The 46853-nt window shown below is 71.2% G+C and carries 33 protein-coding genes and 1 pseudogene (1 of these 34 only partly in view); 20 read left to right on the forward strand and 14 right to left on the reverse strand.

The window, feature by feature from the left end:
- Nucleotides 1-378, reverse strand: the 5' portion of a protein-coding gene (locus tag A6A29_RS01585; RefSeq protein ID WP_073718934.1) for a DUF4245 domain-containing protein. Its footprint begins 144 nt before the window's first position; the window shows 378 of its 522 coding nt (coding positions 1-378); the start codon lies at nucleotides 376-378; its stop codon lies beyond the left edge, outside the window.
- 144 nt (nucleotides 379-522) lie between these two features.
- Between A6A29_RS01585 and glpX the strand changes: the two genes are divergently transcribed.
- Nucleotides 523-1554 carry a class II fructose-bisphosphatase gene (glpX, locus tag A6A29_RS01590; RefSeq protein WP_073718089.1) on the forward strand — a complete coding sequence of 344 codons (1032 nt, stop codon included), beginning with the start codon at nucleotides 523-525 and terminating at the stop codon, nucleotides 1552-1554.
- 78 nt (nucleotides 1555-1632) lie between these two features.
- On the opposite strand, the gene A6A29_RS01595 is transcribed toward glpX, so the two are convergent.
- Nucleotides 1633-2004, reverse strand: coding sequence for a WhiB family transcriptional regulator (locus tag A6A29_RS01595; RefSeq protein ID WP_073718090.1), 372 nt, complete (start codon nucleotides 2002-2004; stop codon nucleotides 1633-1635).
- A gap of 159 nt (nucleotides 2005-2163) precedes the next feature.
- Nucleotides 2164-2838 carry a DUF1707 SHOCT-like domain-containing protein gene (locus tag A6A29_RS01600; RefSeq protein ID WP_073718091.1) on the reverse strand — a complete coding sequence of 225 codons (675 nt, stop codon included), beginning with the start codon at nucleotides 2836-2838 and terminating at the stop codon, nucleotides 2164-2166.
- A gap of 305 nt (nucleotides 2839-3143) precedes the next feature.
- On the opposite strand from A6A29_RS01600, the gene A6A29_RS01605 reads away from it, so the two are divergent.
- Nucleotides 3144-4811: a fumarate hydratase gene (locus A6A29_RS01605; RefSeq protein ID WP_073718092.1), complete on the forward strand. Its 1668-nt coding sequence runs from the start codon at nucleotides 3144-3146 to the stop codon at nucleotides 4809-4811.
- Nucleotides 4812-5034: 223 nt separating this feature from the next.
- On the opposite strand, the gene A6A29_RS01610 is transcribed toward A6A29_RS01605, so the two are convergent.
- Nucleotides 5035-6036, reverse strand: a complete 1002-nt coding sequence (locus A6A29_RS01610; RefSeq protein WP_073718093.1) for a LuxR C-terminal-related transcriptional regulator — start codon at nucleotides 6034-6036, stop codon at nucleotides 5035-5037.
- A gap of 256 nt (nucleotides 6037-6292) precedes the next feature.
- Between A6A29_RS01610 and A6A29_RS01615 the strand changes: the two genes are divergently transcribed.
- The 5 genes from A6A29_RS01615 (at nucleotide 6293) to A6A29_RS01640 (ending at nucleotide 19012) form a co-directional block, all read left to right on the forward strand.
- Nucleotides 6293-7624 carry an MFS transporter gene (locus tag A6A29_RS01615; protein ID WP_385732089.1) on the forward strand — a complete coding sequence of 444 codons (1332 nt, stop codon included), beginning with the start codon at nucleotides 6293-6295 and terminating at the stop codon, nucleotides 7622-7624.
- Entirely contained in the window at nucleotides 7569-10856 is a 3288-nt protein-coding gene (locus A6A29_RS01620) for a type I polyketide synthase (RefSeq protein ID WP_073718094.1), read from the forward strand. Before A6A29_RS01615 ends, A6A29_RS01620 begins: the two co-directional genes overlap by 56 nt.
- A complete protein-coding gene (locus tag A6A29_RS01625) occupies nucleotides 10853-16840 on the forward strand; it encodes a MupA/Atu3671 family FMN-dependent luciferase-like monooxygenase (RefSeq protein WP_241838289.1) in 5988 nt (1995 codons plus the stop codon). The genes A6A29_RS01620 and A6A29_RS01625 overlap by 4 nt, the downstream gene beginning before the upstream one ends.
- Nucleotides 16837-18135 carry a M18 family aminopeptidase gene (locus tag A6A29_RS01635; protein ID WP_073718095.1) on the forward strand — a complete coding sequence of 433 codons (1299 nt, stop codon included), beginning with the start codon at nucleotides 16837-16839 and terminating at the stop codon, nucleotides 18133-18135. The genes A6A29_RS01625 and A6A29_RS01635 overlap by 4 nt, the downstream gene beginning before the upstream one ends.
- Nucleotides 18136-18292: 157 nt before the next feature.
- Nucleotides 18293-19012 carry a thioesterase II family protein gene (locus tag A6A29_RS01640; RefSeq protein WP_073718096.1) on the forward strand — a complete coding sequence of 240 codons (720 nt, stop codon included), beginning with the start codon at nucleotides 18293-18295 and terminating at the stop codon, nucleotides 19010-19012.
- A 130-nt stretch (nucleotides 19013-19142) separates the two neighbouring features.
- Here the strand turns inward: A6A29_RS01640 and A6A29_RS01645 are convergent, their stop codons facing one another.
- Nucleotides 19143-20678, reverse strand: coding sequence for a ricin-type beta-trefoil lectin domain protein (locus A6A29_RS01645; RefSeq protein ID WP_073718097.1), 1536 nt, complete (start codon nucleotides 20676-20678; stop codon nucleotides 19143-19145).
- A gap of 106 nt (nucleotides 20679-20784) precedes the next feature.
- Between A6A29_RS01645 and A6A29_RS01650 the strand changes: the two genes are divergently transcribed.
- The 4 genes from A6A29_RS01650 (at nucleotide 20785) to A6A29_RS01665 (ending at nucleotide 27071) form a co-directional block, all read left to right on the forward strand.
- The gene (locus tag A6A29_RS01650; protein WP_073718098.1) at nucleotides 20785-22188 is read left to right on the forward strand and encodes a class II fumarate hydratase; all 1404 of its coding nucleotides are present in this window, start codon (nucleotides 20785-20787) and stop codon (nucleotides 22186-22188) included.
- Nucleotides 22189-22486: 298 nt separating this feature from the next.
- On the forward strand, nucleotides 22487-23173 hold the full coding sequence (gene fomD / locus A6A29_RS01655) for a cytidylyl-2-hydroxypropylphosphonate hydrolase (RefSeq protein ID WP_073718099.1): 687 nt from the start codon (nucleotides 22487-22489) through the stop codon (nucleotides 23171-23173).
- A 371-nt stretch (nucleotides 23174-23544) separates the two neighbouring features.
- Nucleotides 23545-25473, forward strand: coding sequence for an ATP-binding SpoIIE family protein phosphatase (locus A6A29_RS01660; RefSeq protein WP_073718100.1), 1929 nt, complete (start codon nucleotides 23545-23547; stop codon nucleotides 25471-25473).
- 134 nt (nucleotides 25474-25607) lie between these two features.
- A complete protein-coding gene (locus A6A29_RS01665) occupies nucleotides 25608-27071 on the forward strand; it encodes a catalase (RefSeq protein WP_073718101.1) in 1464 nt (487 codons plus the stop codon).
- A gap of 158 nt (nucleotides 27072-27229) precedes the next feature.
- Here A6A29_RS01665 and A6A29_RS01670 read toward each other — a convergent pair whose 3' ends face one another.
- On the reverse strand, nucleotides 27230-29470 hold the full coding sequence (locus tag A6A29_RS01670; RefSeq protein ID WP_073718102.1) for a transglycosylase domain-containing protein: 2241 nt from the start codon (nucleotides 29468-29470) through the stop codon (nucleotides 27230-27232).
- A gap of 223 nt (nucleotides 29471-29693) precedes the next feature.
- Between A6A29_RS01670 and A6A29_RS01675 the strand changes: the two genes are divergently transcribed.
- The 5 genes from A6A29_RS01675 to A6A29_RS01695 all read left to right on the forward strand — a co-directional run bounded on the left by A6A29_RS01675 (nucleotide 29694) and on the right by A6A29_RS01695 (nucleotide 34647).
- On the forward strand, nucleotides 29694-30674 hold the full coding sequence (locus A6A29_RS01675) for an SPFH domain-containing protein (protein WP_073718103.1): 981 nt from the start codon (nucleotides 29694-29696) through the stop codon (nucleotides 30672-30674).
- Entirely contained in the window at nucleotides 30671-30922 is a 252-nt protein-coding gene (locus A6A29_RS01680; RefSeq protein ID WP_073718104.1) for a hypothetical protein, read from the forward strand. Before A6A29_RS01675 ends, A6A29_RS01680 begins: the two co-directional genes overlap by 4 nt.
- 112 nt (nucleotides 30923-31034) lie before the next feature.
- Nucleotides 31035-31559: a PadR family transcriptional regulator gene (locus A6A29_RS01685; protein ID WP_073718105.1), complete on the forward strand. Its 525-nt coding sequence runs from the start codon at nucleotides 31035-31037 to the stop codon at nucleotides 31557-31559.
- On the forward strand, nucleotides 31556-32242 hold the full coding sequence (locus A6A29_RS01690; RefSeq protein WP_073718106.1) for an ABC transporter ATP-binding protein: 687 nt from the start codon (nucleotides 31556-31558) through the stop codon (nucleotides 32240-32242). Before A6A29_RS01685 ends, A6A29_RS01690 begins: the two co-directional genes overlap by 4 nt.
- On the forward strand, nucleotides 32239-34647 hold the full coding sequence (locus A6A29_RS01695; RefSeq protein ID WP_073718107.1) for an ABC transporter permease: 2409 nt from the start codon (nucleotides 32239-32241) through the stop codon (nucleotides 34645-34647). Before A6A29_RS01690 ends, A6A29_RS01695 begins: the two co-directional genes overlap by 4 nt.
- Before the next feature lie 91 nt (nucleotides 34648-34738).
- On the opposite strand, the gene A6A29_RS01700 is transcribed toward A6A29_RS01695, so the two are convergent.
- Complete coding sequence (locus A6A29_RS01700; RefSeq protein WP_073718108.1) at nucleotides 34739-35704, reverse strand: hydrogen peroxide-inducible genes activator; 966 nt, start codon at nucleotides 35702-35704, stop codon at nucleotides 34739-34741.
- Nucleotides 35705-35836: 132 nt separating this feature from the next.
- On the opposite strand from A6A29_RS01700, the gene A6A29_RS01705 reads away from it, so the two are divergent.
- Both A6A29_RS01705 and A6A29_RS01710 read left to right on the forward strand, forming a co-directional pair.
- Nucleotides 35837-36391 carry a peroxiredoxin gene (locus tag A6A29_RS01705; RefSeq protein ID WP_073718109.1) on the forward strand — a complete coding sequence of 185 codons (555 nt, stop codon included), beginning with the start codon at nucleotides 35837-35839 and terminating at the stop codon, nucleotides 36389-36391.
- Nucleotides 36392-36403: 12 nt separating this feature from the next.
- Nucleotides 36404-36937: an alkyl hydroperoxide reductase gene (locus A6A29_RS01710; RefSeq protein ID WP_073718110.1), complete on the forward strand. Its 534-nt coding sequence runs from the start codon at nucleotides 36404-36406 to the stop codon at nucleotides 36935-36937.
- Nucleotides 36938-37001: 64 nt separating this feature from the next.
- Here A6A29_RS01710 and A6A29_RS01715 read toward each other — a convergent pair whose 3' ends face one another.
- From A6A29_RS01715 to A6A29_RS01730, 4 genes are all read right to left on the reverse strand, one after another.
- The gene (locus tag A6A29_RS01715) at nucleotides 37002-38408 is read right to left on the reverse strand and encodes an AI-2E family transporter (RefSeq protein WP_073718111.1); all 1407 of its coding nucleotides are present in this window, start codon (nucleotides 38406-38408) and stop codon (nucleotides 37002-37004) included.
- Between the two features lie 139 nt (nucleotides 38409-38547).
- Complete coding sequence (locus A6A29_RS01720; protein WP_073718112.1) at nucleotides 38548-39252, reverse strand: transglycosylase domain-containing protein; 705 nt, start codon at nucleotides 39250-39252, stop codon at nucleotides 38548-38550.
- Between the two features lie 389 nt (nucleotides 39253-39641).
- Nucleotides 39642-40964, reverse strand: coding sequence for a PhoH family protein (locus tag A6A29_RS01725; protein ID WP_073718113.1), 1323 nt, complete (start codon nucleotides 40962-40964; stop codon nucleotides 39642-39644).
- A 432-nt stretch (nucleotides 40965-41396) separates the two neighbouring features.
- Nucleotides 41397-42158: an isoprenyl transferase gene (locus A6A29_RS01730; protein ID WP_073718114.1), complete on the reverse strand. Its 762-nt coding sequence runs from the start codon at nucleotides 42156-42158 to the stop codon at nucleotides 41397-41399.
- 218 nt (nucleotides 42159-42376) lie between these two features.
- Here A6A29_RS01730 and mgrA point away from each other — a divergent pair, with 218 nt between their 5' ends.
- Together mgrA and A6A29_RS01740 are read left to right on the forward strand one after the other, a co-directional pair.
- Nucleotides 42377-43414 carry an L-glyceraldehyde 3-phosphate reductase gene (gene mgrA / locus A6A29_RS01735; RefSeq protein ID WP_073718115.1) on the forward strand — a complete coding sequence of 346 codons (1038 nt, stop codon included), beginning with the start codon at nucleotides 42377-42379 and terminating at the stop codon, nucleotides 43412-43414.
- A gap of 313 nt (nucleotides 43415-43727) precedes the next feature.
- Complete coding sequence (locus tag A6A29_RS01740; RefSeq protein WP_107468118.1) at nucleotides 43728-44900, forward strand: winged helix DNA-binding domain-containing protein; 1173 nt, start codon at nucleotides 43728-43730, stop codon at nucleotides 44898-44900.
- A 180-nt stretch (nucleotides 44901-45080) separates the two neighbouring features.
- Here the strand turns inward: A6A29_RS01740 and A6A29_RS01745 are convergent, their stop codons facing one another.
- From A6A29_RS01745 to A6A29_RS46145, 3 genes and pseudogenes are all read right to left on the reverse strand, one after another.
- Entirely contained in the window at nucleotides 45081-45524 is a 444-nt protein-coding gene (locus tag A6A29_RS01745; protein WP_073718116.1) for a hypothetical protein, read from the reverse strand.
- A 173-nt stretch (nucleotides 45525-45697) separates the two neighbouring features.
- Nucleotides 45698-46492, reverse strand: a complete 795-nt coding sequence (locus tag A6A29_RS01750) for a class I SAM-dependent methyltransferase (protein WP_073718117.1) — start codon at nucleotides 46490-46492, stop codon at nucleotides 45698-45700.
- Between the two features lie 121 nt (nucleotides 46493-46613).
- A pseudogene (locus tag A6A29_RS46145) lies at nucleotides 46614-46853 on the reverse strand (prepilin peptidase); the annotation flags it as partial.

A 46853-nucleotide genomic window follows, 5' to 3' on the forward strand; every position in this document is an offset into this window, starting at 1 on the left:
GACACCCTCGGTGCGCCCGGTGTTCCTGGCGTCCTGGCTGACCTCGGGGACGTACTTCTTGGCCGGGGTCGTGGACTGCTCGACCGCGACGTACCTGCCGTCCGGGTCGAGGAAGCCGAGGTGCCAGCTGTCCCCCGCCTTGCGCTCGTACGAGACGGAGGTCGACTTCCAGTCCTTCGCCAGGCCGTCCGGCGCGGCCACCGGATACGGCGCCGCCCGCCTCGCCGTGGCGAGTTCCACCCTGAAGTCGACGGCCTTGATCGGATCGGCCTTGTCGTCGTGCGGGATGAACACGTAGATGCCGCCCGCGACGGCGGTGATCACCATCATCGACAGGAACATGTCCCGGACCGTCTGCTTGCCTCGCTTGCTCGCCACGGGGTCAATGGTGGCATGGGGCTCTTCACGACCGGCCACGGGGAGGCTGCTCATACGTGACCCGCCCTGCTCATTTTATCAACCTACCGATAGAGTCGCAGCACCCTCTTTTCCGGTCGTCGCCGTACAGAAAGGTGCGCTCCGATGTCCGAGCATCATCTGCCGTCCCAGCTAGAGGTCTCCCCGGAGGCCCCCGACCGCAACCTGGCCCTGGAGCTGGTCCGGGTCACCGAGGCCGCCGCCATGGCAGCCGGGCGCTGGGTCGGCCGCGGCGACAAGATCGGCGCCGACGGCGCCGCAGTGAAGGCCATGCGGACCCTCGTCTCCACCGTCTCGATGAACGGCGTCGTCGTCATCGGTGAGGGCGAGAAGGACGAAGCGCCCATGCTGTTCAACGGCGAGCGCGTCGGCGACGGCACCGGCCCCGAGGTCGACATCGCCGTCGACCCGATCGACGGCACCACGCTCAACGCCAAGGGCATGCCGAACGCGATCGCCGTCCTGGCCGCCGCCGACCGCGGCGCCATGTTCGACCCGTCCGCCGTCTTCTACATGGACAAGCTGGTCACGGGCCCCGAGGCCGCGGACTTCGTGGACATCAACGCACCCGTGTCGGTGAACATCCGGCGTGTCGCGAGGGCGAAGAACTCGATGCCCGAGGACGTCACCGTCGTCATCCTCGACCGCCCCCGCCACGAGGGCATCGTCAAGGAGATCCGGGAGACGGGCGCCCGGATCAAGTTCATCTCCGACGGCGATGTCGCGGGCTCGATCATGGCGGCCCGCGAGGGCACCGGCGTCGACCTGCTGATGGGCATCGGCGGCACACCCGAGGGCATCATCTCGGCCTGCGCCATAAAGTGCCTCGGCGGTGTCATCCAGGGCAAGCTGTGGCCCAAGGACGAGGCCGAGCGTCAGCGCGCGCTGGACGCCGGACACGACCTGGACCGGGTGCTGTCGACCGACGACCTGGTCAGCGGCGACAACGTGTTCTTCGTCGCGACCGGTATCACCGATGGTGAACTGATGCGCGGTGTGCGGTACCGCGCGGAGACGGCGACCACCGAGTCGATCGTCATGCGTTCGAAGTCGGGCACGATCCGGAAGATCGACTCGACCCACCGGCTGTCGAAGCTGCGCGCCTACAGCGCGATCGACTTCGACCGCGCCAAGTAGGTCCGCCCGCGCGGAGAACAGCGCGACGGGAACATGGGTGAGGGGGCTGCCGGCCGGCAGCCCCCTCACCCATGTTCCTCAGCCCGCCGCGGCTATCTGTTCCGTCGGCGCCGCCGACGTGAGCTCTATCTCGCGCCTACGGCGCCGGGCGAGCACCACGCGGCGTTCCGCGGCGGTCAGGCCGCCCCACACCCCGTACGGCTCGGGTTGCATCAAGGCGTGCTCCTGGCACGCCACCATCACCGGACAGCGGGCGCATACGCGTTTGGCGGCCTCCTCGCGGGACAGTCGGGCAGCAGTCGGCTCCTTCGACGGGGCGAAGAACAACCCGGCTTCGTCCCGGCGGCACACCGCCTCCGAATGCCAGGGTCCCGCCTGGTCTTCCCGAGCGGGAGTGCGCTGGGGAGGAACGGCGACGACCTGCAGAGTCTGATGCGGCGGTTGCGGCACGGTCTACTCCTGACGACGGCTTCGCGAGCGAGAGACGATGCAGCATTCCCTACCCGCTGTGCGCGTGCCTAAGCGCTGCGTGGCACAGGCTTCCGGGGCGCGCAATTGCACCCGCGGCGCACTTTGGCCGGATCCCGAAGCCCGTCCACCACCGCCCGCTCAGCGGCCGAGGTGTTTGCGCAGTTGGTCGTGGAGGTCGGCAATGAACTTGCCCCGCTTGGGCTTTGCTTCCACGTTCCCGAAGACGGAATAGCCGTTCACCACGACGACCGGTGCTTCCGGATCTGCGGATTCCAGTGTCGTCACTTCGAAATTACCGAAAACACCCGTCCCGCTGCCGCGCAGCGAGATGTTCTGCGGCACCTTGATCTCGACACTGCCGAAGATGGACGTCGCGTTGATGACGGTGAGCCGTTGGCCGAAAAGAGCCTCCGTCAGATCGATCTCCACGGTGCCGAACAGCGCGAAGGCGTTCGTACGGCCACCGACCCGCCAACGCCCTTTCCTGGTCGAGCTGGAGAAGATCGCCACGAGGTTGTCCGCCGGCCCGGCCGGGCCCTCGGGGCCGTAGGCGTAGGGCCGCGCACCGGGCTGCGGGGCGGTGGCGCCGGGCGCGGGCAGGTCGCGGACCAGCGGTTCGAGTTCGCCGAGGGTCTTGGCGCGGTACACCAGGTCGATCCGCTCGGCGTGCTCCTCGGCGGTCAGCCGGCCCTCGGCCATGGCGTCCCGCAGGATGTCCGCGATCCGGTCGCGGTCGGCGTCGGAGGCTCGGATACCGGCCGGTGCGGGTTCAGCCGGGGCGACGGGCTGCTGGGGCTGCTTTTCGAGGTCCACCGATCCAGCGTACCCAAACGCGATAGATCGCGACTAGGGGCAGTCCGGGCGATCCGGCCAATCCTGGGCGATCACCGTCCGGTTCGTCCCGCCCGGCGGGGCCTTGAATCCGGGAGTGACTCCTCCCCGGATCCGGGTCCGCTCCGGGTCCGCTCCAGGTTTGCTCCGGGTGCGCTCCAGGCCCGTTCCGGGTCCGCTCCAGGTGAGCCTTACCTCACAGGATCAGCAGCCCCGCGGCGTTCTACGCTGGTGGATGCGCTGCCCAAAGGAGGTCAGCCGCTGTCGCCGAGTGAGGAATGGCCGTAATGCCAGAGTTTGCGTACTCCGATCTGCTCCCCCTGGGAGAGGACACCACGCCCTATCGTCTGGTGACCGCCGAGGGTGTCTCCACCTTCGAGGCCGATGGCCGTACGTTCCTCAAGGTCGAGCCCGAGGCCCTGCGCACGCTCGCCGCCGAGGCCATGCACGACATCTCGCACTTCCTGCGCCCGGCGCACCTCGCGCAGCTGCGCCGGATCGTGGACGACCCCGATGCCTCGTCCAACGACAAGTTCGTCGCGCTCGACCTCCTGAAGAACGCGAACATCGCCGCCGCGGGCGTCCTGCCGATGTGCCAGGACACCGGCACCGCGATCGTCATGGGCAAGCGCGGCCAGAACGTGCTGACGTCGGGCGGTGACGAGGAGGCCCTGTCGCACGGCATCTTCGACGCGTACACCAAGCTCAACCTGCGCTACTCGCAGATGGCCCCGCTGACCATGTGGGACGAGAAGAACACCGGCTCGAACCTCCCGGCGCAGGTCGAGCTGTACGCCACCGACGGCGGCGCGTACAAGTTCCTCTTCATGGCGAAGGGCGGCGGCTCCGCCAACAAGTCGTTCCTCTACCAGGAGACCAAGGCGGTCCTCAACGAGACCTCCATGATGAAGTTCCTGGAGGAGAAGATCCGTTCGCTGGGCACCGCGGCCTGCCCGCCGTACCACCTGGCGATCGTCGTCGGCGGTACGTCGGCCGAGTTCGCGCTGAAGACCGCGAAGTACGCCTCCGCGCACTACCTGGACGAGCTGCCCGCCGAGGGCTCCCCCACCGGGCACGGCTTCCGGGACAAGGACCTGGAGGAGAAGGTCTTCGAGCTGACGCAGAAGATCGGGATCGGCGCGCAGTTCGGCGGCAAGTACTTCTGCCACGACGTACGCGTCGTCCGGCTTCCCCGGCACGGCGCCTCGCTGCCCGTCGCCATCGCCGTGTCCTGCTCGGCGGACCGCCAGGCCACCGCGAAGATCACCGCCGAGGGCGTCTTCCTGGAGCAGTTGGAGAGGGACCCGGCGCGCTTCCTGCCGGACACCACCGACGACCACCTGGACGAGGCCGCGGATGTCGTGCGGATCGATCTGAACCGGCCGATGGACGACATCCTCGCCGAGCTGACCAAGTACCCGGTCAAGACCCGGCTCTCGCTGACCGGCCCGCTGGTCGTGGCGCGCGACATCGCGCACGCCAAGATCAAGGAGCGGCTGGACGCGGGCGAGGAGATGCCGCAGTACCTGAAGGACCACCCGGTGTACTACGCGGGGCCGGCGAAGACGCCCGAGGGGTACGCCTCCGGTTCCTTCGGCCCGACGACGGCCGGCCGCATGGACAGCTATGTCGCGCAGTTCCAGGCTGCGGGCGGCTCCAAGGTGATGCTGGCCAAGGGCAACCGGTCCCGGCAGGTCACCGACGCGTGCGACGCGCACGGCGGCTTCTACCTCGGCTCCATCGGCGGCCCGGCCGCCCGCCTCGCGCAGGACTGCATCAAGAAGGTCGAGGTCATCGAGTACGAGGAACTCGGCATGGAGGCGGTCTGGAAGATCGAGGTCGAGGACTTCCCCGCGTTCATCGTGGTCGACGACAAGGGCAACGACTTCTTCACCGAGCCCGCCCCCGCGCCGACCTTCACCAGCATTCCGGTACGGGGCCCCGGCCTCGGCTGACCGACGTACAGGCCGGCCGGCGCACGGACCGGCCGACGGACCGGCCGACTGACCGACGTACAGGCCGGCCGGCGCACGGACCGGCCGACTGACCGACGTACAGGTGAGCAGTGGGTGGGGCGTTCCGGGCGGAGCGCCCCCACCGTGCGTTTCCGGCCACCGCGCCGGCACGCCCCCCTGCCACTGCCCCACCGCGTTCCCGGCGGCCGTCGCCGTACGCCGGTCAGCCGTCCAGCAGGCCCGATGTCGCGACCAGATAGCCGAGCTGGGCGCGGCTGTTGCTGCCCAGTTGCTCGGAGACCTTGCGCATGTGCTCGGCGACGCTGCGCCTGCTCATGCCGATGCGCCGGGCGATCGCCGCGTCCGTCTCGCCGTTGACGACCGCCTGGAGGATCGCGCGCTGGAGGTCGGAGGTGATGACGGGGGTGCGCAGCGGGGCGCGTTCGGGGCGGACGGGGACCGAGCGGGCCCATGCCTCGTCGAAGTGCCGGACCAGGAAGCGGACCAGGGGCGGGTGCTGGATGCGCAGCGCGTTGTGCGGTTCGTCGGAGAACGGGATGAACGCGAGGTCCCGGTCGAACACGATGATCCGGTCGGCGACCTCGGTGAGCGTCCTGACCTCGGCGCCCGCCTCGGTCACCTGCTCGATGTACGCGAGCGTCGTGCGGTCCGAGCGGACGGTGTGCTGGTAGATCGTGCGCTGCCGGATGCCGCGCCGTAGGTTGTTCAGGTCCCGGGGCAGCGACTCCTGGAGGATGTGCGCGGGACGGCCGCCGCCCGGGTGCGCGGTGCGCACCTCCTCGCGGCAGCCGCCGACTCCCGCTTCGAGGGCCTTGCTGATGACGGCGTGCCCCGAGAGCCGGGTGAGGGCGGGCTGTTGGAGCCGGTGCACATCGGCGTACAGGCCCTCGAAGGCGGCGAGGGCGGCGCGCGCCGAGCGCAGGGTGCGGCGCTGTTCGAGGATCGCCTCCTCGATGGGGGCGAGCGCGGCGAACGACGCGGTCTCCGGCGGCACGGGCATCATGAAGCCCGGTGATTCCCGGTCGGTCACCATCAGATGCAGGGCGCGCAGACAGCCGGCCACCTCGCCCCGCGGAAGGCTTCCCTCCAGGAGCGCGCGCCGGTAGGTCGTGAGTGCCGTCTCGCAGGGCCGCTCCGGCATCGGGCGGTCCGGCGTCGATTCGCGGCAATCACATACCGGTGGGAGGGATTGATCGTCCTGCACAAGTATGCAGATTACCTTTGTGCAAACGGGACTACATCGGTGAGTGCTCCGCCTGCACGAGTATGTGCGGGTGACACCCGGTATCAACGGCAGCGACAGCGAATCGAACAGCCCAACAGCGAACGAAGCGGACAGCGAAACAGGTGGAGAAACGGAGAACGCGGCGGTGAGCTCTGTCAACACGGCGCGTTCCGAGCGGCGTTATCGATTCCTCGTCGCGGGATACGCCGTCTCTTCGTACGGCACGTTCCTGAATATGGTGGCGCTCAATCTGTTCGTCTATGAGACGACGGGCAGAGCACTCGCCATGGGCCTGTTCATGGCCGTGCGGCTGGCTTCCGGATTTGTCGCCGGACTGATGGCGGGCGGGCTGCTCGCCCGCTTCACGGCGAAAAGCATCATGCTGTGGGTGAATGTCGCGCAGGCGGCGGTGATGCTGCTGCTCATTCTGGCGCCGGACGGCCTGCGCACGGCCGCGCTGATGTCCGTCTCGCTGGTCATCGGGGCGTGCGGAACGCTGTTCATGGTGTCGTTGCGCAGTTCGATCCCGGAGATGGTCGGCGAGGACCGCCGGGCCTGGGCGAACTCCCTGTCGATCACGGGACGTTCGCTGGCGATGGTGGCGGGCTTCGCCTCGGCGGGTGTGGTGGTGTCCCTGGTCGGGTACACCGCGGCCTTCGCCGTCGACATGGCGACCTTCGCGGCCTGCGCGGTGACGGTGGCCCTGCTGCCGATCACCGGGGGCGGCAGGGGTGCGGGCGCCGCGCCGGATCCGGAGGGGGATTCCGGCGGGCGCGCGGGGGAAGGGCCGACACCGGAGTCGGCCGAGGGCGCGGCGGCGAAGGGGACCGGGCGGCGCGGGGCTCTCGCCTTCCTCGCAGGGCGGCGACGGAGGCCCGTCGCGTTCCTGGCGCTGGCCGCCGCGCCCGGCATGGGCCTGATGGTGGCGCTGCGCGGGGTGGACGCGTTCGGTTCGTCCTCCCACAACGCGGCGCTGCCGATCTACTCCACCGAGTTGGACGCGTCGAACCCCGCGGTGTTCGTGTCCGCCTTCTGGTGTGTGTGGGCGCTGGGCAACATCGGCGCGCAACAGGTGATCCAGCGGTACGCGAAGCGCACCGGGCGGTCGGTGGGCGCGCTGGGCTTCGGTTACGGGACCGTCGTGATGTCGGCGGCCTTCATCCTGGCCTTCGCCGGTTTCCCGCTGCCCGTGACAGCGGTGATCGCGCTGGTCGCGGGCGCCGCGGACGGCCTCACCGAGGTGTCGTACACCTCGCATCTCCAGACACTCCCGGCCGGCCTGCGCGGCCATGCCTTCGGGCTCTCCGCGACGTTCGAGAACCTCGGCTTCGGGGTCGGCATGATCCTCGTGGCCGCCGCTCTCGACCGGTACACCTCCTTCACCGTGGTCGCGTGGTCCCATGGGGCTGCCATCGTGGTCGCGCTGGCGTTCCTGCTGCGGGTGGCGGGGCTGCGGAGGGGAGAGGCAGTTGAAGGACAACCGCATCGCGGTGAAGGACCGTCGCACAGCGGTGAAGGACCGTCCCATCGCGGTGATCGGGACGGCGCTGAGGTTTCCCGGAGCTGACAGCACCGAGGAGTACTGGCGCGACATCCGCGCCGGTGTCAGTCATGTACGCCGCTTCACCGAGGCCGAGTTCGCGGCGGCCGGGGTGCCGGAGTCGGAGTACCGCGCCCCGGGGTACGTCGGGGCGAGCGCGCTGCTGGATTCCGTGGACGGTTTCGATGCCGCGTTCTTCGGGATGAGCGGGCGGGAGGCGGCGCTCACCGATCCGCAGCAGCGGCTGTTCCTGGAGTGCTGCTTCCACGCGCTGGAGGACGGCGGATACGCACGGCCGGACGGAGCGGTACGGATCGGGGTGTACGGGAGCTCCGGCTACCGCCTGTACTCGCTGCACAGCTATCTCGCGGAGAACCTCGCCGCGGAGTCCCGGTCCGGCGACTGGATGACGGCCAAGCAGGTACAGGTCGGCACCTACCCGGACTTCACGGCCAACCGGGCCGCCTACCGGCTCGGCCTGACCGGTCCCGCGGTGAACGTGGCGACGGCCTGTTCGAGCGCGCTGGTCTCCGTACATCTGGCGTGCCAGGCGCTGCGGGCCGGGGACGCGGAGCTGATGCTGGTGGCCTCCTCCGCCCTGCATCTGCCGCAGATCACCGGGCACCGGCCGGTGAAGGGCTCCACGCTCTCCCCCACCGGCACGGTCCGGGCGTTCGACGCGGACGCGGACGGCACCGTCGGGGGCAACGGGGTCGCCGCCGTCCTGCTGAAGCCGCTGGACCGGGCGGTCGCCGACGGGGACACCGTGCGCGCCGTGATCCTGGGCTCGGCCGTCACCAACGACGGGTCGGACAAGGCGGGGTTCGCCGCACCGGGGGTCGCCGGGCAGCGCGACGCGGTGCTCGGGGCGCTGCGCGCGGCCGGGGTCCCCGCGGAGTCGATCGGCTATCTGGAGGCGCACGGTACGGGCACGCTCAAGGGCGATCCGATCGAGTTCGCCGCCCTGACGGAGGCGTTCCGCCGGCACACCGGCCGGACCGGATTCTGCGCCCTGGGCTCCACGAAGCCCGCCATCGGCCATCTGGACAGCGCGGCCGGGCTGGCCGGGCTGATCAAGGCGATCGAGGTGCTGCGGCACGGGATCGTCCCTCCGCTGGTCAACTTCTCCCGGCCCAACCCGGCGCTCGCGGTCGACGACAGCCCCTTCGTCCTGCCGGCCCAGGAGCGGGACTGGCCGGTGAGCGGCGTACGGCGCGCCGGTGTGCACTCCATCGGCATGGGCGGTACCAATGCGCACGTGATCATGGAACAGGCGCCCCCGCGTGCGGAGCGGACGGCCGGCGCGCCCCCGCGTGCGGAGGACGTGCCCGGCGCGGGCGGTGCGCCGGTCCCGGCGCTGCTTCCGCTGTCCGCCGCGAGCGGGGACGCGCTGGTGGCGTACGCCCGCTCGGTACGTGACCATCTCGTACGCCGACCCGGGACGGCCCGCGCCGATCTGCTGGTCACCACCGCGCTGGGACGGCGCCTGCTCCCCCACCGGCTGGTCGTCACGTCCGCCGACCCGGTCGCCGGGCTCGACGCCTTCCTCCGGGACAGGGCGGCGGGCGGGGCGGCGGACAGGGCCTCGGACGGGGCCTCGGACGCGGCGGCGGGCCGTGCGTCCGGGGAGGAGTACGTGACGGGGGTGGTGGACGGGGAGGGTGCGATCGAGCCGGTCTTCCTGTTCAGCGGGCAGGGCGGCCCGCGCCCCGGCATGGGCGCCGAACTGTCGGCCCGCTTCCCGGTGGTGGCCGCGACACTCGCCCTCTGTGCCCGGCTGTACGAGGAGGAGACCGGCCACCGCGACTTCCTGGCCCGGGTGGTGGACGGGCGGGGGCCGGAACGGTGGGACACGGCGTTCGCCCAGCCCGCACTGTTCGCCCTCCAGATCGCCCAGGCCCGGCTGTGGGAGGAGCTGGGGGTCACGCCAGGGCGGGTCGCCGGACACAGCGTCGGCGAGTACGCGGCGCTGTGCGTGGCCGGGGCGATGGACGTCGAGGACGCGATGCGCCTGGTCTGCCGGCGCGGGCAGCTGATGCAGCACAACGTGGCGCCCGGCGCCATGATCGCCGCCTTCGTGCCGCGCGAGCGGGTACGGGAACTGCTGGCCGCGGTCGACGGGCTGGAGCTCGCCGCGGTCAACGGCACGGCCGTGCATGTCCTCGCCGGCCCCCCGGCGGCGGTCGCCGCGACACGGTCCCTGCTGGCGGTCCGGGGCGAGGCGTACGAGCCGCTGGACCTGGACCGGGCCTTCCACACCGCGCTGCTCGACCCGATTCTCGACGATCTCCGGATCCTCGCCGAGAAGACGGAACTCCGGCCGCTGCGCACGGAGTTCGTCAGCGGGCTGGACGGCGCCGTGCGGCCCGTCGGCTGGCTGCCCGACGCCGACCACCTGGTCCGGCAGGCCCGCCGCAGAGCCGACTTCGCCGCGGTACTGGACACCCTCGGCGATGCCCCCGTCCTGCTGGAGCTCGGACCGTCCGCCGTGCTGAGCGGGATGGCCCGCCGGGCCCTGCCGGACGCCGTCTGCGTACCGACCCGGCAGTGGGAGCGGGCGGTGGCCCGGCTGCACTGCGCGGGGACACGTGTCGACTGGTCCGCGCTGCTCGCCGGGTACGGCGGGCGGCGGGTGCCGCTGCCGACGTACCCGTTCCGGCATCAGTCGTACTGGTCCGGTCCGGCCCCGGTACGGGCTGCCGCGATCCCGCACATATCCACACGCTCGACGGAGGATGGCATGACCGAACAGTCCGTACTGGACCGGGTGCTGGAACTGGCCGCCCGCCATCTGGGCCACCGGCCCGCAGAGGTCGGCGCGGACCGGTCGTTCGTGGGGATGGGCGCGGACTCGCTTCAACTGATCGGCATGGTCCGGCAGTTGGAGGCGGAGTTCGGTACGGAGCTCGCCATGCGGGAGATCCTGGAGGAGGCGGGGACCCCGAGACTGACGGCCCGGCTCATCGCGGGCCGGACGGCACAGGAGCCGGGCCGTGCGCAGGACGGTGCGCAGGACCAGGGGCAGGACCAGGGGCACGAGCGGGCGCCCGAGCAGGTGCCTGCGCAGCGACAGGCGCCGCAACCGGAGCCGGAGCGACCGCGCGGAGCGCCCGACGGACCCGTGTACGCCACTCGCGCCGAGGTCGAGGAACTGTCCCGCCAGATAGGCACGTTGGCGCAGACCCAGGCCGCGATGCTGACCCAGCTCTCCGCCGCGGTGGCCCTGCTGACCGACCGTACCGAGGCGGCGGACCGATGAGCACGGCGTACGGCGAGGACCGGAACGCCACGGCCGAGGCGGTGGCCAGGGCGGCGGCGCTCTCCCGGCAACTGACTCAGCAGCTCGCCGCCGCCGAACGGGACCGCACGCGGCGAACGGCACCTCGGCCGCCGCAGCCCACCGCGCCGCCGGACCCGGCGCCGGGCGCTCCCCCGGCCGCCTCCCACGGCCCCCGCCTCGTCGTGGAGGCGTCGGGCGGCATGGCCGGGGCGCGGGCCGACGCCGCGCAGCGCGCCCACACCGCGTCCCTCGTCGACCGGTTCACCGAGCGGACCCGCACCTCCAAGCGGCTCGCCCAGCAGCACCGCCCGGTGCTCGCCGACAGCCGGGCCGTCGTCGGGTTCCGCGACGCCACCAAGGAGATGCTCTACCCGATCGCCGCCCGTTCGGCGCAGGGCTCCCGGCTCACCGACGTCGACGGCAACGACTACACCGACATCACCATGGGCTTCGGCTCCCTGCTCTTCGGCCACGAACCGGAGTTCGTCACCGAGGCCGTCCGGCGCCACCTCTCCCGGGGCCTCCGCCTCGGCCCCCGCTCCCCCGACACCGGCGAGGCCGCGGCGCTGCTCGCCGAGCTGACGGGGCTGGACCGGGTGGCCTTCGCCGCTTCCGGTACGGAGGCGAACTCGGCGGCCGTACGGCTGGCCCGCGCCGCCACGGGCCGCGACAAGGTGGTCATGTTCCGCGGCTCGTACCACGGGCACATCGACTCCGTGCTCGGCCGCCCGGGTGGTCCGGACCACCACGCCGTCCCCGTCTCGCGCGGCATCCCGGCGAGCGCCGTCGCCGAACTGATCGTGCTGGAGTACGGCGGCCAGGAAGCCCTCGACACCATCGACGCGCTGGGCGACCGCATCGCCGCCGTCCTGGTCGAGCCGGTCCAGTGCCGCAATCCCGCCCTGCGCCCGGTGGAATTCCTGCGCTCCCTGCGCGAACTGACCGCGCGCCGGGGCATCGTGCTGCTCTTCGACGAGATGCTGACCGGGCTGCGCCCGCACCCGCGCGGCGCCCAGGACCACTTCGGGGTCGTACCCGACCTCGCCACGTACGGCAAGGCGCTCGGCAGCGGCTTCCCGGTCGGGGCCGTGGCGGGGCGGGCCGATCTGCTCGACGGGGTCGACGGTGGCTTCTGGAGCTACGGGGACAACAGCCGCCCACCGAGGGAGACCACGTTCATCGGCGGCACGTATATGCAGCACCCGCTCTCCATGGCGGCGGCGAAGGCGGTGCTCACCCATCTCAAGGAACAGGGGCCGGGGCTCCAGGAGCGGCTGAACGCCCGCACCGGAGCACTCGCCGGACAGCTCAACGACTTCTTCCGGGACGAGGAATTCCCCCTGGAGCTGGCTCACTTCGGCTCGATGTTCCGCTTCACCCACCGCGCCGACATGGAGCTGCTCTACCACCACCTCCAGCTGCGCGGCGTGTACGTGTGGGAGTGGCGCAGCTTCTACCTCTCCACCGCGCACACCGACGAGGACGTGGCGGCGGTGGCGGACGCGGTGACGGGGTCACTGCGCGAACTGCGCGACGGCGGTTTCTTCCCCCGTACGGAACCGGCGCCGAGGCGCGCGAAGCGGCCGGTGCGACCGGTGCGCCCCGCCCCCGACTTCGGGGTGTACTTCTTCGGCGACCATCCGGAGCGCGGCACGTCCCCGGAGAGCGGCGCGTCCCCGGAGAGCGGCGACACCGCCGCGTACGCCACGAGCACCGCCGAGGCGTACGACGCGGTCTTCGAGACGGCGCGCTTCGCCGACGAGCACGGTTTCTCCTCCCTCTGGCTGCCCGAGCGGCACTTCCACTCCTTCGGCGGCCTCTTCCCGAACCCCTCCGTCCTGGCCTCCGCGCTGGCCCGCGAGACCGGCCGTATCCGGATCAACGCGGGCTCCGTCGTCCTGCCGCTGCACGATCCGGTGCGGGTCGCGGAGGAATGGTCGGTCGTCGACAACCTCTCCGGCGGCCGGGTCGGCATCGGATGCGCCACCGGCTGGCACGCCCAGGACTTCGCGCTGCACCCCGACCGGTTCGCCGGCCGGCGCGAGATCGCGTTCGCGCACCTGGACGAGGTCCGCAGGCTGTGGCGCGGCGAGGCCGTCCGGCGGCTCACGGGCGAGGGTGCCGAGACCGAGGTGCGCATCCATCCGCGGCCGGTCCAGGAGGAGCCGCCGCTGTTCCTCGCCACATCCGGGCAGCGCGCCTCGTACGGGGAGGCGGCCCGGCGCGGGCTCGGCGTCGTCACCAATCTGATGAGCCAGACCGTGGCCGAGCTGACCGCGAACATCGCGCACTACCGGCAGGTCCGCGCGGACTGCGGGCTGGACCCGGAGACCGGCCGGGTGACCGTCCTGGTGCACACCTACCTCGGTACGGACCACGACACCGCGCGGGCCGAGGCGCTGGAGCCGATGAGCCGCTATCTGCGGTCCTCGCTGCTGCTGCGGTCGGCCGCCACCGCGCTCGGCCGGAGCCCGCAGGACGTCGCGGAGGCGAGCGAGGAGGACCTCGACTATCTGTTCCGGCGGGCCTACGACCGGTACTGCGACCAGCGGGCTCTGATCGGTACGCCGGAGAGCGTCGCGCCGTTCGTCGACGCGCTGCACCGGGCGGGCGTGGACGAGATCGCCGCGCTCGTCGACTTCGGGGTGGGGCGGGAGCAGCTGCGCTCGGGGCTCGCTCAGCTGGACGTGCTGCGCCGGCGCACCCGGGAGCGGGTGCGCGAGACGGTCGCGCCCGCCACCTCCGCGCAGCGTCGGCTGTGGCTGGCTTCCCGGCTGCTCGGCGACTCCGCCGCGTACAACGAGACCCAGGCGGTACGGCTGCGCGGGCCGCTGGACGAGGCCGCGCTCCGTACCGCCGTGGACGGGCTGGTGGAGCGCCATGCCGGACTGCGGACCGTGTTCCGGGCCGGGCGGGGGGACGGGCGGGGCGACGAGACCGTGATGCAGGTCGTCCGGTCCGGGCAGCGCGTTCCGCTGCGGGTCACCGATGCCCACGGACAGCGGCCCGACACGGCGATCGGAGCAGTGCTCTCGGAGGAGAGCACCCGTGTCTACGACCTGGCGGTGGGGCCGCTCTTCGCTCCCCGGCTGGTCCGACTGGCCGAGGACGACCACGCGTTGGTGCTCGGCCTGCATCACCTCATCACGGACGCCCACTCGGCCGGACTGATCGCGGCCGACCTCCAGGAGCTGTACCGGGCGGCGGCCGCCGGTCGCCCGCCCGTGTTCGAACGGCCCGCGGGGACGACCGTCGGGGCCGCCGAGCCACCCCGCACCGAGGCCGACCTCACCTGGTGGCGCGAGTGTCTCGGGGAGAAGCCACCCGTCCTGGAGCTGCCCACGGACCGGCCGCGCGGGCGCCGGGTGGCGGGGCGCGGCGGTGCGGAGGCCCGCACGCTGGACCGGGAGCGGACGGATCTGCTCCGGGAGTGGAGCGGAGAGCGGGGCGTCACCCTGTTCGCCACGCTCTGCACGGCCTGGCAGCTGGTGCTGCGGCGGCGCTCGGGGCAGGACGATTTCCTGCTCGGCACGACCTTCGGGCGGCGTCTGCCGGAGACCCTGGACACGGTCGGGTTCCATGTGGCGCTGCTGCCGTTGCGGCTGAGGGCGACCGATGCGACGCCGGTTCCGGAGGCCGTACGGGCCACGGGGCGCGCCCTGTTCGACGCGGAGGAGCACAGCCGGGTGGACCTCGACGCCCTGCTCGCCGCGGTCCACCCGGCTCCGGGCCGTCCGCGGCCGTTGATCACCGTGTCGATCGACCTGGACGGCGCGCCGCTGGCCGGAATCGAACTACCGGGTCTGCGGGCGGAGGAGGTGGCGGCGGGGACGGAGTCGGCCCCGCTGGAGCTGGCCCTGATGGCCACCCGCACGGCGGCGGGCGGACTGCGGCTGCGGCTGCGCTACGACGCGGATCTGTTCGACGCCGGGACGGCGCTCGGGTACCTCACCGAACTGGACCACACCCTGCGGTCGATGACCGAGGACGGCGAGGAACGGGAGGAAGGGACCGGGGGCGAGGACCGGGGCGGATCGGCCGGTGACAGGACGGCGGCCGTACTGCGGGAGGTGTGGGAGGCCGTCCTCGATGTGCGCGGCTTCCCCGCCGAAGCCAATTTCTTCGACCTCGGCGGCAACTCCATCGCCGCGATCCGGCTGGTGAACCGGGTCCGCGACACGCTCGGCGTCGACTACCCGCTGGCGGACTTCTTCGCCGAGGCCACGTTGCGGGCGATGACGGAGCAGCTCACGGACGGGATCACGGACGAGGTCCCGGAGGGCGTACCGGAAGAGGTCCGGGAGTGCGTACCGGAAGAGGTCCGGGAGTGCGTACCGGAAGAGGTCCGGGAGGGCGTACCGGAAGGGGCACCGGAGAACGTAGCGGAGACCGTCCTCGACCGTGCCCCCGTCAGCGCCCAGCAGGCGCGGATGATCGCCGGTCACCACGCCGTCCCGCAGGCCGAGGTGTGGAACGTGCCGACCCGGATCACGTTCACCGGGCCCCTGGACCCCGAGGCGCTGCGGTCCGCCGTCGCCGAGGTGATCGCCCGCCACGACTCGCTGCGGACCCGCTTCGTACAGGACTCCGGCGGGGAGGGGTCCGTACCGGAGGAGCCCCAACCCGAGGATTCCGTACCGGAGGAGCCCCAACCCGAGGATTCCGTACCGGAGGAGCCCCTGCCCGAGGGGCCCGTACCCGAGCAGTCCGTACCCGAAGGTTCCGTACCGCAGCAGCCGGAAGGTGCGGCGGGCGGCGGTGACTGGTGGCAGGAGGTCGTGGCCCCCGCTCCGCTCGTCCTGCCCGTCGAGGACCTCACCGCACTGCCGCCCGGCGAACGGGCGGCGCGCGCGGAGGAGTTGTGCCGGGAGACGGCCGCGAGCGGCTTCGATCTGGGCCGGCCCGCCCTGCCCAAGCTGCGGCTCCTGCGCGTCGAGGAGGACCGCTGGGCACTGATGTTCGTGCTGCACCACATCACCGTCGACGGCTGGTCCCTGTCGCTGCTTCTCGCGGAAATCGCCGAGCTGTACACCGCGGCGGCAGCGGGCGTGACGCACACGCTCCCGGCCCCGGCCCTGCAGTCCCCGGAGTACGCCCGCCGGCAGCGCGCGCACCACGACCCGGCGACCGAGGCGGCCAGGGCCGCCTACTGCGCCGCGTACCTGGACGGGGTGCCGTCCGCCGTCCCCGTACCCACCGACCGTCCGCGCCCGGAGCGGCTGAGCGGGCGCGGGGACACGATCCGCTCCGTCGCCTCGGGCGAGGTGCGGGCGGCGGTGGAGGAGTTCGCGGGCGCCCGGCACACCACCCCGTTCGCGGTCGCGGCGGCGGCCCTCGGGGTGTTCCTGACCCGGCTCTCCGGGGAGCCGGACATCCTGCTGAGCGTTCCGTACGCCAACCGTGAGGGCACCGAGTCCGAGTCGCTCGTCGCGATGACGTCGACCGCGGTGATGGTGCGCGTACGACAGGATTCAGCCAATCTCGCGGAGAGCTGCGCGGAGTTCGCGGTGCGCACCGGGGTGGGAGCGATGGGCGCCATGGCGCATGTCCTGCCGACCGCGCGGATCATGCAGGCGATGCGGGATGCGGGCGCCGACAGTGTCCCCGACCGGGTGCCGCACGTCCTGGCGTTCCAGAATTCCGTCGACACGGACATCGAGATACCCGGTCTCCGGGTCGAGGTGGCCGATCTGGCACCGCCGCTTTCCCGCAGCGAGCTGTGCTTCGGGCTTGCGCCGCGACGGGACCCTGCGATGGGTTATCGGACGTTCCTGGAGTTCTCCTCGGACCTCTGGAACCGGGAAACCGCCGAGAACCTCCTGTCCTCGTACACCGAACTGCTCGCCGAGTTCTGTGCCCGGCCCGACCGGCCGGTCCGCGAACTCCTGGAAACGACCGAAGTGCCATCAGTGTTCTCACCCTCGCAGTCACAGCCGAACACCGGAAAGGCGGACGCCGTATGACGCCGGCCCCCCACCGCAGCCACACCGACGACCTGCTCTCCTTCATCGCGGCCAGCCCTTCGCCCTACCACGTGGTGGCGAGCGCCGCCCAGCGCCTGGAGAAGGCCGGATTCCGCGAGCTGCGCGGTACGGACGACTGGACCGGGGCGACCGGCGGCTGTTTCGTCACCCGTGCCGGTGCGCTGATCGCCTGGTACGTCCCCGAGGGCGCCCCCACCCACACCCCCTTCCGGATCGTCGGCACCCACACCGACTCGCCGAACCTGCGGATCAAGCCGTCGCCCGACACCGGGACGGCGGGCTGGCGCCAGATCGGCGTGGAGATCTACGGCGGGGTCCCGCTCAACACCTGGCTCGACCGCGACCTGGGCATCTCCGGCCGGCTCGCCCTGCGCGGCCCGGACGGCAGCCCCCGCAACCGGCTCGTCCAGATCGACGAACCCCTGCTGCGGGTCCCCCAGTTGGCCATTCACCTGGACCGCACGGTCAACGAGGGCGTGGCACTCGACCGGCAGCGGCACATCGCCCCGATCTGGGCCCTGGGCGATCCGCAGGAGGGCGCGCTGCTGCGCCGGGTGGCGGCGGCGGCCGAGGAGGACCCGGCCGATGTGCTGGGCTGGGACCTGATGCTGCACGACATCCAGCCGCCCGGATACCTGGGGGTCGACCGGGAGTTCGTGGTTTCGTCCCGGCTGGACAACCAGATCTCGGTGCACGCGGGGGTCACGGCGCTGGTCGAGGCGGCGACCGGGGTCGAGGAGCCCCGGTACATCCCGGTGCTGGCCGCCTTCGACCACGAGGAGGTCGGCAGCGGCTCGGAGACCGGGGCGCAGAGCCCGCTGCTGGAACGGGTCCTGTCGCGTTCCGTCTCCGCTCGGGGCGGCAGCGGCGAGGACTGGTCTCGGGCCCTGTCCGGCGCGTTCTGCGTCTCCGCCGACATGGCGCACGCGGTGCACCCCAACTACGCGGAACGGCACGACCCGGACCACCGGCCGCTGCCCAACGGCGGCCCGACGGTCAAGGTCAACGTCAACCAGCGGTACGCCACCGACAGCACCGGCATCGCGGTGTTCACGGCGGCGTGCGAGCGGGCGGGCGCCCCGTGGCAGCCGTTCGTCTCCAACAACGCGATGCCGTGCGGCACCTCGATCGGTCCGCTCACCGCGGCCCGGCTGGGTGTCACGACGGTCGACGTGGGGGTGCCGGGGCTGTCCATGCATTCGGCGCGCGAACTGTGCGGTGCGGACGACCCGGCGTATCTGGCGGCCATCCTGGGCGCCGTCATGGCCGGCTGAGGACTGACCCAGGAGGGGCCGGCCGAACGCCTCCCGGCGTCGGACGGCCCCTTCGCCCGGCCGCCCCGCACCACCACACCGCCCCGCACCACCACACCGCGCCGCACCACCGCTCGCCCCGCTCATATCTCCGAACCGGAAGAAGGACCGCACGACCGTGGAAGAGACCGTCCTGATCTGCCTGCCCTTCGCCGGGGCCGGTCCCTCGTTCTTCACTCCGTGGCAGGCACTGGCCCCGGCGGGTCTGCGGGTGCTGCCGGTGCAGCTGCCGGGCCGTGAGAAACGGTTCGTCGAGCCCGCGTACACCTCGGCCGCCCCCGCCGTGGAGGACGCGTACGCGCAGGTCACCGCCGCGCTCGGGACGGGCGGGAGCCGGGTGGTGCTGTTCGGGCACAGCATGGGCGCGGTGCTGGCGTACGAACTGGCGCACCGGATCGAGCGGGCTCCCGGCACGGCGGGGCTCCGGCTCGACGCCCTCGTCGTCAGCGGTTCGCCCGGACCGTGGACGGTCAGGACCGACCGGGCGGGCGGGCTGCCGGACGAGGAGTTCGTGGCGCGCGTGCGGACCTTCGCCGGGTATGCCCATCCGGCGCTGGAGGACCCGGAGATGCGGGAGCTTCTGCTGCCGTCGCTCCGGGCCGACGTCCGGCTCCACGAGACGTACGTGCCCTCGTCGGACCGTCCGCTGTCGGTGCCCGTCACCTCGGTCAGGGGCCGGACGGACACCCTGGTCGGGGCTGCCGAAGCGGCGCAGTGGAGCCGGGCGACCACGGGGAAGCTGACCGTGGCCGAGCTGGACGGCGGCCATATGTATCTGGCCGAGCGGCCGGAAGCGCTGCTGGAGCTGGTGGCCGAAGGCGTCGGCCGGGAACGCTGACCGGGGACGCCGACCGGGAGCGGCGTACCAGGAGCGGTGCTCCGGTGAGGGCGAAGGGGGAGGGGGTGGCCGCGTTGCCGACGGCCGCCCCCTCCCCCGTTCCCCCGTGCTTCGGCCCTGCGGGTCTCCCCTACACGAACCGCTGCTTCGCGCTGCCGTCGCACGCCTGGAGCTTCAGCGGGTCCTTGGCCCCCGCCAGCGTCAGGCAGAGCCCGGTCGCGGCGGCGGGGCGGACGGTGCCCGCCTGCTGCACGAACTTCTGGTTGGCCGCGCCCGAGCAGTCCCACAGGACGAGCGTGGCACCGGCGTCGTACTTCGCGCCCGGCACGTCCAGGCACCGGTCGTGGCTGAGTTCCGTGCGGACCGTCTTCGCGGTGGAGTCGTACCACCAGCCCTGGTTCCGGCCGTCGTGGCAGTCCCAGCCGCCGATGGCGGTGCCGTTACGGGTCTCCGACGCGGGGACGTCCACGCAGCTGCCGGTGGCCTCGCTCTTCAGGGGCTTGAAGACGTCGTCCCAGGCGGCTGCCTGGAGCACCGGACTGCCCGTGCTGCCCGGGTCGGCGCAGCCCGCCTCGCGCAGCGAGGAGTTGTAGATCTGGGTGAGGCAGGAGGCGAAGGCGCGGTGGCCCGCCGCGTTGGGGTGGAACGACTGCCGCACCGAGTTGGCGTCCGGCAGGCCCGGCTTGGAGAGGTCGATGTAGAGTCCGCGCGCCCAGGTCTGCTGGGTGCAGACCTCATGGCCGTGGAAGAGCCGGGAGTTGTCGAGGAAGACGGCTCCCGTCGAGGCGGCGGCCTTGCGCATACCGACCTCGAAGGCGGGGACGGCGGTGTTGCGGCCCCAGACGGTGTCGGAGTCGTAGCCGAGTCCGCCGCAGACGAGCTTCCCGGGGAAGTCCGGGTTGTCGCGGAAGTCCGGGCCGATCGGGCTCGGGTAGCCCATGACGACCAGCTTGTAGTCGCTGTTGGTGTAGCCCGCGCCCGTCATGACGGTGCGCAGGTCACGGACCGTCTGCTCGACCTTGGGGACGAGCGCGTCGACCCGGGCCTGCCAGCCACCGGCGTACTTGGGCTCGCAGGGGCCCTGGAGGCTGATGTAGCGCACGACGCAGTCGGTCATGACCGGACCGAACTGGAGGTCGTCGTTGGCTCCGGCCACCAGCACGATCATCTTGATACGGGTGTTGCGCGCCTTCACGGCGAGGCTGTCGCTCTGGACCAGCTCGTCGGCGTACTGCTTGGATCCGCCGATCTTGATGTTGCCGGTGTAGGCACCGGAGCACGAGACGTTGTACGTGACGTCCGCCGCGATGCCCGTACGGTGGATGGCGGCATCGGGCGAGCGGTGGCACCAGTTGTCCGGGCCGTTGGTGCCGGACTCGTACGTGCCGACGCCCTCCCCGGAGATCTCGCTGTCGCCCAGCGAGATCAGCCCGGTCTTGCGGTCGCCGAGCGGCCGCTCGGCGGGGCTGCCGTACAACTGGGTGGCCTCGGCTGCCCGGACGGCTTCCAGTTCGGGCGGGAGCGGGGTGGATGCGGTAGTGGTGGTACGGGACTCGGTCGCGCCTGCCGGTCCGGCGGCAGCCATGCCGCCGACGGCCGCCGCGAGGGCCGCGACGGCCGCGACCGTACAGCGAAGCCCGCGAAGTCTGAGCCTGGTGCGCCTCATTGCGCCTCCTGGTGAGTTGTTACCCACGGTATTTACTGGTCGGTAGGCGCCAAGGGAATACGTAGAACAAGACAAGTGCTCAACTTTTTCAGGAGGTTTAAACACCATGGACGATTCGTCGGGCGCCACGGAGTACCGCATCGAGCACGATTCGATGGGTGAGGTGAGGGTCCCCGCGCACGCCAAGTGGCGGGCCCAGACCCAGCGGGCCGTGGAGAACTTCCCCCTCTCCGGGCAGCGTCTGGAGCGCGCCCACATCGAGGCACTGGCCCGGATCAAGGCCGCCGCCGCGAAGGTCAACGCGGAGCTGGGGGTGCTCGATCCGGACATCGCCGCCGCGATCGGGGACGCGGCGGCGGAGGTCGCCGAGGGCCGGTGGGACGAGCAGTTCCCCGTCGATGTGTTCCAGACCGGGTCCGGCACCTCGTCCAACATGAACACCAACGAGGTCCTCGCCACTCTCGCCACCGAGCGCCTCGGCCGTGAGGTCCACCCCAACGACCACGTCAACGCCTCGCAGTCGTCCAACGACGTGTTCCCGTCCTCCATCCACATCGCCGCGACCGCGGCCGTCACCGGGGACCTGATCCCGGCGCTGGACCATCTGGCGGCTGCCCTGGAGCGGAAATCGGCCGAATTCTCGGAGGTCGTGAAGTCGGGCCGTACGCATCTGATGGACGCCACCCCCGTGACCCTGGGCCAGGAGTTCGGCGGCTACGCGGCCCAGATCCGGTACGGCGTCGAGCGGTTGCGCGCCTCGCTCCCCCGCCTCGCCGAGCTGCCGCTGGGCGGTACGGCGGTGGGCACCGGGATCAACACCCCGCCCGGTTTCTCCGCCGCCGTGATCGCCGAGGTCGCCGGGACCACCGGGCTGCCGCTCACCGAGGCCCGCGACCACTTCGAGGCGCAGGGCGCCCGGGACGGGCTCGTCGAGACCTCCGGCCAGCTCCGGACGATCGCCGTCTCACTGACCAAGATCTCCAACGATCTGCGCTGGATGGCCTCGGGCCCCCGCACCGGACTGGCCGAAATCAGCCTGCCCGACCTCCAGCCGGGCTCGTCGATCATGCCGGGCAAGGTGAATCCGGTCATCCCGGAGGCCGTACTGATGGTGGCCGCCCAGGTGACGGGGAACGACACGACGGTCGCCGTCGCGGGCGCCGCGGGCAACTTCGAGCTGAACGTGATGCTGCCGGTGATTGCGAAGAACCTGCTGGAATCGGTACGGCTCCTCGCGGCCGCCTCCCGGCTGCTCGCCGACCGCACGGTGGACGGCATCACCGCCCATGTGGAGCGGGCCCGCGCGTACGCGGAGTCCTCGCCGTCCGTGGTGACCCCGCTGAACAAGTACATCGGCTACGAGGAGGCGGCGAAGGTCGCGAAGAAGTCCCTCAAGGACGGCACCACGATCCGCGAGACGGTGCTGGCCTCGGGCTATGTCGAGCGCGGCGACCTCACCCTGGAGCAGCTGGACGAAGCACTGGACGTGCTGCGCATGACCCGTCCGTGAGGTAGGCGCACGCCCCGTACGTCAGGTACGGGCACGACCCGTCCCTGACGTACGACGCGCGACGCCTGACCGCCTGGCCGCCTGACGCGCGACGCCTGACGCACCCCCGAGCTGCCGCGTGCCCCCCATGTGCCGCGTGCGCCCCATGCATGGCGTCGGGCGCACGACGTGCCTCTCTTGTGCCGCGCACGCCCCCCGCCGCGACGCGTCGCGGGCGGCGTGTCCGATACGTGTCACGTATGACCGCCCAGTGACGCGTATCGCAGCGTCCCGGCCCCGGCGTCCGTAAGATCCCTCCATGACAGACACGGGAGAGAGCGCACGCTGGGTGCCGGGGGACCAGATCCTCTGGCGCTACCGCGACAACGGCCGGGCCCACGGGGCGTCCACCGCCCGCCCCGTGCACATCTGTCGCCCGGTCACCGTCGTCGAGGACTCCGCCGAACTGCTCGCCGTGTGGATGGCTCCCGGGACCGAATGCGTACGGCCGGTTCTCGCCGACGGCACCCCGGTGCACGCCGAGCCCCTGGCCACCCGCTACACCGCCCCGCGCACCACGGCCCGCTCGACCTGGTTCGGCTCGGGGGTGCTGAAGCTCGCCAGGCCCGGCGAACCGTGGTCGGTCTGGCTGTTCTGGGACCGGGGCTGGCTCTTCCGCAACTGGTACGTGAACCTTGAGGAGCCGCGTACGCGCTGGTCCGGCGGGGTCGACTCCGAGGATCACTTTCTCGACATCTCCGTGCACCCCGACCGGAGCTGGAAGTGGCTCGACGAGGACGAGTTCGCCCAGGCGCAGCGGGTCGGCCTGATGGACGTGGGAACCGCCGGGCGGGTCCGCGAGGCGGGCCGCGCGGCCGTGGAGGTGATCCGGGAGTGGGGCACACCGTTCCGCGACGGCTGGGAGCACTGGCGGCCCGATCCGCGGTGGCAGGTGCCGACGCTGCCGGATGACTGGGACCGCACCCCCGCCCATATGCCGTCGTGAGACCCTTGGAGCAGCCTGGGGAGCCCGACCGTAGGATCGTCCCCCCTCAGGGGCTCGCCACCACAACCGGCGGGCATGGCACAGGACCTGACCACAAGTCATCGCACCGGCCGCTCGAACCGCACGGGGCACGGACCCGGACGGTACGCACGGCCGCATGAACCACTACGAGGGGGTGGAGCCGTGCTCACCGGCCGCTGCCCCGTCCCCGGAAACGATGTCAACCGGCCACCGTGCAGACACTCGGTTTCGGCCCGGCGAATGCGGGCATCCGGTGACAGCCGTTGTTCTTACCGCTCTTGCCGGGGCACAGTAGCGCCCCACGAGGTGACTGCCTCATACAACCGGCCCGGACGGACGGAATCCCACGCGTGACGGAGCATCCCACCTCCCACGAAGGCCGGCAGCCCCTCGCGGCCCGGTCGCAGGAACGCACCCGGCCGCGGCAGCAGGACGCCGCGGCGGCGGCCGCGCCTGCCACCGCCGCGATCCCCGGCCCCGCCGCCGCTCCCGGCCCGGGTCCACGGACCGCGGCGAACACGAGCCCCAGCCCCGTCGCGCCCGACCACCAGGCGGCCGCCCGGCGCGAGGGCGACCGGCTGCGCTTCGTCGGCGCGGCCACCCGGCGCATCGCCCGCGGCATAGACCTGGACGAGATCGTGCTGGGCCTGTGCCGGGCCAGTGTGCCGACGTTCTCCGACGCGATCCTGGTCTACCTGCGCGACCCGCTCCCGGTCGGGGACGAGCGGCCCGTCACCCCGTTCGTCCTGCGGCTGCGCCGCAGCGACCGGCTGCGGCTGACCGAGGAGGAGACCGAGAGCGGCTCCGACACCGAGCGCCTGCGGCTGCCGGTCACCGACCCGCACGCCGGTCTGATGCCCGCGGCCGAGCTGTGCGAGGTCCGCCCCGGCGGGGCACTGGCCGAGGTGCTGCGGGGCGTACGGCCCGTCTTCGGGGACTCCGCCGCCGCCCGCGCCGCCCTGCCCGAACTGCTCGGGGCCGGTCACAACGTGCCCACCGGGCACCGCGCGATCCTCGCCCCGCTGCGCGGCCGGCGACGCGTGATCGGCGCCGCCGTCTTCCTGCGCGGGACCGAACGGCCGCCGTTCGAGGCCAACGACCTGCTGGTCGCGGCCCAGCTCGCGACCCACACCGCGCTCGGCATCGACAAGGCCGTGCTGTACGGGCGCGAGGCCTACATCGCCGACGAGCTCCAGCGCACCATGCTGCCCGACTCGCTGCCGCAGCCGACCGGTGTCCGCCTCGCCTCCCGCTACCTCCCGGCCGCCGAGACGGCCCGGGTCGGCGGCGACTGGTACGACGCGATCCCGCTGCCCGGCAGCCGGGTCGCCCTGGTCGTCGGCGATGTGATGGGTCACTCCATGACCTCCGCGGCGATCATGGGCCAGCTCCGTACCACCGCGCAGACCCTCGCCGGTCTCGACCTGCCGCCGCAGGAGGTGCTGCACCATCTGGACGAACAGGCGCAGCGGCTCGGCAGCGACCGCATGGCGACCTGCCTGTACGCGGTGTACGACCCCGTCGCGCACCGGATCACCATCGCCAACGCCGGGCACCCGCCGCCCGTCCTGCTGCATCTGGGCGGGCGCGCCGAGGTGCTGCGGGTCCCGCCGGGAGCGCCGATCGGGGTGGGCGGCGTCGACTTCGAGGCCGTCGAGCTGGACGCGCCCGCCGGCGCCACGCTGCTGCTGTACACCGACGGTCTGGTGGAGTCCCGGCTGCGGGACGTCTGGACGGGCATCGAGCAGTTGCGGGAGCGCCTCGCGGCCACCGCTCAGCTGACCGGCCCGGACCACTCGCCGCCGCTGGAGGCGCTCTGCGACGACGTGCTCGACATGCTCGGCCCCGGGGACCGGGACGACGACATCGCGCTGCTGGCCGCCCGCTTCGACGGGATCGCGCCGAGCGATGTGGCGTACTGGTTCCTGGAGCCGGAGGACGCCGCTCCGGGGCGCGCCCGCAGGCTGGCCCGCCGGGCGCTCAGCCGATGGGGTCTGGACGACCTCTCGGACGAGGTGGAGCTGCTCGTCAGCGAGGTCGTCACCAACGCGGTGCGGTACGCGGAGCGGCCGGTGACGCTGCGGCTGCTGCGGACCGACATCCTGCGCTGCGAGGTCGGCGACGACTCCCCGCAGCTGCCGAGACAGCGCCGCGCCCGGGAGACGGACGAGGGCGGCCGCGGGCTGTTCCTGGTGAACAGGCTGGCCAGGCGGTGGGGAGCGACCCGGCTCTCGACGGGCAAGGTGGTCTGGTTCGAGATGGCGACGCGGGGGCAGTAGGGAGCCCATGGGTCCGGTGCGGTGGCCGGTTCACCGCACCGGACCGAAATGTTGCCGACCCCGAAACGCCGGAGTTGACTGCATTCGTGAACGAAGCGGCCTGACCAATACCCCCCACCGACGGGAGGACGCTCGTGACCGAGGAAACCCCGCAGCTTCCGTACACCACGAACAACGCCGGGATCCCGGTGGAGAGCGACGAACACTCGCTCACCGTCGGATCCGACGGCCCGATCCTGCTCCAGGATCACTACCTCATCGAGAAGATGGCCCAGTTCAACCGTGAACGGGTCCCCGAACGGGTGGTGCACGCCAAGGGCTCCGGCGCGTACGGCACGTTCAAGGTGACGAACGACGTCAGCCAGTTCACCAAGGCGGACCTTTTCCAGCCGGGCAAGCAGACCGACATGCTGGCCCGCTTCTCCACGGTGGCCGGTGAGCAGGGCTCCCCCGACACCTGGCGCGACCCCCGTGGGTTCGCACTGAAGTTCTACACCGAGCACGGCAACTACGACATGGTCGGCAACAACACGCCGGTCTTCTTCGTACGGGACCCGATGAAGTTCCAGGACTTCATCCGCTCGCAGAAGCGCCGCCCCGACAGCGCGGTGCGCGACCACGACATGCAGTGGGACTTCTGGTCGCTGTCGCCCGAGAGCGCGCACCAGGTCACCTGGCTGATGGGCGACCGGGGCATCCCGAAGACGTACCGCAACATGAACGGCTACAGCTCGCACACCTATATGTGGGTGAACGCGGGCGGCGAGCGGTTCTGGGTGAAGTACCACTTCAAGACCGACCAGGGCATCGAGTTCTACACGCAGGACGAGGCCGACGAGATGGCGGGCGTCGACGGCGACGTCCACCGCCGCGACCTGTTCGAGTCGATCGAGCGCGGTGACCATCCGAGCTGGACGCTGAAGGTCCAGATCATGCCGTTCGACGCGGCACCGGACTACCGCTTCAACCCCTTCGATCTCACCAAGGTGTGGCCGCAGGGCGACTATCCGCTGATCGAGGTCGGCCGGATGACGCTGAACGAGAATCCCGAGGACTTCTTCGTCCATATCGAGCAGGCGTCCTTCGAGCCGTCGAACCTGGTGCCCGGCATCGGTCCGTCGCCCGACAAGATGCTGCTCGGCCGGCTCTTCTCGTACCCGGACACCCACCGGTACCGAATCGGCCCGAACTACGCCCAGCTGCCGCCCAACCGGCCGCGCTTCGGGCGGAACTCGTACGCGAAGGACGGTCCGATGCGGTACGAGCCGTCCCGGACGGGTGCGGTCTACGCGCCGAACTCGTACGGCGGTCCGGCAGCGGACACCGAGCGCTACGGCGACCCGGCGGGCTGGGCCACGGCGGGCGAGATGGTCCACGAGGCGTACAAGCTGCACAGCGAGGACGACGACTGGGGCCAGGCGGGCACGCTGGTGCGCCAGGTCATGGACGACGCGGCGCGCGAACGGCTGGTCTCCAACATCTCCGGCCATCTGCTGGACGGCGTCAGCCGCCCGGTCCTGGACCGTTCGCTCCAGTACTGGCGCAATGTGGACAAGGACCTGGGCGACCGGGTCGCGAAGAAGGTCAACGGGGTCTGAGGCCCGCGGACGAGGGGGCGGTGCCGGTCGGCACCGCCCCCTCGTCATGTCCTGGGCCGCGTCACGCGCCCGGCGCCGGCCTCGTCACGCGCTGGGCCTCGTCACGCGCTGGGCCGCCGGTCACGCGCTGGGCAGGTCATCCCCTGACCGGCCCGCCCTCACCGGCCGAACAGATCGTGGCTGTTGCTGTTGCCCGGCCGCTCGCCCGGCTGGCCCTCTCCGTCCCCCGGGTCCGGCGGCAGGTCGGGCGACTCGCTGGGAGTGGCCGACGAGCTCTCGGACGGCGTGACGGGCGGTGAGCTCTCGCCCGTGGGCGGGCCGCTGGGCGTCCCGGACGGCGTCCCCGACGGGGTGGACGGGGACTCGCTGGGCTTCGTGGACTTGGAGGGCGTCGAGGAGGGGCTCTCGCTCGGCGTGACCTCACCGCGCTCGACGTCCTCCAGATCGAACTGCGCGTTCGAGCCGCCGCCCAGCGCGCCGAGCGTGTAGTCCGCCCAGATCTCCGCCGGGAAGCCGCCGCCGTTGGCCCGGCCGGAGTTGGCCGTACCCGTCAGGCTGACCTGACCGCCGCCGTCCTTGGCGGACTCGCCGAAGAGCGCCACGACCGTGGTGAGCTCCGGGGTGTAGCCGGCGAACCAGGCCGACTTGTTGTTCTCCGAGGTACCCGTCTTGCCCGCCGCGTCGTACGCGGAGGTGTTGGCCGCCCGGCCGGAACCGGCGTCGACGACCCCGGTCAGCCCGGAGGTCACGGTGTCGGCCGACTTGCGGCTGATCACCTGCTTGCCGATGCCGTCGACCGTCTTCGCCGTGAGGCTGCGGTGCTCGGCGGACTTCACGATGTGCGGGGTGACCTGCTTGCCGTGGTTGTCCAGGGTGGCGTACGCGCCGGCCATGTCCCAGGTCGAGGCGTTCATCGTGCCCAGCGTGATCGCGGGGCGCTCGGGGAAGTTCTTGTCCGGTACGCCGAGGCCGAGCGCGGTCCGCTTCACCGCGGCGGGGGCGACGTCGACGACCATCTGCGCGAAGACCGAGTTGACCGACTTGTTCAGCGCCGTCTGGACGCTGATGGGGCCGTAGGACCGGTCGTCCTCGTTCTGCGGCTTGAACGGGGTGTCGCTGCCGACGACGGGGCGCTTGCTGGTGCCGTCGTAGACCGTGTTCAGCCCGATCAGATCGCCGTCCTGGGTCTTCGCCTCGTTCTCCAGGGCGGAGGCGAACACCAGCGGCTTGAAGGTGGAGGCGGGCTGGTAGTCCTGGCGGGTGGCGTTGGATATCCAGTGCTGGGTGGCCCCGACGCCGCCGTACAGCGCGACCACGGCACCGTTCTTCGGGTTCACGGAGGTGGCGCCGGCCTGGACGGTGGCGTCGACCTTGTTCCCCTCGCGGTCGAGCTTGGACTCCAGCTGGTCGTCGACCGACTTCTCCAGCTGCTTCTGGCGCTTCTTGTCGATGTTCAGCGTGAAGGTCCAGCCACCGGCCTCACGGGCCTCGTCGGTGAGGCCCTGCTTCCTCAGCTCCGAGTTCGCCGCCTCCACCAGATAGCCGGTCTGGCCCTCCATGCCGGGGGCGGGCTTGGGCTTCTGCGGAACGGGGAACTTCTGCTTGGCGCGCTCGGCGGAGTCGAGCCACCCCATCTCGACCATGTTGTCGAGGGTGTACGCCCAGCGTTCGGAGACCAGCCGCTTCCCGGTCTTGCTGGCGACGGCCCAGTCGTACTGGCTGGGGGCCTGGAGCAGCGAGGCGAGATAGGCGCCCTGGGAGACGTCGAGGTCCTTGGCGTCGACGCCGTAGTACGCCTGCGCGGCGGCCTGGATGCCGCTGGCTCCCCGGCCGTAGTACGCGGTGTTGATGTACCCGGCGAGAATGAAGCTCTTGCCCTTCTTCTGGTCGACCTTGAGGGAGATCACGAGCTCCTTGAGCTTGCGGCTCACGGTCGCGTCCTGCGTCAGGTAGTAGTTCTTCACGTACTGCTGGGTGATGGTCGAGCCACCCTGCTTGCCCTTGCCGCTGAGGGTGTTGAGCAGACCGCGGGTGGTGCCCTTCAGGTCGACGCCCTGGTCGTCGTAGAAGGACTTGTTCTCGGCGGCGACGAAGGTGTGCTGCACCTCCTTGGGCACGACGGCGAGGTCCACGATCTGGCGGTTGACGCCCTTGCCGTCCCGGGCGAGGAGCGTGCCGTCGCTGTACTTGTAGACGTTGCTCTGCCGCTCCGCCATGGCGTTGGCCTCGGGCACGTCCACGTACACATAGAGCGCCACGAAGGCGCCCATGACCAGCAGGCACAGCCCGAGGAAGGTGCCGAGCAGCTTCTTCCAGGTGAAGAGTCTGCGTATGCCGCCGCTCTTCGCAGCCCGGCGCGATCCTCGCGCCCGGGCTCGTCGCGCATCCGCTCGACCCATTGCCGTTTCGCTCCTGTTTCTCTGCTCGACCAGCTCCGCTCAGCCCAGCCAGCTAACACCGTCGGCGTGGACAAAAAGCAAGCGATCCGGTCTTTTCCGGACGTGACAATCAGCACCTGTTTCCTTAGGAACCGACTCACGAGAGGTGCGCAGGGTTGCGAAATCCATTAATGTGTAATCACATTGATAGCGCGGCCACCGGCCGCACGAGACGGGGGACCTCATGACCGAACAGCACGACCACTCCGGCCCGGCCACCCCGGCCGCCACTCCTTCCGGCCTCACGCCGGACGCCCCGGACATGCCCGCCCCGCAGGTCAGAGAGGTGACCGCGCACTCCATCCCGGGCGGCCTCGGCCTGCTGCTGACGGTGTTGGGGGTGTTCCTCGGCGTCGGCGTCGCGATCCTCGGCGGCGTGCTCGGCGCGAACGGCCACAACGGTGCCGGAGTCCCGCTCTTCATCCTCGGACTGCTCCTCGTCATCGCCTCCTTCTTCTGCATGAGCGGTGTGAAGATGGTCGCTCCGGGCGAGGCGCGGGTGATCCAGCTCTTCGGCCGGTACGTCGGCACGATCCGCTCCGACGGGCTGCGCTGGATCAACCCGCTGACCTCCAGCCGGAAGATCTCCACCCGGGTCCGCAACCACGAGACCGCCGTCCTCAAGGTCAACGACGCCTACGGCAACCCGATCGAGCTCGCGGCGATCGTCGTGTGGAAGGTCGAGGACACCGCGCAGGCGCTCTTCGAGGTCGACGACTTCCTGGAGTTCGTCGCCACCCAGACCGAGGCGGCCGTCCGGCACATCGCGATCGAGTACCCCTACGACGCCCACGACGAGGCCGCCCTCTCCCTGCGCGGCAACGCGGAGGAGATCACCGAGAAGCTGGCCGTGGAACTCACCGCCCGGGTGCAGGCCGCGGGCGTCCTGATCATCGAGTCGCGCTTCAGCCATCTCGCGTACGCCCCCGAGATCGCGTCCGCGATGCTCCAGCGCCAGCAGGCGGGCGCGGTCGTCGCGGCCCGTCAGCAGATCGTGGAAGGAGCGGTCGGCATGGTCGAGATGGCACTGACCCGGATCGCCGAGCAGGACATCGTCGAGCTCGACCCGGAGCGCAAGGCGGCCATGGTCAGCAACCTCATGGTGGTGCTGTGCGGTGACCGTGCGGTGCAGCCGGTCCTCAATACGGGCACGCTCTACCAGTGACCGACGAGACGCCTCCCCGGCGCACGCCCGCTTCCCGGCCGCAGCAGCGCAAGCAGATGCTGCTGCGGCTGGACCCCGCGGTGCATGACGCGCTGGCCCGCTGGGCCTCCGACGAGCTGCGCAGCGCGAACGCGCAGATCGAGTTCCTGCTGCGGCGGGCCCTGGCGGAGGCGGGCCGCCTGCCGGGCTCGGCGGCGCCGATCGCCCGGCGGGGCCGCCCGCCGAAGCCGGGCCCGTCCGGCGACTGAGGGCCTCACCGGAGCTCCACCACGGCATCACCGCCGCCCGCTTCCGGGACGGCGGGCACCCTCGCCGCCCCGGTATACACCGAAGGTATACATGCCATGTAGAGTGCCCGGCATGTCAATCGGTCACACCCTCCTCGGACTCCTGGAGTCCGGCCCGCGCCACGGCTACGACCTCAAGCGCACGTTCGACGAGAAGTTCGGCCACGACCGCCCCCTGCACTACGGGCAGGTCTACTCGACCATGTCCCGGCTGCTGAAGAACGGGCTCGTCGTGGTCGACGGGGTCGAGAGCGACGGCGGTCCCGAGCGCAAGCGGTACGCGATCACCGACGCCGGGATCACGGATGTCTCCGCCTGGCTCGCCCAGCCGGAGAAACCGGAGCCTTATCTTCAGTCGACCCTGTACACCAAGGTCGTCCTGGCGCTCCTGACCGGCCGCAGCGCCGCCGATCTGCTGGACACCCAACGTATGGAGCACCTGCGTCTGATGCGCATCCTCACCGACCGCAAGCGCCAGGGCGACCTCGCCGACCAGTTGATCTGCGACCACGCGCTGTTCCACCTGGAGGCCGACCTGCGCTGGCTGGAACTGACCGCCGCACGGCTCGACCGGCTCGCCGAGGTGGTGGCCAAGTGACCCCCGACGGCTCCCTGCTCGCCGCCCACGACCTGCGCAAGACCTACGGTTCGACGCCCGCCCTGGACGGCGCCTCGTTCTCCATCCACCCCGGCGAGGTCGTCGCCGTGATGGGCCCCTCCGGCTCCGGCAAGTCCACCCTGCTGCACTGCCTCGCCGGCATCATCACCCCCGACTCGGGCACCATCACCTACGCGGGCCGCGAACTGTCGGCGATGTCCGACGCCGAGCGCAGCGCCCTGCGCCGCAGCGATTTCGGATTCGTGTTCCAGTTCGGCCAGCTCGTCCCGGAGCTGACCTGCGTGGAGAACGTCGCCCTGCCGCTCCGGCTCGACGGCGTCAAGCGCAAGGCGGCCGAGCGCACCGCCCTCGAATGGATGGAGCGCCTGGAGGTCGACGACCTCGGCGGCAAACGTCCCGGCGAGGTCTCCGGCGGTCAGGGCCAGCGCGTCGCCGTGGCCCGCGCGCTGGCCGCCTCCCCGAAGGTGATCTTCGCGGACGAACCGACCGGCGCACTGGACTCCCTGAACGGCGAGCGGGTCATGGAACTGCTCACCGAGGCCGCCCGGTCCGCCAACGTCGCCGTGGTCCTGGTGACGCACGAGGCCAGGGTCGCCGCCTACTCCGACCGTGACGTCACCGTGCGCGACGGCCGGGCCCGCGACCTGGAGCACTCCGCATGACCGTGCTCGACGAGAAGAAGGCCCCGTCCGGCGGACGGCCGCAGCCCGCCGCCCGCCCCGCGCCGCCCTCGCGGGGCGCGGCGATACTCCGCGACCTCGGTCTCGGCATCCGGTTCGCCGCCGCCGGGGGCCGCGAGGGCTGGGCCCGTACGCTGCTGACCGCCGTCGGCGTCGGCCTCGGGGTCGCGCTGCTGCTGCTCGCCTCCTCCGTACCGCATCTGCTCGACGAACGCTCCGCGCGGGATCAGGCCCGCAGCGAGGCGCGGATCTCCGGCTCGCCCGACGCGCACGCCCCGAAATCGGACAGCTCGGTGCTGCGGATCAACATCAGCACCGACTTCCACGACCGGACCGTCGAGGGATATCTCATGCGCGCGGACGGCTCGACGCCCGTCCGCCCGCCGGGGGTCGAGCGTTTCCCCGGGCCGGACGAGATGATCGCCTCCCCCGCCCTGAAGGAACTGCTCGCCGACCCCGGCAGCGAACTGCTGCGGGAGCGGCTGCCGTACAGGATCACCGGCACGATCGGCGATGCCGGGCTGCGCTCCCCCGGTGAACTCTTCTACTACGCGGGCAGCGACACCCTGACGGCGGCCACCGGCGGCCACCGGATCGGCGCGTACGGCCACAAGGGCGAGGGCGCCCCCCTGCCGCCGCTGCTGATCGTGCTCGTCATCATGGTCTGCGTCGTACTGCTGGCGCCGGTCGCGATCTTCATCGCCACGGCCGTGCGCTTCGGCGGCGACCGCCGCGACCGACGGCTGGCCGCGCTGCGCCTGGTCGGCGCGGACATCCGGACGACCCGGCGCATCGCCGCCGGGGAGGCGCTGTTCGGCGCGCTGCTCGGACTGCTGATCGGCCTGGGATTCTTCCTGGTGGGACGGCAGTTGGTCGGTGCGGTGGAGATCTGGGACGTCAGCGCGTTCCCGGCCGACCTGGTGCCCGATCCCCTGCTGGCCGTGCTGATCGTGGTGGCGGTGCCGCTGACCGCCGTGCTCGTCACCCTGGCGGCGATGCGGTCCGTGGTGATCGAGCCGCTCGGTGTCGTACGCCGGGGGCGTGAGCGGGGACGACGGCTCTGGTGGCGCCTGCTGCTGCCGCTGGCCGGTCTGGCGGTGCTCGCATTCACGGGCCGGATCGACGAGTACGCGCCCGTGAACCCGTTCCCGATCGCGGGCGGTGCCGTGCTGGTGCTGGTCGGGCTCGCCCTGCTGCTGCCCTGGCTGGTCGAGGCGGGCGTGAACCGGCTGCGCGGCGGCCCGGTGCCCTGGCAGCTCGCCACCCGCAGGCTCCAGTTGAGCAGCGGGGCCGCGTCCCGCGCGGTCAGCGGGGTCACGGTGGCGGTGGCGGGAGCGATCGCCCTGCAGATGATGTTCGCCGCGATGAACGCCGACTTCAACCGGATGACCGGCCAGGACCCCTTGCGGGCCCAGTTCGCCACCTTCTCCGAGAACGTCACGGGTGCGGCGGCGACCTCGACCATCGAGCAGTTCCGCGCCACCAAGGGCGTGAAGGTGGTCATCGGCTCGGTGGAGGCGTACGCGTCCAAGCCCGGTGTCTACGCCGAGGACGAGATCGAGCCCACCACCTCGCTGACCATCGGCGACTGCGCCACCCTGCGCGAGCTGGCCCGGATCGGCGCCTGCAAGGACGGCGACACGTTCGTCGCCCACCCGCCGGGTGACAAGGACATGTCCGACTGGATCGACCAGACCGCCCGCAAGGGCAAGGTGGTCGAGATCGGCTCCGGGAGCGGCAAGCCGCTGCGGTGGACGCTGCCCGCCGGCTCCCCGACCGTGAAGGGGCGCAACGACCCGATGGGTACCCCCCACTGGGGGATCATGGCCACCACCGGCGCGATCGACGCGGGCACGCTGCCCGGCGCGACGATCACCGCCCAGATCCGGGTCGACAAGAGCGTGCCGGACGTCGCCGAGTACGTACGCAACACCGCGGCCAGGATCGATCCCGGCATGCGCTTCGTCACGCTCGACTCGGTGGAGCGCGACCGGCAGTACGCCAGCGTCCAGAGCGGCCTCCAGGTGGGGGCGAGCGTGGTGCTGCTGCTGATCGCCGCCTCCATGCTGGTCTCCCAGCTGGAGCAGTTGCGGGAGCGCAGGCGGCTGCTGTCGGTCCTGGTGGCCTTCGGCACCCGGCGTACGACGCTCGGCTGGTCGGTGCTGTGGCAGACCGCGGTGCCGGTGGTGATCGGCCTCGCGGTGGCGGTCCTGGGCGGTCTGGCGCTCGGGGCGACGCTGACCTGGATGATCGGGAAGACGGTCTCCGACTGGTTCGTGTTCCTGCCGATGGTGGGCGCGGGTGCGGGGCTGATCCTGCTGGTGACGCTGCTGTCGCTGCCCTCGCTGTGGCGCCTGATGCGTCCGGACGGGCTGCGTACGGAGTAGCCCGCCCGGTCACCGGACGGGAACGAGGGGCGGACCGCGTACGGGGCGGGCCGCCCCTCGGCCGTGTCCGGCCGCCGGACGGGTCCGCCCCTCAGCCGCGTCCGGCGGCCGACACCCGTACCGGCAGCGCCGCCATCGCCCCCCGCAGTGCGGCGGCGAGCTCCTCGAACTCCTCGCGCCGCGCCGTCCCGCTCCGCATCGCCAGCGCCACCCGCCGCGAGGGCGCCGGGTCCGCGAAGTACCCGGTCGCCAGCGCCTCGTTGCGCGCGGTCTCCACGGTCACCGCGGTGCGTGGCAGCAGCGTGACCCCGAGCCCGCCCGCGACCAGCTGCACCAGGGTGGAGAGCCCGGCGGCGGTCGTGGTCACCGGCGCCCCCTCCGTACGCCCCGCCTCGCGGCAGATGTCCAGGGCCTGGTCCCGCAGGCAGTGCCCCTCGTCGAGAAGGAGCAGCGGCAGCTCGCGCAGGGCCTCGCGGGGAATGTCGGCGCGGCCTCCAAGCCAGTGCCGCTGCTCCATGACGAGCACGAAGTCCTCGTCGAACAGCGGAAGTTCGGTCACTCCGGGCACCCCCAGCGGCACGGCGAGCAGCAGCAGGTCCAGCCGTCCGGCGGCCAGGCCCTCCAGCAGCGAGGACGTCTGCTCCTCGTGGACCTGGAGGTCGAGGTCCGGGTAGCGCTCATGGACCAGCCGGAGCACGGTCGGCAGGAGATACGGGGCGACGGTCGGGATCACGCCGAGCCGGAGCACTCCGGTGAAGGGTGCCCGGACCGCCTCCGCCTCCTCCATCAGCTCGCCGACGGCCTCCAGCACCGCCCTGGCCCGCACCGCGAGCCGCTCCCCGGCGGGCGAGAGCAGTACCTTGCGCGTCGTACGCTCGATGAGCTGGACACCCAGTGCCTCCTCCAGTGTCGATACGGCTCCGGAGAGTGCCGGCTGACTCATCCCGATTGCTGCCGCCGCGTCCCTGAAGTGCAGATGTTCCGCCACGGCCGTGAAGGCGCGCAGCTGCGAGAGACTGGGCTGTTTGGGCCGGTTGCCCTGATTACCCTGGGCCACTGATAGGCACCTCCGATCATCACGACCGAGTGTAGCTATTTCCGTGATCAATGCACTCTGTGCCAAGGTGGGACTCGTCCAACCCTCAGGAACTCCCCCAAAAAGGGAATTCCTACGCTGCAAGGAGAGCGCGTGCTCACTGTCGGTGACAAGTTCCCCGAGTTCGACCTGACTGCTTGTGTTTCGCTGGAGAGCGGCAAGGAGTTCGAGCAGATCGACCACAAGACCTACGAGGGCAAGTGGAAGATCGTCTTCGCGTGGCCGAAGGACTTCACCTTCGTGTGCCCCACCGAGATCGCCGCCTTCGGCAAGCTGAACGAGGAGTTCGCCGACCGCGACGCGCAGATCCTCGGCTTCTCCGGTGACTCCGAGTTCGTGCACCACGCCTGGCGCAAGGACCACCCGGACCTGACCGACCTGCCCTTCCCGATGCTGGCCGACTCGAAGCACGAGCTCATGCGTGACCTCGGCATCGAGGGCGAGGACGGCTTCGCGCAGCGCGCCGTCTTCATCGTCGACCAGAACAACGAGATCCAGTTCACGATGGTGACCGCCGGTTCCGTGGGCCGTAACCCCAAGGAGGTCCTGCGGGTCCTCGACGCCCTGCAGACCGACGAGCTGTGCCCCTGCAACTGGACCAAGGGCGAGAACACCCTGGACCCGGTCGCGCTCCTCTCGGGCGAGTGAGCTGACACCGACATGGCACTCGACGAACTGAAGGCCGCCGTTCCGGACTTCGCCAAGGACCTGAAGCTGAACCTCGGTTCGGTCATCGGCAACAGCGATCTCCCCCAGCAGCAGCTCTGGGGCACCGTCCTCGCCTGCGCGATCGCCTCGCGCTCGCCGAAGGTGCTGCGCGAGCTGGAGCCGGAGGCCAAGGCCAATCTCTCCGCCGAGGCGTACACCGCGGCGAAGTCGGCCGCCGCCGTCATGGCGATGAACAACGTCTTCTACCGGACCCGGCACCTGCTGTCGGACCCGGAGTACGGCACGCTCCGTGCGGGCCTGCGGATGAACGTCATCGGCAATCCGGGTGTGGAGAAGGTCGACTTCGAGCTGTGGTCGCTCGCCGTCTCCGCGATCAACGGCTGCGGCCAGTGCCTCGACTCCCACGAGCAGGTGCTGCGCAAGGCCGGCGTGGACCGTGAGACCATTCAGGAGGCCGTCAAGATTGCTTCGGTGATCCAGGCGGTCGGCGTGACCCTCGATGCCGAGGCCGTGCTCGCCGAGTAACACCGCAGTACCCCTGATACGAGAAGGGCCCCGAGGACGACCGACCGTCTTCGGGGCCCTTCTTTCACTTCTGCGGTGCGCCGTCGCCGCCCTCGTCCTCGTCCGTGGGAAGCGCGTCCGAATCCTTCGGGGGCGACCCCGGCGCCGGGGTCGCGGCCACCGCGAGCGCCGAGGCCCCGTGCGGCGGTGCCGCCTGGCGCCGGGCCTCCTCCCGCCCGTACGCCCGCAGATAGCCGACCACCGTATTGGTCACGGCGACCAGCGGTACGGCGACCACCGCACCGCCGATGCCCGCGATCATGCCGCCCGCGGCGACCGAGAGCACCACGGCCAGCGGATGGACCCGGACCGCGCGGCCGAGGATGAACGGCTGGAGGATGTGGCCCTCGATCTGCTGCACCGCCAGGACCACGGCCAGCACCATCAGCGCGGTGAACACGCCCTCGGTGACCAGCGCGACGACCACGGCGAGCGCGCCGGAGACCACGGCGCCGACCAGCGGGATGAAGGCGAACAGGAAGATGAAGACGGCCAGCGGCACCGCCATCGGCACATCGAGGAAGTAGATCCCGAGCCCGATGAAGATCGCGTCGATCAGCGCCACTATCACCGTGCCCCGCACATAGGCGGTCAGCGTGCGCCAGGCCCGCGGCCCGGCCCCCGCGACGCCCGGCCGCGCCTGGGCGGGCACGAGCTTGAGCACCCAGTGCCAGATGCGCTTCCCGTCGTACAGGAGGAAGAGCGTCGAGAACATCGCCAGCAGCATCCCGGTGAGGAACTCCACCATCACGGTGACGCCCTGGAGCCCGGCGGAGGTGATCTCCTCGGTGTTGGTGCCGATGGTGTCGCTGAGGTTCTTCGCGATGTCGTTGATCTGCGACTCGGTGACATGGAAGGGGCTGTCGAGCAGCCACTGCTTCAACTCGTCGATACCGGCGCGGACCTTGTCGGACAGCGTGTCGAGGTTGTCCATCACCTGCCACACCACGAACCAACCGACCAGCCCCATGATGACGAAGCCCAGCACCGCGGTGACGGCGGTGGCGAGCCCGCGCGGCAGCCCGAGCCGCCGCAGCCGGACCACGGTCGGCTGGAGCATCGCGGTGACGAGCAGAGCCGCGACGAAGGCCAGCACGACGAGCTGCACGGCGCTGATGACCCGCATCATCACCCAGAGCGTGCCCGCCAGGACCAGCAGCCGCCAGCCGGCCTCGGCCGCGACCCGCATCCCCCACGGAATCGCCGCGACCGGATCGGGCCTGGCGGCGACGGAGGGGGCGTACGAGGGCGGTGCGGGCACCGAGCCGGAGGCCCCGGCCTCCGGCTCGGTGCCGGCCGCCTCGTTCCGACCGCGCGACACGCGTTCGTCGTCGTCGTCGGACTCGGCCTGCGCCCGCCGCTCGTCCAGGCGCGTGCCCAGCTCGGTCAGTTCGGCACCGACCCGGCCGAGCCACCTCGGCAATTTCGACATTCTGGTCCCTTCCCCCACGATCGTCCCGTCACTCCCACGGGACGTCCGATGGTGACCGTACACGCGTGAAGCCCCCCACCGTAGGACGGCGGGGGGCTTCACGGGGTTGAGGGCGGAACCTGCAGCTCCGCCACTCGTCCTAGTACCAGTGGTTGGCCTGCCAGAAGGACCAGGCGCCGCACGGGCTGCCGTAACGGCCGTCCATGTAGCTGAGGCCCCACTTGATCTGGGTGGCCGGGTTGGTCTGCCAGTCGGCGCCGGCGGACGACATCTTGGAGCCCGGAAGCGCCTGGACGAGCCCGTACGCCCCGGAGGACGGGTTGCTCGCGCGGTAGTTCCAGGTCGACTCGTGGTTCACGATGTTGCTGAAGCACTGGAACTGGTCCGCGGGGATCATCTGGCGGGCCATCGCCTGGACTTCGGCCACGCTGTACGAGCCCTTCGCGGAGAAGGAGGAGGCGTCGCGGGTGGACGAACGGCTCGCACGCTCCGCGTCGTCCTTCTTCTTCTGACGCTCGGCCTCCAGCTTGTCCTCGGCCGCCTGCTTCTTCGACTTGGCGTCCTTGGCGGCCTGGATGCGGGCCGTCTCCTCGGCGGACTTCTTCGCGGCGGCGTCCGCGGCGGATGCCTGGGCATCGGCCTGCTGCGTCAGCGAAGCGGTCTGCACCTGGGCCTGCTGGCCCGCGGGGATGTCTGCGAGCAGCGTGGTGTCGGCTGCGGCCGTCTCGAAGTTGTTGTCGTCGACAGCGGGAGTGCTGCCCGAAGCAACGCCTACGACGGCGCCTACGGTGGTGACCGCGGTGGCAGATGCCACGGCGAACCCCCGGACCGAGATCCGGCTCACACGGTGTCCTTCCAGCATCGCCCGCTTAGGTGACCTCGCGGGCGCAATCGTGCCCTTGACACTGGCCTCCCTACTGCTTGGGTCACGGGAGGCACGGGCCCGGTGGGCAACTCCCTTGCGAGGAGTGCCGCGTGGTGCTCGCGGGCGGCATACGGACGGCGATTGTTGAGTTGTGTGGTGTGCGGCACCTCTGGAGGTGCCTGTGTGCCGTATGCGGGGCCTGACGGAAGCAAGACTCTGCCCGACGGGAACGCGTGAGGCAATTCTGTGTTGCGTGGGAAAGGTCACACCCCGTTTGGGTGCTCCGTTTCGTGGAAATGACGGCACAACACGAAGCCGCCCGGCTAAGCTCCTTGGCTCGCCGGGCGGCATCAATGGGTCATCCCGTGTCAGATCTGGCCTTCCTCCAGCATTTCGGTCACCAGTGCGGCGATCTGCGAACGCTCGGAGCGTGTCAGCGTGACATGGGCGAAGAGCGGATGACCCTTCAGCTTCTCGACGACGGCGACGACTCCGTCGTACCGGCCGACCCTGAGGTTGTCCCGCTGTGCCACGTCATGCGTGAGCACCACACGGGAATTCGCCCCGATCCGTGACAACACGGTCAGCAGGACATTCCGTTCGAGCGACTGCGCCTCGTCCACGATCACGAACGCGTCGTGGAGCGAACGGCCCCGGATGTGGGTGAGCGGCAGGACCTCCAGCATCCCGCGCCCCAGCACCTCCTCGATCACCTCGCGCCCGGCGACCGCCGAGAGCGTGTCGAAGACGGCCTGCGCCCAGGGGCTCATCTTCTCGGCCTCGCTGCCGGGGAGATAGCCGAGCTCCTGTCCGCCGACCGCGTAGAGCGGCCGGAAGACCATCACCTTTTTGTGCTGCTGACGCTCCAGCACCGCTTCCAGGCCCGCGCAGAGCGCCAGGGCCGACTTGCCGGTGCCCGCCCGGCCGCCCAGCGACACGATGCCGACGTCCTGGTCGAGGAGCAGATCCAGGGCGATCCGCTGCTCGGCGCTGCGACCGTGGATCCCGAAAGCCTCCCGGTCGCCCCGCACCAGCCGCACATTGCCCTCGGGGGTGACCCGGCCGAGCGCCTTGCCGCGCTCCGACTGGAGGACCAGCCCGGTGTGCACGGGCAGCTCGGCCGCCTCGGGGATGTACAGCGTCTCCTCACCGAACAGCAGGTCCACCTGCTCCCCGGAGAGAGACAGTTCGGACATGCCGGTCCAGCCGGAGTCGGTGATGGCGAGTTCGGCGCGGTACTCCTCGGCGAGGAGGCCGACCGAGGACGCCTTGATCCGCAACGGGAGGTCCTTGGAGACGACGGTGACGTCGTACCCCTCGGCCTGGAGGTTGCGCGCGACCGCGAGAATCCGTGAGTCGTTGTCCCCCAACCGGTAGCCGGCGGGCAGTACGCCGGGATCGGAGTGGTTGAGTTCGACACGGAGCGTCCCGCCCAGATCCCCGAGCGGGATCGGGGCATCCAGTCGGCCGTACCGGACCCGGAAGTCGTCCAGCAGGCGGAGCGCCTGCCGGGCGAAGTACCCGAGCTCGGGATGGTGCCGTTTGGCCTCCAACTCCGTGACCACCACGATCGGCAGCACGACTTCGTGCTCGTCGAAGCGGGCCATGGCGTTGGGGTCGGCCAGCAGGACGCTGGTGTCGAGAACATAGGTGCGCCTGTCGGGCATGCGGCGCTTAGTGCTGGTCACCACGGAAGGACGTACCCCCTCGGACGAGGTCGGGGAGTGCGACGGACGTCGCGGAGCTTCCCAAAGGGAGAGGACGGACCGGGTTCTGGACCCTGCGCGAGGGCCGAACGCCGGCCCTCCGCGTCGGCCGCACGATACGTACGGTCCTTCGTGTGCAAAGGGCCTCCCGGGCGAGCGGGCTGGGTGCCGCTCACTTGGATACGACATCCGCCTGGTTACTGACCGGACGTCGACCTGTCAGGGGTATTCCCTCGAACACGCGAAGCCATGCCCCCGCATATGACACGGTGCGGAACAGTCCTGGTGGACGTAGGGTGACGGCCCGGTTCCGCCGCCTTCGCGCAGCGCTGCGAAACCCCCGCGGGACCCCTGTACAGAGGAGTGGGTACGCGGGGGCGCAGAGGGCGTGCGGGACGGGTGCGCGCGGGGGTGCGCTCAGGCGCCGTAGCGCCTGCCGCGTGCCGCGTAGTCACGCAGCGCGCGGAGGAAGTCGACCTTGCGGAAGGCCGGCCAGAAGACTTCGCAGAAGTAGTACTCCGAATGCGCGCTCTGCCAGAGCATGAAGCCCGACAGCCGCTGTTCCCCGCTGGTACGGATCACCAGGTCCGGGTCCGGCTGCCCCCGGGTGTAGAGGTGCTCGGAGATCAGGTCGGTGGAGACGACCTCCGCCAGCTCCTCGAACGTCGTGCCCTTCTCCGAGTGCTCCAGCAGGAGCGACCTGACCGCGTCCGCGATCTCCTGGCGGCCGCCGTAGCCGACTGCGACATTGACGATTATTCCGTCGATATCGGATGTCGCCTCCTGCGCCTCCTTGAGGACGGTCTGCGTACGGGCCGGCAGGAGGTCGAGCGTGCCGACGTGATGGACCCGCCACCGCCCGTCCGCCGCGAGGTTGCGCACGGTGTTCTCGATGATGCCCAGGAGGGGGATCAGCTCGGCCTCGGGCCGGTCGAAGTTGTCCGTGGAAAGCAGCCAGAGGGTGACGACCTCGACATCGGTCTCACTGCACCAGCCGAGCAGATCGGAGATCTTGTCCGCACCTGCCTGGTGCCCCTGCACGGCCGAACCGCCGGACGCCTTCGCCCATCGCCGGTTGCCGTCGAGGATGACCCCGATGTGCTTCGGCACCTGGGCGTGATCCAGGCGGCCTTCCACCCGGCGCGCGTAGAGCCCGTACACCAGGTCACGCAAGTTCACTGAGTTCACCCTCTCGGTTCCGTACGGGCCGCAGGCCCGTCCGCCCCGTCGCCGGGGGTACGGGGCCCGTCCCCCGTGGGGGGATCGCCACAAGGTCCGCACGGTCCACAGGTATTCACCGCGCCGCACATCGGCATTCCCCGAAGCCGCCACATTACTGCGAGCGGGTCACGGGGGCCCAACCCGGTCTGTCACAACACCGTGATAAAGAGACAAACGTGACTGATTCTCTTCCCTACCGCGCCGCCGACTCGCGCTACGACTCCATGGAGTACCGCCGCACCGGCCGCAGCGGTCTCCAACTGCCCGCACTCTCGCTCGGCCTCTGGCACAACTTCGGCGACGACCGCGCGCTGGATTCCCAGCGGGCGATCCTCCGCCGCGCCTTCGACCTCGGCGTGACCCACTTCGATCTGGCCAATAACTACGGCCCGCCGCCCGGCTCCGCCGAGCTCAACTTCGGCAAGCTGTTCCGGCAGGACTTCGCCCCGTACCGCGACGAGCTGATCATCTCCACCAAGGCCGGATACGAGATGCACCCCGGCCCGTACGGCGAGTGGGGCTCCCGCAAGTACCTGCTGTCCTCGCTCGACGCCTCGCTCAAGCGGATGCGGCTCGACCACGTCGACATCTTCTACTCGCACCGCTTCGACCCGGACACCCCTCTTGAGGAGACGATGGGCGCGCTGGCGTCCGCCGTGCACCGGGGCAAGGCGCTGTACGTGGGGGTGTCCTCGTACACCGCGGAGCAGACCGCCGAGGCGGCCCGGCTGCTCAAGGAGATGGGCGTCCCGGCCCTGATCCACCAGCCCTCGTACTCGATGATCAACCGCTGGATCGAGGACGACGGGCTGCTGGGCACCCTGGAGACGGTGGGCATGGGCTGCATCTCCTTCGTACCGCTCGCACAGGGCCTGCTCACGAACAAGTACCTGACGGGCATCCCGGCCGGCTCGCGCGCCACACAGGGCAAGTCCCTCGACCCGGACCTGCTCTCGGACGATGTGCTCCGCCGCCTCAACGGACTCGACGACATCGCCCGGCGCCGGGGGCAGTCGCTCGCCCAGCTGGCCATCGGCTGGGTGCTGCGCGACAGCCGGATGACGTCCGCCCTGATCGGCGCGTCGAGCGTGGGACAGCTGGAGGAGAATGTGGCCGCGCTGGCCGGACCGCCGCTGTCCGCCGAGGAATTGAAGGAGATCGACACCTTCGCCGTGGACACCGCGGGGACCAACATCTGGGCCGGACGGAGCTGACACCGGGCCGTCGCCGCACCGGCCCACAAAAAACGGGCCGGTCCGTGGGGGGGATACGGACCGGCCCGAGGGGGGGTTTCCACCATAACCCTTCGTAAGTGATGCTGCGTGCCACGCCACTCGACAACTACTCTCCGGATTCGGCGGACTGCGTTCCGGGCGGAGGACGGGGTGCCGCGGGCCCTCGACGCCTTGTCCGGGACGCCTTGTCCGGGACCTACGAACGGCTGCGGGCGTCGGCTTGACGCACAGGCCCGACCACCTCGCACCAAGAGGACGGATTCCGTCCTATTGGGTCCCTAGATTCGGGCGCATGACGACACGAACCGCCACCGTGACCGTGACCTGGCCCGGGGCGAACGCGCGGCGGCTGTCCCGCCAGCACGTGTACCCCGACGCCTCATCGGAGGCCGGGGGCTCGGCGCCCGGGGCCGTGGGCGCGATGCTCGGAGCACACGCCCAGGTGCTGTCCGCCGCCGAGCTCTCCGTGGGGCTGCGCGCCGACGGGGTGACCCGGACCGGCGTGCGTACGGCACTGTGGACCGACCGCACCCTGGTCAAGACGTTCGGGCCGCGCGGCACCGTCCATCTGCTCCCCACCGGTGACCTCCCGCTCTGGACCGGCGCCCTGTCAGCCGTACCCACCGGGACCGGCCCGTTCGCCAAGGACGCCCGGATGACACCGGACCAGGTGGAGGCGGTCGTCACCGCCGTCGCCGACGCCCTGACCGGCCGGGAGCTGACGATCGACGAGCTCTCCGACGAGGTCGTCGCCCGGACCGGGCCGTGGGCCGGGGACCCGGTGATGCCGGCGTTCCAGACGATGTGGCCGCGCTGGCGCCAGGTGCTGCACCTGGCGGGTCACCGGGGCGCCCTGTGCTACGCCCCGAACCGCGGCCGCAAGGCCACGTACACCAACCCGGGCAGCACTCCCTTGCCCGGCCCGCAGGCTGTGGCCGCCCTGGTGGAGCGCTATCTGCACGCGTACGGGCCCGCCACGCCCGCGCACTTCGCGAAGTGGCTCGCCGCGCCGAAGCGCTGGGCCGACGAGCTGTTCGCCTCCCTGGCCTCGGCCGGGGCCATCGAGGAGGTGATGTTCGAGGACGCCGGAGTGGCCTGGGTGGTGGCGGGCGACACGGCGTTCCCGGACGGCCCGGTACGCGGGGTGCGGCTGCTCCCCTACTTCGACGCGTTCACCATCGCCTCCCAGCCCCGCGAGCGGCTGTTCCCGGGCGCCGCGTACCAGCGGGCCCTGGGGGGCGGCCAGGCGGGGAACTACCCGGTGCTGCTGGTGGACGGTGAGGTCGCCGGGGTCTGGCACCAGCGTCGCTCGGGGCGCCGGATCGCGGTGACGGTGGAGCCCCTGACCCCGCTGAGGCCCGCACAGCTGCGGGCGCTGGAGGAGCAGGTGGAGCGGGTGGCAGCGGTACTGGAGGGGGAGGCGGAGCTGACGGTGGGGAAGGTGACGGTGGGGGCGCACGCGTAGGACGGTGGGGAGACGGGGGCGACACCAGTGGGGTGAGAGGTGCGAGCAGGGCCGGAGGTGGGGGCGGAGTGGCGGCGGCTCCGGGCCTCAGCAGCTCAGTACCTCCGTGCCCGCGGGCCTCCGTGCCCCCGGACCTCCGGGCCTCCGTGCCCCATGCCTCCGTGCCCCGTGCCCCGTGTCTCAGTGACGGTCGAAGCGGACCGCCATCGTGTCCCCTCCGACGACCACGAAGTCCCCGTCCTCGCACCGGATGACGGCCTCGCGCACCTCGCCCTTCTCGTCCCGGCGCTCCCGCGTACCGATGACCGTCCACGCTCCCCCGTACGGCACCGGGGGCAGATTCGTCACGGCGGCGTGCTGCCACTGATTCGCCGGTACGCACCATTCGGGCAGCTCCGGCCAGGCGCCGGGGGTGACCCGCAGCGTCCCGTCGGAAGCGCAGGTCAGCAGCACCGACTGACCGTCCGGGATCACGAACTCGACGGCCTCCGGCTCGCCCGCGCGGCCCTCCGGCCGGTAGAAGACGCCCTGGACCTCGGTGATGCGGGCGCCCCGGAGCCACTCGGGCCTGCCGTGCCGCGGACGGCCCGCCGGCCCGCCGGGCTCTTCCCTCTCCACCGTCATGACCTGCCCACCCCTCCACTGCGCGCTCCGCCACCAGGGTCGCACCGCCCTTGGGTAGGACGGCCGTGGAGCGCTTCCCGTTGCCTGCGGTGCGGTCATGAACTGACGTACGCGGTGAGCGGGTTGACACCGGCGCGGCCGCCGGGCGGGCCGTGCGGGCCCGGGGTTCGGGGTTAGAGCGGCTTGCGGGCCTCGATCAGGAAGCGGGTGGTGTGGGCGACGAACGGGCCCTCGGCCTCGATCTGCCGGTGCAGGGCGGCCAGCCGCGGGCGGTACCGCTCGACCGTGAAGCCCGGCACCATCCAGATCACCTTGCGCAGGAAGTAGACGACGGCGCCGATGTCGAAGAACTCGGTGCGCAGCCGTTCCGGCCGCAGATCGACCACGTCGAGACCGGCCGCTTCGGCGGCGGCACGCGCCTGCTCCGGGTCGCGGGCCCCGCGCACCTCGGGCGGCTGCGGGCCGAGGAAGTACTCGACCAGCTCGAAGACGCTCGCCGGTCCGACCTGCTGCGAGAAGTACGTGCCGCCCGGCGTCAGGACCCTGGCGATCTCCTCCCACCAGGTGGTCACCGGGTGCCGGCTGACCACCAGGTCGAAGGCCGCGTCCCCGAACGGCAGCGGCGGCTCGTCCTCGTCCACGACGACAACGGCACCGCGCGGGTGCAGCAGGGCGGTGGCCTTGGCGACGTTGGGGGGCCAGGACTCGGTGGCCACCGTCAGCCGCGGGAGCTTCGGCGCGGCGGCCAGGACCTCGCCGCCGCCGGTCTGGACGTCGAGTGCGGCCTCCGCGCGGGCCAGCCGGTCCGCCATGGCACGGGCGTATCCCCAGGAGGGGCGCTGCTCGGTGGCCCGGCCGTCGAGCCACGAGAAGTCCCAGCCGTCCACGGAGACGGCGTGGGCCTCGGCGACGAGGGCATCGAACCGCGCGTCGGAGGCTGCGGAGGAGGGGGTGGATCGCTCGGGCATATGCGCATCGTGGCAGGTGGGTACGGGGGTACGCGACCGCATTCCGTGCCGGGCGCGGCGGGTGGCGGGTGGCGGGCCGGACGGGTGCCGGCTTCGCGACGTACGGGGTCCGGGCAGGCGCTCAGGCGGCCAGGGCGCCCAGCAGCAGACCGACGAGTGCGCCCGCGATCATGAACGGGCCGAACGGGATGCCGGTCCTGCGTCCGGCGCGGCGCAGGATCACGAGCCCGAGCCCGTACGCCGCCCCGAACAGGAACCCGGCGAAGCCCCCGACGAACAGCACCGCCCAGCCGTACCAGCCCAGGGCGACGCCGAGGGCGAGGGCGAGTTTCACGTCGCCGAAGCCCATGCCGTTGGGGTT

The sequence above is a fragment of the Streptomyces sp. TSRI0281 genome (genome assembly GCF_001905125.1).
Classification (GTDB): Bacteria; Actinomycetota; Actinomycetes; order Streptomycetales; family Streptomycetaceae; genus Streptomyces.

What these genes read in the sequence shown, in the direction of transcription:
- glpX (WP_073718089.1), top strand. Translation starts at nt 523, where the DNA reads ATGTCCGAGCATCATCTGCCGTCCCAGCTAGAGGTCTCCCCGGAGGCC.
- A6A29_RS01605 (WP_073718092.1), top strand. Translation starts at nt 3,144, where the DNA reads ATGCCAGAGTTTGCGTACTCCGATCTGCTCCCCCTGGGAGAGGACACC.
- A6A29_RS01615 (WP_385732089.1), top strand. Translation starts at nt 6,293, where the DNA reads ATGGTGGCGCTCAATCTGTTCGTCTATGAGACGACGGGCAGAGCACTC.
- A6A29_RS01625 (WP_241838289.1), top strand. Translation starts at nt 10,853, where the DNA reads ATGAGCACGGCGTACGGCGAGGACCGGAACGCCACGGCCGAGGCGGTG.
- A6A29_RS01635 (WP_073718095.1), top strand. Translation starts at nt 16,837, where the DNA reads ATGACGCCGGCCCCCCACCGCAGCCACACCGACGACCTGCTCTCCTTC.
- A6A29_RS01645 (WP_073718097.1), bottom strand. Translation starts at nt 20,678, where the DNA reads ATGAGGCGCACCAGGCTCAGACTTCGCGGGCTTCGCTGTACGGTCGCG.
- A6A29_RS01650 (WP_073718098.1), top strand. Translation starts at nt 20,785, where the DNA reads ATGGACGATTCGTCGGGCGCCACGGAGTACCGCATCGAGCACGATTCG.
- fomD (WP_073718099.1), top strand. Translation starts at nt 22,487, where the DNA reads ATGACAGACACGGGAGAGAGCGCACGCTGGGTGCCGGGGGACCAGATC.
- A6A29_RS01670 (WP_073718102.1), bottom strand. Translation starts at nt 29,470, where the DNA reads ATGGGTCGAGCGGATGCGCGACGAGCCCGGGCGCGAGGATCGCGCCGG.
- A6A29_RS01675 (WP_073718103.1), top strand. Translation starts at nt 29,694, where the DNA reads ATGACCGAACAGCACGACCACTCCGGCCCGGCCACCCCGGCCGCCACT.
- A6A29_RS01685 (WP_073718105.1), top strand. Translation starts at nt 31,035, where the DNA reads ATGTCAATCGGTCACACCCTCCTCGGACTCCTGGAGTCCGGCCCGCGC.
- A6A29_RS01695 (WP_073718107.1), top strand. Translation starts at nt 32,239, where the DNA reads ATGACCGTGCTCGACGAGAAGAAGGCCCCGTCCGGCGGACGGCCGCAG.
- A6A29_RS01710 (WP_073718110.1), top strand. Translation starts at nt 36,404, where the DNA reads ATGGCACTCGACGAACTGAAGGCCGCCGTTCCGGACTTCGCCAAGGAC.
- A6A29_RS01715 (WP_073718111.1), bottom strand. Translation starts at nt 38,408, where the DNA reads ATGTCGAAATTGCCGAGGTGGCTCGGCCGGGTCGGTGCCGAACTGACC.
- A6A29_RS01740 (WP_107468118.1), top strand. Translation starts at nt 43,728, where the DNA reads ATGACGACACGAACCGCCACCGTGACCGTGACCTGGCCCGGGGCGAAC.
- A6A29_RS01745 (WP_073718116.1), bottom strand. Translation starts at nt 45,524, where the DNA reads ATGACGGTGGAGAGGGAAGAGCCCGGCGGGCCGGCGGGCCGTCCGCGG.
- A6A29_RS01750 (WP_073718117.1), bottom strand. Translation starts at nt 46,492, where the DNA reads ATGCCCGAGCGATCCACCCCCTCCTCCGCAGCCTCCGACGCGCGGTTC.